A 57,671-nucleotide genomic window follows, 5' to 3' on the forward strand; every position below is an offset into this window, starting at 1 on the left:
CCTTGCCCATTTCCATTATTCCCTTGTTGTGATCCTCTTCCGTTGTTCCCTTGCTGATTCCCATTATTTCCTTGTTGAGCTTCTCTACTTTTATTCTCCTGTTGATTCCCTCTATTTTCTTGCTGAGATCCTCTTCCATTGTTTTCTTTTATTTGCTTCGATGACTGTTCCTCTGTTTTCTTTTGTTCTTTCTGCTCTTGCTTTTCATATTTTTTTTCGTCTACAGGAGATAAATCCATTGATGCATCAGGAGATGACTCCGGCTGTGATTGCACCTCTTCTTCATTTTCCACCGGATTAGGCGGCGTGGCAGGAGGCGTAAGCGATTTGTTTTTCTCATTCTCTTGCTTTATATAGACACCTGTGCCAATTCCAGCTTTTCTAGCATTCTCTCGTACTTGCATCGTGCTACTTTGATATTCAACTGTAATATGTTTTAACTCATATTCTTTCTTCAATTCTTTCATTGCCTTTTCTAACTGTGGTTCTAGCGCCTTGTCCTTTGCAACTGCTGTTAGCATAACTTGCTTATCATTCGTTAAATACTTATCCTCTTGGCTTTGCTGTATAATAGTACGTACTACTTCTTGCAATTGTTTATTTTCCCATTGCTTCAATTCTTTTAAAATACGCCTTCCATCATCATTACAAGCCTGTAAATCTATAACACGAAAATCCTTCGTTACGCTCACCTCTAAACTTGGATTTATATCAACTGAGACGTAAGCAAATACTTTTTCTTCTGGTTGGTTGTAGAAAAACAGCACTGCAAATAGAAAACAAGCAACAAGTATTGATGCAGGTTTTAAAAAGGAAGGGATCGAAAAATGCGATGCTTTTTGTTCTTGCTCATCAAATGAGATTTCCTCCCCAATCATGCAAGAATCCCCTTTTCTTTTACACGTAATAAACTCTCCATTTGGTGTTAAAACAACTACGCTATGCTTTTTTATATCCATCACAATTCCTTTATTCATCATGCTTTTCCCCTCTTATGTAATCCAGAATATATGTATAGTTGTTTGCAAAAATAATACACATTGCAATAATGTATTTTCTATGTCGTTCCAACGTTTTACGACTTACCCTAACACGCGGTTCAATATGTTTAAGCGGTAACTTTTTCTTTCGGAACAGCTCTTCCATCATTTCCTCTTCTTTTATAATAACTTTTACAATTTCTATTAAGTGCTCACGCGTATCACGATGCTTAGGAGATTCTTTAGCAAGCTCTGAGAATGTGATTTTAAACTCAGCTAGCACACTTTGAAAATGAAGAATTTCCTCCTTACGGTTACTATTTTCCATCTCTTTCATATACTCTGTAAGCGACACTTGCATTTCTAACATTTCCTCTTGCTCATCTTCTTTTAAAAAGACAAAGTTATGTTTAGACTCCTTACGTATATAGTCAATTACATCTCTTTTTATAAGAAGATCAGCAAACGCTAAAAAGGATTTTCCTTTTGTATATGAATACTGTTCAATTGCTTCGTTAAACGCAAACAATCCAATGCTATATTCATCATCCTGTTCTGTAATATACCGGCGGCAGACAGATGAGATTGATTTTCTAATAAAAGGCTGATACTGTACGATAAATGCTTCTTTATCTTCTTCGTTGTTTTGTATGTTACATACGATATCTTCTATTTTCGGTTTTCTTAAGATCTTCATTACTAAACTCAACACTTGTAATCTCCCAGCCTCCTTCAAATAGCAAAATGGCCACTACACAAGTGACCATTTAACCAGATTTTCTTGGTACTTTTCTTCGGTCTTGTTTTCTTGCTGTTAGTTATATTTTTAGAGTCTAACGTTTTCTTAATGATTTTTCCTTTTCTCTCAGCACTACAGTTAAGTTTGTATTTTTATCTACTTTCTTATTTTCTACCGTTCGTTTTGCTTATTCTCTTTCTATTTTATCTGCAATCCTTGAATAACTCTTCTTTATATAATTGGTAATTTCATCCTTCCATTTTGGATGCCCACTTAATCTAGTAATTTTATTAATGCTTCTATATTCTTTCATAGTCATTTTTCTTCTATTTATTTTCTTCACTATACATATTCGGAGGAATACATAGTTTTATGGGGGTCAAAAAATATTTTCATAAAAAAATACATATTTATTTCAAAAATAAAAACCATCAATTTGAAAAAAGATAATCAAATTGATGGTTTTCTTATAATATCTATTAAATTAAGTTGGATTCTCATTATATCTAAAAAAGTACTAGCTATCCTCTGCCGATTTTCTCTATTTTCATCTTTCTTGGTTATCATAATATGTCTTATCTGCGTATTTTCTATCATTTCCTTTTAGATAAGCTAAAATTACTTTTGGATTTTTAAGTAAAGTCCAGTCTCCATATGTATCAAATCTTCTGCATGAAGTTATCATTCCATTTTTAATAGTACCGAATTTCTTATTATTTTTCTTTCCCCACTCTTTTAGACGTTTAGCGAAATCTGCATCTTCTGCCATAAGCATGTTTTCATTAAATCCGTTGATTGCCATAAAGTCTTTTCTATAGCACCAAAAAATCCCTACAGATATAGCTCCGTACTTAAAAAGTAAGGGGATTATGATTAACATTGCGGAGAGAAATATTCCTGAAGATATTCTTTCAAACTTACCATTCACCCCACCACCAATGTATGTACCTGAAGCTAAATATTTATCTACATTAAACAACATAGACTCTGTCATTATGGTATCAGCGTCTATAGTAACGATTATTTCTCCACTAGCTATTTTAGCCCCTGAATTTCGAATTTTAGATAAGTTTTTATCGTTATTTTTCAATGTAACACAATTATAAGATTTTGCTATTTCCTCTGTTTTATCTGTACAACGATTTAAAACAACTATAACTTCCGTTTGCTCTTTATATGCCTCTGATGCCTTTGCAATTGAATCTAAACATTTTCTAATGTACTTTTCTTCATTATGCGCAGGAATTATAATAGAAAACTTCACATCTTTTTTCAAATTAACTCCTGAAGATTCGTTTGTCTCAGTCATAATATTCCCCCCTTATTTTATAAGGTAAATATCTACTATACATAAATTATATTAATATTTATTAGGTTATATTATAGAAACTGACGGTAAAGAGGCTCTTACTGTCGACGTTCAAAAGCAAGACGTACAGCAAGCCCCGTTAAAACACTTGCCATAAGCCAACGCTGTACTCGTAGCCACGTCGGGCGTGTGCCAAACCATTTTGCAATTTTACTTGCTGTACATACAATTACAAGGTTAACTATAAAGCTAACAGTGATTTGCGTAAGCCCCAAAACTGCACCTTGAAAAAGCAACGACCCCTTCTCTGGATCTTCAAATTGAGGTAGAAGTGATACATACAAAATAGCAATCTTTGGATTCAGAAGATTCGTCATGAGTCCCATCAGAAATAATTTCCTTGGTGGCTCATTAGAAATCATACGAGGTTCCATAATAGATGTAGCACCCGGTTTAATCGAATTCCAGGCGAGCCAGAGCAAGTAAGCAGCACCTGCCCACTTTACCGCTTCATATACAGCGGGAACAGCAACGAATAGAACTGTAAGTCCAAACATAGTTGCGATTATATAGATTACAAATCCGAGCATGATGCCCAATAAAGAAATAAATCCCGCCATACGTCCTTGCGTAATGGAACGGGAAATGAGGTAAATCATATTAGGCCCAGGTGAACAAACCATGCTAAGCGAAACAATTGCAAAAGCTACCAATGTACTCAAGCTGACCATAAACCTTCCCCCTTTATGTTACATAAAATTTCCTATTGTACATTTTATCATGATTGAGGAGAGAAAAGATTAATATAAACCGATGCAGCTAAGTAATAGTATCGGATCGAATGTATTGTAATCACATACTTCTCATTCTCTTAAGTAAGGATCTAAGAGTACCCTATCCATAGAGCTACTAAAACCACTACAAATAAAGCTAAACAACATGTGATATTTCGAATCCACTTTTGTATATCACCAAAATACCTTTCTATATATAGCGTTGATAGTAAGCATAAGAAATAAAACAAAGAAAGGCAGCGAGGTATAGGTCCATTTTTATCTTCATGGCTGGAATTATACCCCTTACCAAACTTCTAAATAAAATGTATAGCTGAGTAGTTACCTTATTTCCCCAAAAAAAATTCTGATTATTTCTTTTTCACTTCTTCTACAAATTCCCATGTCTCTCCGTTATCTTTTGATTGATAAAGTGCACTACTATCGCCATTGTAGTCTCCATCTGCCCCTTGTCCAACTAACATATTAAAAACCCCATCTTTCTCATATGGCATACTAGGTGAATCAAAAGGACTTATTGTGGACTGTGTATGATCTAATTTCACTTCATGCGGCGGATATTCTACCTTTTTGAAAGATACTCCCCCATCATCTGTGCGATATAACTCTCCTTCATTACCAGAAGGCCTAATTGCTCCTAAAAACCCAAGTTTATCATTTATAAAAGTGATTCCTGATACACTACCAACCCCCCCATTAAATGGATCTGGATTGATAACCTCCCATGTTTTCCCTTCATCACTAGTCTTGCTTAATGAATAAAAGGCGCTCCCTAATGCTTTATCTGTCATATTTAGTTTATAACCAACTTCTTTCGATAGGAAAAACTGTTCTTTTTCATTCTTTAAATCTTGTTGTTTCTTCTCTTTAAGCATATCTTCTTTTGGAGGCGTCTTTGATTTACTCCAACTTGCGTCACTTATTAAATTATATCTAGCAGGGACTAGCTCTTGCTCTTTTCCAGGGACAAATATAGATACAGTATATCCAATGATATCAGAAGCTGCTTTTTTAAGACTCTGCCCCTTACCATCCTCAGTAATATTAATAATTCCCTCTGTATTGGATCCCCAATTTCTTTTTCCATAATAAATCAACCCATACTTACTTTCATTCCATTTTCTAACCGTTTGCTTAACTGGAATCGCCTTAACCGTTTCAATTAAAGGTTCTACTAATTTATCATCATTATAATCAGGCTTTGCGTATCCGTCTCGTATTATAGTAATATCTTCTGACTTCTTCTTATTATAAGAGATTAAATAAGTTTCTTCTTTCCCATCATCATTTTTCCTATAAACAAATGTATCAAACGCTATGATTGTTCCATCTGAATGAAATGTAAGATCAAAATCAGTTGCCATATACAATTTCTTTGGCAAAGGATATTTTTTATTTATATCTTCAAAAATACCTTCTACTCCAGACTTATATATATTATTATGTTTAAGTTTAACTGACCTTTCATGTTTTAACTTTTCTATAAACCATGCCAATTTACCATTGTAATTTATTGCACTTTTATAAATCTGCATCCCATAAAATGATGTAATTGCAACAATAATGATAATAGAAATGGATCTCCATGCTATTGAATTAGTTAATTTTTTAGATTCATATTCTCTATTTTTTATCATCCGTATTGTAGTAAATGTAGTTATGGATATAAAAAGTACTATACATAATAACAAAATGTAAATATTATAATTCATTCTTCCGTACTTACAGTATAAGGCCAACTCATAGCAAAAAATTCCGTATACAATTATTAGTATTGGATTTGTTACTAATGACAGAAGTATCCTTTTTGTATTTTCTCTAAATATAGAAACCACCCCTAATTACATGAATTACTGATATTAAGTATACTTTATTGTAAAGTAACAAAAAAGCTATTTAATCTTGCCGCAAAAAATACAATAGACATCTTTCTATTAAAGCCGTTTACAAATCTAGTTGTTTCATAGACAATGGATTTTTGAGTGAATACTAAAGTTGCTTCATTTATATGAATTACAAATTCAAGCATGATGCTCAATAAAAAAATAAATCCTGCCATACGCCCCTACGTAATGGAATGAGAAATAAGATAAATCAAAATAGGCTCAGGTGAACAAACCATACTAAGTGAAACAAGCGCAAAAGCTAGCAAAGTACTCAGGCTCACCATAAACCTTCCTTCTTTATGTTACATAAAATTTCCTATTGTACATTTTATCATGATTGAGGAGAGAAAAAATTAATATAAACCGATGCAGCTAAGTAATAGTATCGGATCGAATGTAGTGTAATCACATATTTCTCATTCTCTTAAGTAAGGACTAAAAATAACCTATCCATAGAGCTACTAAAACCACTACGAATAAAGCAAAGCAACATGTAATATTTCGAATCCACTTTTGTATATCATCAAAATACTTTTCTATAAATGCAGTGTAAATAGAAAGCATAAGAAGTAGCACAATGAAAGTAAAAGATCCCAATTTATCGTTAAATTTTTCATTAGTAAATGTACTTACATGAAGGAATAGAAAAACAAACGTTACTATGAATAGCTCAAATAATCTTTTTTTATTCAATCTGCCATCACCTTACAACAATTCCCTTTTATTCCATTTTATCAGAACATACTGTGTAGCAGTATATGAATATTATATTCATTTCAAAAAGGCCAACAATACAAGATCGTTAGCCTCTACTTTACATATTCGCACCTTTTATCACTTTACTTCCTAACAACCGGAATCCACATTTCACCAAATACTAGGCCATTTCTCTGTCCCATCTCAACCGTTGTATTCGGTCCACCAACATAGGCAAAATCCTTTGCTTCTGGTAAAGCTTGACCGAAGGCGATGCCAGTAAGCTTATTACTTAGCTCTTTAGCCGTTTTGTCTTCCCCTTTCACTACTAAGTATTCTCCCCTCGGAAACTGAATCACTCTAGATTCTTCTTCTATTTGTGCTTCTGTCATGACACCCGCATAATACATCATTTTGTTATTCACCGCTTCGCTCACGGAAAAAATGTATTCATTTGTAGCTAAAGCTTTTAAAGTGTCCAGCCTTCCATCTTCTTTAACAGCCGACCAAAAGTGTTCCTTTTCTTTATTTATTCCAGCAAAGTTTGTGTATTCACTCTTAATTTCAGTTCCAATACCTAACACAATAAAGCTATCTTTTTCTTCTATAGTATAATTTTTCATATTCAAAACCTGCCTCTTTTTTTATTAATCAAACGATTTATCTTTTCATCTGATACGTTTATAATATCTTTAAACCATGTCAAAAAATGATACTGTTTAGGAGACCAAAATGAAAAAAGTTGAACGGATCAATACAATTATGCGATATATTAACAACCGCTCTCACTTTACAATTTCTGAAATCATACGAGAATTTAACATATCACGATCGACAGCTATTAGAGACATTAGAGAAATTGAAGCTATGGGAATGCCACTTGTCGCTGAAGTTGGGAGAACGGGTGGATATTTTGTTATGCATAATTCTATCCTGCCCGTTGTTCGCTTTACTGATAATGAAGTGAAAGCTCTTTTTATTGCCTTTATGGCTACGAGGAATCAACAACTTCCCTACCTAAAGAGTCGTCAATCTTTAGCCGAAAAACTACTAGGACTCATCTCAGAAACCCAGCAGGATGACCTTGTTCTTTTAAATCAACTCTTGCTGTTCCAAGGAACTAATCCTCATAATCCCGATCTACTTGAGCTTTCTGATCTCCCCCATCCTATGTTAGAAAAACTCATTCAAATCCTTCTTTTGGATAACCATTTATTGATTACCATTAAAAAAGATGAAGAAATTAAGTCTTATCCAATTTATCTATTACACCTTTATCAAGAAAAAAGCCATTGGATTATTGAAGGATTTGACTTAAAAGAAGAAAAGAAGTTAATGTTTCCTGTCGATGATCTCATCAATATCGAACCATACACGACGAATAAAAGACTCAATAAGAAAAAGGTTTTAGAAAAACTAAGTAAGAAGGCTGAAGCAATTAACCTTGTACTTGAACTTGGTCCGACAGCAATTGCCCAGTTCAAAAAATACCATCCTTTAAAAATTTCAATATCTTATACTAATCCTTACCAATCCACAGCCATTTTAAAAACTTTTATCAATGTTAACAATCCCGATGAAGTGACGGAAATAATAAATTGGCTGCTTTTTCTAGGGAAGGATATTAAAATCAAAGAAATACCCGATGAAGTATTAGCAGATTTACAAAAACGAGTGTGCTTATACATTCCATAAGCAGTGAGCCTCAAATATTAAGCTTTATCACTGGACAATTATTCTATTTTTAAATACCATTTCATTTACTACAATGAGAGCATGATAAATAATAAAAGCACGGAAAATCTCCCGTGCTTTTCTAAATATATATTATTCCTGAAGGTTTCGTTTATCTCGTTTCTTACCCTAACTGACGTTTAAATGCTTTACTGGCGAAAAAGTAAGAGATGACCATTATACCTACGCACCAAGCGAGCGCAATCCAAATATCGTTTCCAACAGTTCCTTCATATAAAAGAGCACGAATCGCATTCACGATTGAAGTTACAGGCTGATTCTCTGCAAACGCACGAACAATTTTTGGCATCGTTTCGGTAGGCACAAAGGCCGAACTAATAAATGGAAGAAAAACTAGCGGGTACGAGTAAGCAGTCGCCCCTTCCATAGACCTCGCTTTCAATCCTGGAATGATAGCTAGCCATGTTAGCGCCAGCGTAAACATCCCAAGTATCCCAGCTACCGCGAGCCAATCTAGAATATTAGCACTGGAACGGAAACCCATTAAGAGTGCAACAAGAATAACCACCACGATAGTAAGTACATTAGCAACAAGAGAGGTTAGAACGTGAGCCCACAATATCGATGAGCGCTTAATAGGCATCGTAATGAAACGTGCCATCAGCCCACTCTTTACATCCGTAAAGAGTCGCACGGAAGTGTAAGCTACACCGGATGCGATAGCCATTAGCAAAATTCCCGGCAATAAATAATTAACGTAGTTTTCCGTTCCAGTTTTTATTGCGCCGCCAAACACGTAGACAAATAATAGCATCATCATAATCGGTGTAATCGCTACTGTAATAATTGTATCCGGACTGCGCATAATGTTACGCATTAAACGACCTAGTAATACACCTGTTTTACTTTTCATTTACATCTCCTCCTTTTTGCCAATGATCGCAAGGAATATTTCTTCCAATGTCGGTTGCTTCTCGATATACTCCACTTTTGCTGGCGGGAACATCTCTTTTAGTTCAGCAAGAGTACCTGTCGTAATAATTTTTCCGCCATGCAAAATAGCGATACGGTCTGCCAGTTGTTCTGCTTCCTCCAAGTACTGAGTCGTAAGCAAAATAGTTGTACCACTATCAGCAAGTTCCTTGACTGTATCCCACACTTCAATCCGCGCTTCAGGATCGAGTCCAGTCGTTGGTTCGTCAAGAAAAATAACTGCTGGCGCCCCAATCAAACTCATCGCGATATCAAGCCGGCGCTTCATCCCACCTGAATACTGATCTGCCCTTTGGTTTGCCGCATCAGTCAGGCTAAATCTTGCAAGTAGATTGTCAGCAACTTGAGCGGGATTGGAAACACCACGTAGCCTAGCTATCATTATCAAGTTTTCCCTCCCAGTCAGCATACCGTCTAAAGCTGCGAACTGCCCTGTCAAACTGATACTTTGACGAACATGATTTGGTTGACGCTGTACATCAAATCCGCAAATACTTACTTCACCGCCATCTTGCTTCATTAGCGTCGAAAGGATGTTGACCGTTGTCGTCTTTCCCGCTCCATTTGAGCCTAGCAGCGCGAAAATTTCTCCACGCTGCACCTCAAAATCTATCCCTTTTAAAACTTCCTTGTCTTTAAAGGATTTTTTCAAGCCTTTTACAGAAATCGCTGCATGACTCATACTTTTTTCCTCCCTATAAAAATGTTTTGCGGAGATAATTTATTTACCTCTATCTATTTAGTACCACTGATATTCTGTATCACTTAGTACCAAGCTAAAAATATAACTGAATAGCTATGGTGGCAATTCATATGTGTAACCAGCTAATCAGTCGGTATTACTTATTCCATTTATTTTTTTCTCAATTTCTTCATAATACTTTCATTCAAATCTTCACGATACTTGGAGACGTAAGTTTTAGCATTTGCCACTAGTTCGTCAGCAAAGGAAGCCACGTCATCCCCAGTAATGTCAAGCACTTGTCTTCCTTCTGCTGCACCAGCTTCAAACAAATCGATTAATTCATACTGTATGTGTAACATATCCATCCCGTTACCCGCTGAGAAATTCCACATGTAGTTTTGAATTTTCTTAAATACAAATTGGTAGTCCTCTGGCAGAGCCTCAACTCGTGCCATCATCATTTTGTACTCTTTTTTATCACCAATTAACTTTTTAAACATTTCTAACATCTTATTTTCCTCCTTTTTTATAAAACCGAACAAGAAATTCCCAAAGTATCGGCCGGAACATTTTATCTTATGAACCTATTTTGACTTCAAGACGTTAATTTTTGACGATACAAAATCCCATTTTTTCCAAAACAATTCAAGCTCTTGGCGGCCCTCTTCATTTAATGAATAAAACTTACGAGGCGGTCCCATATCTGATGGTTTCTTTTCAATATTCACAAGCTTTTTCTTCTCTAATCGTACAAGGATGGTATACACCGTACCTTCCACAACTTCGGTAAACCCAAGATCATTCAGATGGCGGGTAATCTCATAGCCATACGTTTCACGGCGACTGATGATTTCCAGTACACACCCTTCCAGTGAACCTTTTAGCATTTCAGTTAAATTTTCCATGTCCTGATCCTCCTTTACCCCCTATTCTGTCTGACTTATATTCAGTATCACAGAGTACTAAGGCGAATTTTTTTACTGAATAGCTTTTGAGTAAAACCACACTATTCAGTATCACTTATTACAACTACATTGTATGACTAAGTAGTTGTGGATGTCAACTTTATTTTCAAAAAAATTAAAAATCCGCTTTACCCTAACCGGATACAGCCTCCTTTTTTGTTGTAAGGGCCATCAAACTAGTAAAACAGAGCTGATTCAAAGTGTAATTTAAATCAGCTCTGCTTTATTGTTTTCATACCGTTATATCTTGTTTTTTCACGATACAAACTGTTTCTCCCTACCATTCCCATTGCATATAAAGCATAAAGGCAAGTGCGGTCAGAGAAAATTTCCAGAGATTATCCGTACATGATACGAGCTCCCAAAATACAATTCTATTAGAAATCTGTTCTCTGTATTCTCTTTTATTTTATTTCTGATAGTTGATTAGCAACACTATCTAAAAATTTTTCTACCTTTTCTTTTGATGTATCCGGCGCATGATAACCGATCGTAAATGTAAGCCTTCCATTATAAGAGCTTGCTCCCATTGAAAAGAATGGTGCATACATAATAGGTGATGTCATATACCCGTCCTCAGCTTGAATTTCACCAAACTGAATAGGTTCCTCAGCGATTACTCCCAAATTTGTCAGTAATGGCAACGCCATCCCCATCTGTACAGCCTGTTCATATTGCTGATTATACATTTCCTTCACTGTAGATAGCTTCATTTCTGCCAGTAACTCCATTCCTGCTGCTGAAGAAAGACCTGGATTTTGAGACTTTATTTTATCCATTGATTGTTTAACTCGAACAAGAGTCTGCTTAAATGTTTCATCGTCTTCCATTTTAATCACTGGCATTTCCATACCGGATAAGTTGCAAATAGCACCAGTTGTATTATTAGGCAGATATCGACGTAAATCAATTGTCAAGCCAATCATTTTTTCTGCAGTGCGAGGTTCTGCATACACAGTGAAATGTGATAAAGCTCGGAAGTATGCAGTCATGATTACATCATTCAAGGTAGCCTGTTGAGCTTTTGTCCATTGGGTTAAACGTAGAGTTTGCTCATGGCTCAATCGCCGTACGGACATTTGGGGAAATTTATTTTTGTTAGGTTGAGATGGAAAAGACCATAACGATGCCTGTTGTTCTTGGTTAGGACGATACGCACTTTTTATGTCCGATATTCCAGCGTATTTGAATACATGTGATTGATCTCGACAACTCTCATTTCCCTTATCAAATTCCTTTATAATTTGCTTCTTAGACCGTCCCAATGAAAGGTGAGTATATATCATTCCAAGCAATTTAATATATTCCTTGACTCCTGCACCATCTGAACATAGATGAGACAATTTCACAACTAACATATCTGTTGTAGTGCCCCGTAATAATTTCGTTTGAACCATAGGCCCCTGAATACGATCACCAGGTTCCTTAATAAAATCTATTGCCATTATTTCAAGTTCTTGATTATTTCCTTCTGCAAAAAAGCAAATAGATGAGTTAGTGTCAGATGAATGTTCCTCCCAGTAAGGAATATCATTTTCTACAAACCGGCTGTTCAAAACTGGTTGCAATTGCAACGTTATCCTTACTGATTCTTCAAGTATTTCCTTGGATATACCTACAGGAAAATAAAGAACTGCATTAATTTGTTGATCTGCAGAATAAAGACCTAATACATAATTCATTCGATCTTGTGGTGTTACTGAATACTTTCTTTTCTCCATAATTCCGTCCCCCTTTAGGACTTTTTGTATAACCCTATTTTCCATATGCTTATAATTTTTCTAGTCATTTTTCTTCAAGAGCTAATAACGCTTATTTTTCGAATTTTTAACGAAATCATCTTCTCCGTATTGGTTTCATTCTTTTTGCAGGTGATATATTCATTATTTTATTGTTATCAACACTGCCTAACCTCACAACAAAACCAAACAAGAATAAATTAAGTTTATATATACGTAAACATTTTATTATAACGTCTATAAATTATCAATATAGCAAATAAATCGTTTTTATGTCTGTCAATAAAAAACAATATATTCAAGGGCCACTTCATCATAAAAGATTGATGTGCATGTAAATGTACCCCTATCACTTTCAAAATAAGAATGAGAATTTTTTCAACAAAATAAGCTGCAGTTATTGATTTTACAGTAAGAAAAGCCCCTCCATTTTGAAGATGCGCAATCAAAATGAGTAGGGCTATTTCCAATTTAAATTTTATAAAAGAATGATTATCATAAATAATATTTTACTTTTTAGTCTACCTTATTATTTTCAATCCATTTTCCTAATAAATGAATGGATTTTATTCATATAATTTGAGGTGGTATCGTTGGTTTTTAAAAATAGAAAGCTTATTTTCAAATCAAATGAAAAAGAGGTAAAATTATAGATATTCATGTAGAAATTTCGTTTTGGGGATACTTAAAATCTTAAGGTGATGGGCATGTGGTGTTACACTTTAAAAGCTTTATAAAATTTATAGATATAGCGATTTTCTTTATTAATAATCATTTGTATGTACGTTTACTCACACACATACAAATGATTTATAAAGCTACAATTAAGTGAAAACATCTTTTCCGTTACGATAACATCATAGCCATGTCTTCTGCTGCATTTGTAATTAGTTTTAAACCAAATGTTTCTTGTAATACATCAAGCACGCCAGGTGAAATAAATTCAGGAGCCTTTGGACCGATGCGAATATCTTGAATCCCAAGACTAAATAGCCCGAGTAAAATGGCAACCGCTTTTTGTTCAAACCATGATAGCACAATACTTACTGGCAATTCATTCACTTCACATTGGAAAGCATCAGCTAAAGCAGCCGCTATTTTCACTGTAGAAATTGAATTATTGCACTGTCCTAAATCAATGTAACGCGGAATTTCCGTACCAGGTACAACACCGTAATCCACATCATTAAAGCGGAATTTTCCGCAAGAAGTTGTTAAAATAACCGTTTCTGGCGGAAGTGACGTTGCTAATTCACGATAATATTCTCCGCCTTTTCCCGGTGCATCACAACCGGCGATAACAAAGAAACGCTTTATTTTCCCCTCTTTTACTGCATCAATAATTTCTGGAGCTAATGATAATACTGTATTATGATGAAACCCTGTCACTAACTGTTCATCCGACTCCATATGTACTTCTGGAAGTTCTAGTGCTTTTTGAATTAATGGTGTAAAATCATCATTTTCAATTTTTTGTACACCTTCTAAACCTGCAATGTCATATGAAAAGAATCGATCAGAGTACGAGCCTTTAATTGGCATAACACAGTTCGTTGTAGCTAATATGGCACCAGTAAATTTTTCAAAAAGGCGTCTTTGATCATACCATGCCTTACCGATGTTTCCTTTTAAATGTTTATATTTTTTCAGCTGCGGGTATCCGTGTGCTGGTAGCATTTCAGAATGCGTATAAATATTAATGTCTTTTCCTTCTGTTTGCTTTAATAGTTCTTCTAGTGCAAATAAATTATGACCCGTAACTACAATTGCTTTACCTTCTACACGATTTTGTGTAATTTGTACAGGCTCTGGCACACCAAAATGATTCGTATGTGCCTCATCTAATAATTCCATCACCCGTAAAGCTGATTTCCCCACTTTCATAGCCATATCAATATGCTCTTGTTCGTTAAAGTTAGAATTTGTTAATGTCATATATAAAGCTTCTTGTGTTGTAGCATCTACAAATGCATCCGTATATCCTAGCTGAGCAGCATGTGTGCGATAAGCTGCAATTCCTTTTAGCCCAAACACAATCGTATCTTGTAAACTCGCAATCGTTTCATTCTTGCCGCACACACCCATTACTTTACATCCGCCTGCTGGCGTTTGTTCACATTGATAACAAAACATATCATCCCACCCTCTCCCAATCATTCATTACACCTTAAGCATAATACCCATTGAAAAAAAGTGATGTGATATCAATCACAATAATATATAAAGATTTGTGACAGTTCATATTGTTGACATAATATTTTTATTGACACTAAAAAATATGCATTAGTGTACACACATCTTTCGATACTTTTAAATAGCTAATTAATTTGGAGAAATATATACAACGAAAAAAATTTTTGAATCAAATGTACAAATAGTTGCAATTCATCACATATGAAATAGATATAAAAATACGCTCTTCTTTCTATCATTCAATAGAAAGAAGAGCGCATTTGTCATTTTAAGGAACTATCATTTTTTATTAAAGTCTTTATTGTAAACCTTTTTATTTACAATGCATTTACATTATCTTAACATTACTTACATTATTTATATGATATATTTATATAGAAGCTACTTAAGAAATTTCATATACATTTTATCTTTATGATCTCTTATCTAATCAATAAAAAGATCATGTTATATTTTTATAACAGGGGTGAATTACGATGACTGAAACTTTAAAAACACTTATAATGCTTGATGCTACTTATGTTGTTATAGCAATTATGACAGTACTAGTATTTGTATACTTGGAATTAAAATCTCAGTAATATATGCTGACGTAATCAACAGATTCAGCATTTAAATATAGTTAGAAGAAAGAGAGGAGAAAATTATTTCTCCTCTCTTTTGTATTTCTACAATTTCTTATTTTAATAAATCCAATGTATGTAAAAGTAATCCTTTGTTCCCTACTTCTCCATGACCAGGCACTACTGCATTTATATTTCTATATCGCTTCAGCACATTCTCAATCGATGTAGACCATTCATTTACATAAGCATCCGCAACGTTTCCTAAATCTTTCGCGGACGTAGATTTCACTAAACAGCCTCCAACTAAAATATTGTATTGCGGTAACCATACGACAATATTATCTTCTGTATGCCCTTTCCCTGGATAAAATGTTTCTACTTTCATATTTCCAAACTTCAAATTTGTAACGGTTTGTAAATCTCCAAGCGGTTCTTCATATCCATTTTTCTTTGCTAGTTCTGCAGTTAATGCTGTACTATGCGCTTTAATGCCTCTTTCTTTCAACGTTTTTATTCCGCCAATTCGATCAACGTGCGCATGTGTAATAATGACATCCGTTACGCGCTTCTGAAATTTCTTTTCTACCATTTCTATTAGTTCCTTCGTTAATTTGTCATCCCAAGAAGAATCAACAAGCACTAGTCCTTTAGCAGTATTAAGAACTAGCCCGTTCGAAGGAACTGCTTCTCCATTAAAAGAACCTAACTCCGTATGAACCCATACATTCTTGTTTAACTGAGATATTGAAATGGTTCCCGTCTCATTTTTTATTACTGTTTTCTCTACCTTTTGTGATGCTTGTACAGAAGAAATTGTGCTAACAAATTGAATTGTTCCTAGTAAACCTACACATAATCCTACTTTTAACAACGTATTCTTTTTCATGTCATCAACCCTTTCTTTCAAGCTAAATAGTTATTACCTATATTAGACAATTCATCTCAAATGTTTGTTCCATATAATTGGACACTTTATTATCGCCGCTTATGTAAATACACGCATGGTGCAGTGAAAAAGATCACCCAAATGGATGATCTTTTTTATAATTTATCAACATATTGCTTCGCTTCTAGTAAGGAAAAACCAAAAGCTTCTCTTACTCTCTTAACTGCTGTAACTTTTTTTCCTTCTTCTACAAGCTGGCGTAGTTCTTTATTAATTTCAGGTTCTCTTTCTACAATTCCCATTTCTTTCGTAATTAATTGTAATCTATCTTCAATTCTCTTTAAACGCGCATCATTTTTCTTTTCAATTGTAGCTAATTTTTCAGCGATATAAATGAAACCAAAGGCTAATATTAGTATAACCATCCAGAATTCCATGAATGTTCCCCCTTACTAACTTTCATTTGTTTTATTTCACTAACTTAGGTAAATTTTACCACATCAAGCATTTAATGTATAATACTACTATATCAAACTGTTAATAAAACCTATTATTTTAGGGGGACACTTTATGAAAAGATTTTTAAATACGTTACTTCAATTTGTAGTTCTTTCAATCGTGCTACATTTATTATTTGATATAGTTGGTTGGCTTGTTCTCAATGCAACAATTAAAAACAAACAAATCATCATTTCTTTAATAACAATCTCATGGGTTATGTACATGTACCGAGACAAATTTTTTCAAAAGTTCACTTCAAACTAACTAAAAAAGAAAACACTTCATTGGTGAATTACGAAGTGTTTTCTTTTTTTTACTACTGTATAATAAAAATAATATTCTGTCTTTAAAGAAAGGAGTCACCATGAACTTAAAAATTAGCAATATATACGAGAAAATGAACCAATATTCCGTTGCAGGTTTAAGCCTCGCTGTTATATGTAATGGCAAACTAGATGAAGCGACTGCCTTTGGAACACTTGAAGCTGGAACAACTAGAGCTATTACTACAAATTCTCTCTTTAATTCTTGTTCTATCAGCAAATTCATCACTACAATGCTCGTACTAACATTATCAGAGCAAGGTATCGTATATTTAGATGAAAACGTAAATGATAAACTCACATCTTGGAACATTCCTACTAATCTATTTACTTCACAAAAAAGCATCACTTTGAGAAACTTATTAAGCCATCAATCTGGACTCATTGATCCACCTAATAGTTTTGAACATTATACACCTGCAAAAGGATTACCTAATATGTCTGAGCTCCTTTCCGGTAAAACACTATATTGCCCCGTACCTATAGAGGTAACTTATAAACCAGAAAGTGAATTTCACTACTCAGACGCAAACTTTTGTATAATCGAACTACTACTAGAAGATATTACAGGAAGATTATTTAGTCAGTTATTAGAAGAACACATCTTCCAGCCATTACAAATGAAAAATAGTACACTTTTTTCTCCAAAAGACATAGATAAAACCGATGTTTTTGCTTGCGGACATAATAAAGATAGAACTGTAACAAATGAGAAGTATCCATTTTATCCATTCGCAGCTGCTTCAGGTATTTGGACAACACCAACTGACTTATCAGCTTTAGTTATTGAAATCATTCATTCCTTACAAGGAAAGGGCAAACTAAAACTTTCTCAAAAATTAGTAATAGACATGATTTCTCCTCAAGGTTGCTCAAAATGGACTGGATTAGGTGTTTTTCTAGATGATTCTAATGAAGAATTACAGATTTATTCACTCGGATGGGGCGTTGGATTTCAATGTATGATGGTTTGTTATCCATACTGCGGGAATGGTGCTGTTATTATGACTAATTCCGATTTAGGTGTTCATCAAATGGAAGGGATCATTGGTGAGGTTGTAAAAACGTTATCCTTATAATGAAAATAAAGAAGCTGTTCCTTCCAGCTTCTTTATCTATATAACATTTTTCGCAACAATTTTTATATGTTCTGGTGCGATAATCTCCGTTATACTTTCTTGGAAATCTTCCCGCAACATTTCTTCCAAATGTTCTAACTGCACTTCAACATGAGTGCATTCTAAATTATGTATATTTAACAGTGCATAATGATCTTTTTTCTTAATTACTAAATATTGATTTTCCTCTGTCACAAGTACAGAACCTAATCGGACTCCTAGTAAGCGTTGATCATCAAACTTCATAATTACTTCTCCTTCCCTCATATAAACAAAATTACAATGAAAATAATTACATTTATGGAAAAACACGCTTATTTAGACTATATCATAATTTACTAAAATAGAAATATCTTTTTCTGTTTTAATAAAAATCCCTATTTTTTCATATATTTCGATACAAAAAACTTTCTCAACATTAAATTTGAATTTTCAGTTTTTAATTCTATGAAAATCTATTATAATAAAGTTAATAAATGTTTGACCTCTCCTAATTCATGTACATATGGATGATCAGTAGTTATTGCTACTGATCTATTTTTTTGATTTCAGAAAGTACATACTCTGCATCCTTTCCTACACCACAAATAAGTGCGGAACCCCTTTGAGATTGCCATGGTAAACCGATATAATACAATCCTTTTACTGGACTGATTCCCTTTATATGATTAGGAAATCCTTTCTCATTCACTGCCTGTTCAATTTCAATCCAATTATAATTTTGAACAAAACCAGTTGACCATATAATGCTTTCTGCACTATAAGTATCACCATTCTGAAACATAATGTTATTTCCTGATGCACTTACTACTTTTTCTTGCAGTTTGATTGCTCCATTACGAATAAGTTTCTTACCTTCAAAACCGAAAATAGGGTCCTTTCTCTTCTGAAACCATCTTCCCCTCTTTGTATTTATTTCAGCGTACAATAAACCCACTTTTTCTAGCAGATTAAAAATACTTTTTCCAAAAAGTTGTAACGGTAAAAACGTTAAAGGATGACTAATAGACACCGTAACTTCATGAGTCTTTGCCAGTTCTACTGCAATTTGCATTCCTGAATTCCCACCACCTACTACTAGTACTTTTCCCTTAGGAATTTGTGATGGTGATTTATATTGTGATGAATGTATTTGAAAAATATGTGATGATAGATTTGCTGAAACTGAGGGAATAAACGGTTGCTGAAAACCACCTGATGCGATAATAACTTTTTTCGTTTGTAAAATTTCTGTAGGAGTGTGTAATTCAAATATTTCTTTTTCTTTCTTTATCTTTAAAACTTCCGTTTGTAATTGTACCGGTAATTGAAAATGTCTTGCATATTCTTCTAAATAAGTTGCAATTTCATCTTTATATGGAAATTCATTTTTTTCACCTATTAACGCCATACCCGGCAAGCTACTGTAAGACCTTGGGGTAAAAAGCTGCAAAGAATCATATCGATTTCTCCATGAATCACCAACTCGTTTTCCTGCCTCAAGTAATAAAAAATTATACCCTTCTTGCTTCAAGTAATATCCCATTGTTAATCCAGCTTGACCCGCCCCAATAATAATTAGATCTTTCATTCTAATCCCTCCTCTTCTTAAACATATGAATACTTGTTCATATATTCATACGTTTCCATAATCATAACATTTTCTTTTTATATGATTCAATATCTACTCAAAATAAAAAAGAGCAGTTCACTGCTCTATGAACTACTCTTCATTCCATTTCTACAATTTTTCCTCGTACAGTGTAATTCTATTTGAAAACGGATCAATTACAGTTAATTCAATTGTACCCCAAGGTGTTTTTTCTATATTCGGCTTCGAATAAGCATATTCTTTACTTAATAATACAGAATGATAATCCTTTACATCATCTATTTTGATCCGAATCGCACCACCTGGTGAGGCATCACCATGATGTTCTGATAAATGTATCACAGCATCCTGTAACGAAATTTGCAAATATAATGGCATATTTTCCTCATACCGATGTTCCCAATCCAGTTTAAATCCTAAAAAACCTAAGTAAAATAGTTTTGCTTTTTCAATATCAAAAATTCTAAATATAGGTGTTATCATTTATACTCTCCTCCTATTTATAAACATCTGCTGCCAATTCTCTCAAAACATCCACGTTTACTACTTCATAGCATCCATCGTTCTTCTTTATTATCTCTTTATCACAAAAAATATTTAATGTTCGCAACAAATGCCGATAGCTCGTTCCTAACAATTCCGCTATTTCCGTTAAATTCCCACTAAATACAATTCTATTTTCATGCTGAACTGCTCGTTCCCCTGCTGCTAACATGTAACTCGCAAGTCTATTTTCAAGCGGATACAATAAATTAATTGTACTATTTTTTGAAAGTCGATTTAACTTATGTGCTAACGATCCACAAATACATCTTAAAAATTTCGCATCATGAAATAGCTGATTTCTCACTTTTCCTAATGGTAAACCAACACAATATGAATCTGCCATCACTTGTACATTTGAAGTAATCCTTTGGGAATGAATTAACTCCACATCTCCAAGTAACTGCAAACTATCATAAAAACACAGTAATACGGATTTCCCGTTACTTAATGTGTTAAACGCTTTCGCTTTTCCTTCAACAAAGAAATATAAATAATCTATCTCTTCATTTTCTCTACAAATAAACTCATTCTTTTTAAAAAATATAAGTTCCATATATGGCTTCATATCATGACTAAAAAATGAATCAATATTATTTTTCTTCATATACTCTGCTAATTTAATAGAATTACATACTTTCTTCATAGTTCCCCACCTTTACAACTCATCCCCATTGTAATCAAAATTTTCTTCTTCCACTATGACATATGTCATAACAATACACAATTTCAGCATGATACAGTCATTACAAATATGAAATACAAAGGGGATATTACATTGTATAACTTTCTTTCTGTCTTTATTGGTGTGCTCATCGCCGTTATGCTTCCATTGAATGGGATTTTATCTGAGTTAATTGGCAAGTACACAGCAAGCGTGGTCATTCACCTTGTCGGTTTAATTGCAGTTATCTTCATTTTAATCATAAACAAAAATAAAATTCGTTTCGATAAAAGTATTCCACTTTTTTTATATAGCGCTGGAGCGATTGGAGTATTCACTGTTCTTTTTAACAATATAAGTTTCTCCGTCCTTGGTGCTTCTATTACGATCGCATTAAGTTTACTCGGTCAATCTATTGCTTCCATCGTTATTGATCATTTCGGCTTATTAGGAATGAAAGTTGCAAAGTTTGAAAAGAAAAAACTAATTGGATTATGTTTCATCTCTTCTGGAATTATAATCATGACAATTTATTAATGGGGGCAAGAAAATGTTATATATTACGATCGCTATTTTAGCTGGTGTTTCTATCGTTGTTGCTAGAATTATTAACGCGAATTTAGCAAAGGAAATTGGAAACTGGGAAGGCACGTTTTTCAATTATATTACTGGATTATTTTTCTCTATGTTATTTTTAATTTTCAGTTCAGATTCATTGTATATCCCTATTCATAAGTTGCAATCTATTCCTATCGCCGTATACTTAGGCGGATTAGTAGGAGTTATCGTTATTTCATTATCCAACTATATTACTCCTAAAATATCAGCCTTCTATTTAACATTACTCATCTTTATCGGACAATTATTTGCGGGGACTATTATTGATTTCTTCCTGACAAATGAACTCTCAATTGGTAAAGTTATCGGTGGCATTTTCGTATTAATTGGGCTCACTTACAATTTACTCATAGATCGCCCGATAAAAACTGTGAAGCATAACCAAGTTCAACTATAATACTTTACGCTTACCTATCATATATTAATAGAAAAGCTCTTCACACGAAGTAATAGAGAGGAGAAAATCCTATTAAAAAAATTATTTTATTGCTAGGTAGCGTATTAATTATTTCTGGAATTGCATGGTTTATAAACTCAGGAAAATCTATTCAAGATCTCTATACTGCAAATAAACCGAAAAAGAAAGCTACTATTATTTCAAGCTCGCGAGATCCAAATGAGCCCCCTGTTTTTTTAGGAAAACAGGAAATAAAAGATATACATGTAGAATCAATTAAAACAAAACAGGATATCTTTCTCACAAAAACAGATGAATTAAAAACGTTTATTAACAGTATGAATACCGCAAAAAAAGGTAAATTAACATTAGATGAAGAAGGATCAGACTTAATAGATTGTGATATGTGGATTACTTTCGAGGATGGAACTTATAAAAAATATTTCATATGGGTAGTTGATCATCACAGCAGCGAAGTGATGATTGCTCAGCAAGATACTCCTGATGATGTAAACCTTACGTACTATCAGTTAAACGAAGATAGTTCAAAAAAAGTTTATAATTTATTTAAAAAAATTATTTAAACGAAAAAGTCATGAGCACGCGAACTCATGACTTTTTGCACTATATATACTCAGGGAACACTCTACAACCCTTTTCCTGCTCTATATCATGACCAAAGAAAACAATCGGTTTCTCTTTTGTCACAACTTCTTTTAAACGTTTGATTGAAGATAAAGCTAATTCTGGATCAAATCCTGCGAACGGCACTTCATCTTCAAAATTCTCTTTGGTGTACGATGCATCAATTGTTAATAAAACTGAACCGGATTGCTCCGTCTCAATGAATAACGACTGATGGCCTGGAGAATGACCTGGCGTATACAATAATTGAACACCTGGTACCACTTCATAATCCCCTTCAATAATTTTGTAGTTCAAATGCGGTAATATACATTCTTTCATATATTCTTCTCTATGAAGTGCTGCCTCATATTCCGTTCGCTGCACAATAATCGGTGTATTTGTAAAAGCACCGTTTCCTCCTGCATGATCAAAATGTAAGTGAGAACTAATAATATATAGAAGGTCTTCTGGATCATACCCTACACGCTTTAAAATATTGACAATTCTATCTTCTTCAGTCATTTTCGGTAAAATCTGTCCCTCAACAAATGTACCGTTAAAAAGCCCTTCATTATTAACTGCACTTTCTGGCATACCAGTGTCTACTAAAATAGGACCTTCTTCCGTCTCCAAAAGATAACACCAAACCGGCAAGTTTAATAGTTTCCCCGGTGTTAACGTACTGTTAACAGACGCATGGTCCAACATGTAACGACCTGCTGGGATGAAATAAAGTTTCTTTACTGTCATTATGTATCCACCTTTACATTTAGTTTTGGATAAAGTAATACATTAAAAAATTCTTCTTTTTAGAAATAAACTCCTTCTAGACTATCAGTACAGCTTGCATAAAAAAGAGGGTATTTTTTTACATAGCAGTATTCCACCAACTATAATATAGAAATAAAGGATTCTTACTTTAATGGAGGGATTACAAATGAAAGCAATTGGTTTACATGAATACTTACCTATTGAAGAAGAAAACAGTTTAATGGATCTGGAAATTGAAAAACCTGTTGCCACAGGAAGAGATATACTCGTAAAAATTAACGCTATTTCCGTTAATCCAGTTGATACAAAAGTTCGATCTCCAAAAGAGAAAAAAGAAGATGTAGCGAAAATACTTGGCTGGGATGCTAGTGGTGTTGTTGTACAAACCGGCGAAGGTTGTACATTATTTAAAGAAGGCGACGAAGTATTTTACGCTGGAAGCATTACGAGACAAGGTACATATAGTGAATATCATTTAGTTGATGAAAGAATTGTCGGTAAGAAACCAAAAACGTTAAATGATGCTGAATCTGCCGCAATTCCTTTAACAGCGATTACAGCATGGGAAGGTTTATTCGAGCGTTTAGGCATTGATCATACTAAAAAAGATACGAATTCATTTAAAAACATTTTAATTATCGGCGGAGCTGGTGGTGTCGGTTCAATCGCAATTCAACTTGCAAAATGGGCTGGACTAAATGTAATCGCAACTGCTTCCCGCGGCGAAACGATAGACTGGGTTAAAAAGCTTGGAGCTGACCATACAATTGACCATCATACCCCTTTAAAAGAGCAATTACAAAGCCTTGGATTCAGCGATGTAGATTATATTTTCTGCTTAAACAATACAGATCAACATTGGCAAGCAATATGTGACCTCATTAAACCACAAGGCAAAATTTGCTCTATCGTAGAAAATGAACACCCTCTTGAAATGAGTATTTTAAAAAGTAAAAGTGCTACACTCGTTTGGGAGTTTATGTTTACAAAATCGATGTATGAAACTGGCGATATGATTACGCAGCACGAACTATTAAATAAAGTAAGCGAACTACTAGATGAAGGCATTTTAAAGACTACCTTAAATGAAACATTAACACCGATTAACGCTGAAAACTTAAAGAAAGCACATGCACTACTTGAAAGCGGGCACACCATTGGGAAAATCGTATTAGAGAAATTTTAATCATGATAGTGACAGATAGTATGTGAAATTATATTAACGATTTTTCGAATATATCTATCATAACGTACAATATATCAACGATTTTTCAAATATATCTATCACAAATCAAATTATATCGATTTATCGACAAATAGCAACAATATGAAAAGGCTGTTCCAGATGAACAGCCTTTTCTTTATTTACTTGAAATCTCTTTATTATTTTGAACGTCTAACGGAGCTCGCTTTCCTATTCCAAAAGCATAGAAACTAATTGTAACGATAGCTAAGAAAATAATACCTACAACTAATGAAATGCGCGTATCATCGTTAAACCACATTCCGATTAATACCATAATTAAAAAGGCAATTGTTAAATAGTTTGTAACAGGAGCAAACGGCATTTTGAACGGATGATCTTTCATCTCTGCTCCCTTTTCTTTTCTAAAATTAATTTGACTAATTAAAATAACAAACCATGGTACCATACCAGGAAGTACACTCGCACTATATACATATACGAATAAGTTTTTCGGTGCGATGTAACTTAAAACAACACCAACCGCTAAACCGATAATTACGCCAACTGTTCCGAATAAAGGTACACCATTTCCAGAAAGTTTCGTGAAATATTTCGGCGCTTGTCCATTTACACCTAACGTATACAGCATACGACCAGCACTATAAATACCACTATTACAACCAGACATTGCTGCTGTGATAACAACAAAGTTAATTAATCCCGCAGCAGCCGTAATACCAACCTTCGCAAAAGTTGCTACGAACGGGCTACCAATTGTACTTAATTGATCCCACGGATACACAGTTACAATAACGAAAATAGCACCGATGTAGAAAATTAAAATACGCCAAATTGTACTTTGAATCGCTCTTGTAAGTGTCTTCTTCGGATCCTTCGCTTCACCAGCAGTAATACCGATTAATTCCACACCTTGATACGCTCCAACTACAAGTGATAATGCAAAGAAGAATCCTGAAAAACCACCTGTAAAGAAACCGCCATTTGACCAAAGATTAGATATGCCAATCGCTTCTCCGCCGTTACCAATTCCGAAGAAAATAAGGCCAAATCCTGCAATAATCATTAATAGAATCGTAACGATTTTAATCATCGCAAACCAAAATTCAAATTCACCAAATGACTTAACAGAAATTAAGTTAGCTGCACCAAGAATAACCATTGCAATTATACCTGGTATCCAAGCTGGTAAATCCGGGAACCAATATTGCATATACGCTCCAACCGCGATAATTTCTGACATCCCAACGATAACCCACTGGAACCAGTTACTCCACGCTGTCATATAACCAGCTAGTGGATGAATATACTTATGACCGAATGTCGCAAATGAGCCTGTACTTGGCTCCATATACAACATTTCTCCCATGGCACGCATGATGAAGAAGATGAAAATACCTGCAATTGCATAAGCAAGCATTACTGACGGACCTGTCCATTTAATTGTGCTGGCTGACCCCATAAACAAACCAACACCAATCGTTCCGCCTAAAGCAATCATTTGAATATGACGTGCTTCTAAACCTCTTTTCAATTCTTTGTTTGCCACTTCACTTCCCCCTCTTAGATGATTCATAACCGCATTTTAACACAAGATGCTTTCCCCTAATTCCTTTCGGCCCTGAAAATGATGAAGCAAACGTCATTTTACACTAGCTTTAAAGCTATCCTAAAATCGTTTTGTGCTCCTAATAAAATTCTCAAAACCTTTCATCTTCCAATATTCTATAAATCTTAAAATTACTTACCTTATATTAATTCATTAATCTGAAAAATTCAATTATTTTTTCAATAAATTATTATACATAAGTCTGGTTAATTTTTAACTAAATTAACAATAAAATACATCTATTCAATATGATTCCGACATGTATATTATTACAATATAAATAACAGAGGAGAGCATTTCTTCCTCGGTTTCATATGTCAAATACTTCAACCTTTATAGTTGATAACGTAATTTCCCACACATTCGATTTATATACCAATGAGAAATTTAATATATTAATAAACTACTAACTTCTTTACCCCAGCCAAAATATAAAAGAGCCTCATTTAAAAATGAGACTCTTTTACGATTTCATATTTAAACCGATTTCAAAGTTTGCTTACCAAAGATAAACACCCTAGTAAACACTGCCATTATAACTACAATAACTAGAAAATAAAGTGGCATCACTAGTAACGAGCCCGTATGCAGTTGACTCATTCCCCAAATTGTCATCGTTACAATTACATAGTACCCTAAGCTAAACAATGCACCTGCTGTACCAATAACATCTTGAAAATCTACTAATGCTAAACTTAAACAGTTAGGCAACGCTACTCCAATTCCTAATAGCAATATAAACATCGCTACTAAAAATCCAATCATATATATTATGTTTGGATTTGATCCAACAAACGTAATAACAGATAAAAGGATAGCTCCTCCTGTCATTACGAGACAACCGATATATATAATTTTCTCTGGTTTATAAGTAGCAAGTAAACGTTTCGAAACTTTCGCTCCAACAATAGAAGCAGACGCTACAACAATTCCTAGAAATCCATACATACTAGGCGATAATTGAAAGTATTCAATAAAGATAAACGGCGCTTCTGCATAATAGCTAAATAAAACACCATTTGCTCCTCCAATTAATAGCCCATATGTTACTACTTTCGGATTTGTAATTAGCCTCTTCAAGACTGAAAACACATTTATTTTATTCGTTACTGAGCCCGTTTTTGTTTCAGGAAGAGAAACAAACGTATACAGAAAAATACCGATACTCATAACTACTAAACTTAAAAATACTATTTTAAATCCAAACATTTGATCAAGAAAGCCACCAATTAACGGTCCTATCGCTGGTGTAAAAGCAATGACTGCCGAGATTTGAGCAAACATAACATGCCTCTTATGCCCTTCTACACTTTCACGAAGAATCGTTTGCGTCACAACTGATCCTGCACTTGCTCCAAACGCTTGAATAAAACGACTTACCAATAAAAATTCAATGGAATTTGCAATATAGCATAAGAAACTCCCAGCGCCATATATTACAATTCCAAATAACATTGCTGGGCGACGGCCAATTATATCTGATAGCCATCCAATAAAAAATACACCTAAAGCAAATCCAGCAAAATACACACTAAGCGTTAACTGCACCTCATTATTACTTACATGTAACGCCTTTGAAATATCAGGTAAAGACGGTGTGTAAATCGTTTCACTAATTTGCGGAAATGCGACAAGAACAATCATTAACAAAAGTGATGGTACTGAGACTTTTTTCATTTTTCATACCCTCCTATAACTTTGAAAATCCCAGAAATAAAAAGACTTTCCTTAGCTACGGAACAGGAGGGGCCATTATAGAAATCCGGTCATAAAACAACAAAGAAAACACCTCAATTACGTATGTTAATACTTATAGGAGGGTAATATTAACATCGATTTTTAAATATACTTTTTCAATTATATTACATATTACTTTTATTTTTCTAGTATTAACGTTCAAATGTTCTTTTTATATTAGTGAACAACTAATACACGCCATAGAAGATAACTACTTGATATAACCACCTTATTATGGAATAATTAGAAATAGTTTGAATCTATAAACCTAATTATAAAATGATATACTCATATATTACTAATGTCATAAAGCTGAACAAGTAGGAGGACTTTCGTAATGATTGAAATTTTAAGGACAGTAGTAAACTTTCTAATTTCTCTATTCTCAGGAGAATTACCATTTGTATATTATGTATGGATTATTACCCTATTCCTAATTCAAATAACCCAATCTACTCTAAACTATAAACTCTTTAACAAGAAAGACAATTTCAGCACTTATATATTGGAAGGATTACTTTCTTTTATTATTTTATTGTTTGGAGGAATATTAGTATCTAAGTTACTTGCTTACATAATAGACGATCCTACTATTAATATGACGAATTTAACACATTATTTTGTTTCTCTTATCATATTAACTATATTTGTCGTAATAACCTGTGTTAAAGACTTTATAGAGACATCTATAAAGAATAAAAATATATCTCTTTTGAGCTTTTTAGTAATTTCCTTCATAACAAGTATACTTTCATTCAAGTTTTTATCACCTTTAATTCAAGGTTCTTTTTCTCTTTCTAAATCTTTTATCACCACTTTAATCATTCTTGTAACTATATCAATCCCTCTATTAATTTCCTTAGAGGATAAGTATGCAGACGAAAAGGAAACGGAAAATTTATAGTTTCTCATTTACATAAAAGAAAGAGGGAGCTCCCCTCTTTCTTTTAAATCATCCCTTTTAATATCAATCCTAAAACTGACATTATTATCGCGCTAATAATAATTCGCAAAATCCAAGTAGTGTTTGTACTTATTTTTTCTAATTGCTTATTGATTGTTGCTATGTCTTTCTCATTAATAGTAGTACGCGTTTCTAAATTTCGAATGTCTCTCATCATTTCTTTTTGCTCCGCCTTGAGACTGTCAATTTTAGCGTAAACATCTTCCATATATTCACACCCTCTGTTCATCTTAATAGAAAAATCTATATATATTATGAGACAACCCTCTTACCTGTGAATACATTGCGTATATCCGCGTACCAAATTATTTGTACAATCTAATTGAATTACTCACATGTTTCCATTCTTCTATTTATAAATTAGCGTTAAGATAGATTAAAATTTAAAAAGGAATCCCTTGTTTATTTAACAACAAACAAGGTGCAATCCAACATTCGGGAGCACCTACGATAATTTCTATTGTTTTCATATTTACAACTCAATATAATCAGTATGATTTTCTGAAGAATCCACTTTTTGAACTGCTTAAAGTATACTAATATGAATACGAAATAGCTGTATTGATAAACTCTCTAGAACAATAAATATACTGGCTGAAACGGATCTATATCCAATATTTTTTCCAGTAACATGAATGGTTATTTCTGATAAATGCGTTTGTATATCATTGTTTTCAAAAATTTCATCCTCAACCTTTACAATATCTGCTTCACAATCTACTTCTTTAAAAGTTTTCAATAATTTTGTTTCCAATATACTACAATCAAAATTCTCATCTTTTATTACGGCAAATTTAACTTTCATATCGATTTCCCCATTTTTAACAAACTAAAATCACTAAATCAATATAAATATATATTATTCTATTAAATAATTCAAAATATATGTTTCTTATAAATCACTACTAAATATCAATTCTAAGGATTTAGATAAAAAGGAAAACAAATAAAGTGAAATTCTAATCAGTAGGTGGTTTGTCCATTCCCCGCTGATTATTTAGTTAAACCAATCGGACATTTAAGAGATTAAAAAATTACTCTTTCAATCACCAAGCTAATTAATAGATAATCCCCCTGTGCTCAGTGATTCAAAAAAATTTTTATTTTTAATTCATAGCTTCTGAGAACTTTTTGCTTTAATATTGATAAGTTGCTTCTTACATTCTGTAATATTGGAAATAACTATATAGTAAAACAAATTAACTATTAGGAGTGCTATTTATGTTTGATATACTTCGTCTCTTAATTATATTTCTCATTGCTATCTTTTTATTTTTCTCCATACTAATGGAGTTTAAAAAACCTCAAAAAAGTGTATTTTGGTTTTCAATTGAAGTCTTATCTCTTCTAGGGATTATAATGCTTTTTAAAGATTTTTTATCAAAAATATAACTTATTCCACGAATAATGACGTGTTTCAATACAATATCTTTATCTTTTGAACGATCTTATTTCTTAACACGGACTCTACCTCAAGTTGTCTTTTCTTTATAAAAAAATAGCCTGCCTATTTCCGTAGGCAGACTATATCTTTATTCCTCAATACAAAAGTATACTTTCTTTTTCACTCAAACTTTATGTAATGATACAGATTCCAAATAAATTATTGTCTTTTCTGTATTTTTATCATTGATTTTTTGTTCATAAATTCGTAACACATATAGATGAGTTATCATGCTAAAATTAGCTTATTCAAAAGAAGTTATTCTTAATGAATCGATAATTTTTAATCCCCTGTTTAAAGCCTCGCCCCCCTGCGAGGCTTTTTCCTATTTAACTAGAGTAATGGTTATCAACTGTTACTATGCTGCTACGGATCCTACTTTTAGCTATTCAGTATCAGCACACGTAAAATTCTTTCCTCCATCATTTGATTTACAAACTGTATTTATCGATTTTTCGGTTATTTTTTCACTTTCATTAGAAACTTGATCTAAATTCATTCGATATAATTGTTCCGGATTTTCTTTTGAATTTCCTTCAATATGAATTGTATGATTGAACATCTCAGCCGTGAAGCTGCTAGATGTATTTATCATTTTTACTCCATTATTTTCACCTACATAGCGTTCAACTACTCTTTCGGCTTCTTTAAGTTGTTGAGATGTAGGATACGGTATAGATTCCGCTAAAATAACTACACCTACTAAATATGTAATATACAAACCACCTGCAATCAAGATAACTTTCTTTACTGTTTTATTAATCATGCTCTAACTCCCTTTTCTTATTTCTCTATTAATATATATAATTTATCTAATTTATATCAATTTCTTTTTAATACATAACATTCGTTTTACATTTTATAAAAAGCACCTCTCTTACTAATTTTCAATTTGATAATATCACTTTATTTATTGTTTTTCAATAAATAATTATTATTAAGCGTTTTATTTTTACTGTTTTTTATTTTTGATTCAATTTAAAAACAAGTGACTTATTTAAGTCCACTACATCATCAGCAAGTTTGAAAATTTGTTAATTAATAAAATAAAAAGAGCAACTATATGTAGTCTCTCTCGTTCTATCTATGTAGATTAGTAGTTTAACTTCAGCACTCACTCTATTCAAGAATACTTTACTGAATATTCAATCTGATGATAAAATTGACCTAATTAATATTTTCTTCCATCACTGTATAAAAAATTACAATAAAAAAATAGCACTCTCCCAATTAAGTAAACGCAAACTGTTTCTTCTATCTACTTACTATTTAAGGTTAATAATGATATAACCTGATTTAAAAATTCGACTTAAATTCATTGATGAATGGAGAGGTTTATATGAAATTAAAAGACAAAGTAGCAATCATAACTGGTGGTGCAAGTGGAATTGGCGAATCTACTGTTCGTCTTTTTATCAAAGAAGGTGCAAAAGTAGTTATTGCTGATTTTTCTGAACGTGGAAAAGAACTATCAGATGAATTGAATGCACATGGATACAATACGTTATTTATTAAAACCGATGTAACAAATGAGGCAGATATTAAACAGCTCATTCATGAGACAGTAAGTACATACGGTAAATTAGATATTATGTATGCAAATGCCGGCGTTGCTGATGATGCACCGGCAAACGAATTATCCTATGAAAAGTGGAAAAGAACTATTGATATTAATTTGTCTGGGGTATTCCTTTCTGATAAATATTCGATTGAACAATTTCTTAAACAAGGTACAGGTGGTGTCATCGTTAACGCTGGTTCGATTCATAGTTTTGTTTCATTACCTACCCCAACAGCATACTCCTCTGCAAAAGGTGGTGTGAAACTATTAACTCAAAATTTATGTACTGCCTACGCTAAATATGGAATACGTATTAATGCGGTGTGCCCTGGTTATATTGACACCCCTTTACTAGGTAGTGTTAATCCTCAACAAAAAGAATATTTAGCTTCACTTCATCCACAAGGCAGACTTGGAACACCAGAAGAAGTCGCTAAAGCTGTCTTGTTTTTAGCAAGTGATGATGCTAGTTTTGTTAACGGTACAACACTTCTTGTTGATGGAGGCTATACTGCACGTTAATTTAAAATTTTTGAAGCACCCTAAGAAATATATAGTCTTCAACAAGAAAAAGCACCATCACAAGTGACGGCGCTTTTTCTATGTAAGAGCAACTAGAAGGTATCCTTCTAGCCTACTCCCATTTATAAGTCCAAAACTGTTCAAGTTGCAGCCATTTTAATGTTGCTGCATCTTTGTTTTTTATTTTTGCATGCGTGTCTTCAAGCATTGCTTCTGTTTGTGAACGGTGCGCACCTAATGCAGTTAATTTATGATCAAATACTTCACTAATGTTATTTACAACATCCGGTTCTCCTAATACTGCTTCACGATTTTTCGTAATCGCAACAGCATGGATAACTGGGCGCTCTTCTTTTGGCATACGTGATACAGCGCGAACGACAGCGCGGCCAAATGCATTATGATCTGGATGTACACCGTGCTCTGGATAAAATGTAATAATTCGAGATGGATTTACTTCTTGAATGATTGCTTCAATTTTGTCAGCAACGAAATCAACATCTTCAAATTCTAACGTTTTATCATGGAAGCCAAGCATTCTTAAATCTTTAATGCCCATCGCTTCACAAGCATCTTTCAATTCTTTCTTACGGATATTTGGAATCGTTTCACGGTTAGCGAATACGTTCTTACCCATGTTACGTCCCATTTGTCCTAGAGTACCACATGCATATGTTACAGGTACTCCTTGATCTGTTAATAAGCGAATTGTTCCTCCCGCAGCATATGCTTCATCATCTGGATGCGGAAATACAACAAGTACATGTCTCTCCATAAGTTTCCCTCCTTCTTACTTAAATGGTGTTAAGCTTAACTCAAGTGCAACTGCTAGACGACCTAAATTATCATGTCCAGCTAGTAATAAACGCTCTTGACCATCTACTTCCCAGTGCGTAATACCTTCAGCATATACCCAACCATGATCCATTTTTAGACCAACTCGGTATGGATTTGTTCCAGTTATCTTCCCGCGTTCAAAACGGATAATTGCATTTCGAATGAAAGCACCAACTGTCATCATCTTTTCATTTATGTGTGATGCATACGCTCCGTTTGTCGTTTCTAAATGAATATATACATCTTTATTTACAAAACGTTCAATTTCATTTTGAATAAGAGAACTATCTTTTACTATTTCCATCGGAATTCACCTCTTTAAACCATTTTACGCAAAAATAATGTAAATTGCTATCTCTATATTAGAGGACAACGCTCACTTTTCCTAATAATTTGCACTGTGTTTTTTATATTTTTTATATGATATGTAAAAAATACATTTTTTCCTTCACTTTGTTAAATAGTTTTCTTTCTTTTTTGAATTTGCTACAATATATTTTATCCCGCATTATTGCAGCGAGATACATTTCGACAATTGAATACATAATTTAAAGAAGGTGACATGGTTGGAACAATCAGCACATGAAGTAGCAAATTGGCAATATTATTTTGCAATTGCCGTATTTTTAATCACGTACGGATTTATTATTTCTGAGAAATTGAATCGTGCTGTAATCGCACTATTCGGTGCTGCTATTATGATTATTTTTGGAGTTGTAGATTTACATACTGCTTTCACATCACATATTCAATGGGAAACGATTACCCTTTTAATTGGGATGATGATTCTCGTACATATTACGAGTCAATCAGGCGTCTTTGAATTTGTGGCCATTAAAGCGGCAAAAGCAGCTGGCGGAAAACCGATTCGCATTTTATTATTACTATCCCTATTAACTGCTGTCGGATCAGCATTTTTGGACAATGTAACGACTGTTTTATTAATCGTTCCTGTTACATTATCCATTACACGTATTTTAAAAGTAAATCCTGTGCCTTATTTGATTTCAGAAGTGCTGTTTTCAAATATAGGCGGAACAGCAACATTAATCGGTGATCCACCTAATATTATGATTGGATCAGCAAACAAGCATTTAGACTTTAACGCCTTTTTACTTAACTTAGCTCCAATCGTAATTATTATTTCTATCGTGACACTTGGCATTATTTACTTCATGTATCGTAACAAACTAAAAACAACACCTGAACAAATCGAAAAACTAATGGCATTAAACGAAAAAGATTACATTAAAGATCAAAGCCTCCTTTTAAAATCTATTTCGATTTTAGGACTAACTATTTTAGGCTTCGTACTTCATTCGATTATTCATGTAGACGCTGCTGTTATCGCGATGACAGGCGCTACACTTCTTATGTTAATCGGCGTGAAAGAACATGATATTGAAGATGTATTTGCCCACGTTGAATGGGTAACCATTTTCTTCTTCGCCGGACTATTTGTTCTCGTTGGCGGGTTAATTGATATCGGACTTATCTCTTCACTTGCAAAAGAAGTAATCGGCGTAACAAACGGTGACATCGGATTCGCAGCTATACTTATTTTATGGGTATCTGGCATCGCATCTGCGACAATCGACAACATCCCATTTGTCGCTACGATGATTCCTCTTATTCAAGACTTAGCTACAGGACTCGGACTATCTGTCGATTCTCCGCAAATCGAAGTACTATGGTGGGCGTTATCTCTTGGAGCTTGCTTAGGAGGAAATGGAACGCTAATCGGAGCATCTGCAAACGTAGTCGTTGCTGGTATTGCAAAACGTGAAGGACATGCTTTCTCTTATATGGACTTCTTAAAAATTGGTTTACCATTAACTATTGTTGCACTCTTGTTATCACATGCTTATATATATTTACGTTATTTAATGTAAAAGTTATATTGCATGAAATTATATCGTCAAATCCAAAAGGTTTGCAGCATCGTGCTGCAAACCTTTTTTCATCACCAAAATATACCGATAATTGCTAACCCACCCAATATCATACCACCAATTTGTCCAACGATTGCTGGTGATAATTGAACACCTTTTCTTACTTCAACAACCGGTCTTTCATGCCTTAATTGCTGCACTTCACTTTGAAGTTGATGTACACTTCCGTGTAATTCTTTAATTAATTCCTTTAATTCAGCGACCTCTTCATTTACTGGTTTACTTTTTTCTAAATTCATTTTTCATGACTCCTTATAAGTTCAATCAGTACATTGTAAAAATTCGCCAATTATCATTATATCTCCTGCATACTACATATATAATTTCGAATGTACTTTCTAACCTTGCAGCTCTATCCATTCATCCCGCAATATCCCCATAATGATACGATCAAAACACTTCCCATCTCTTTGAACCGCTTCTCTCATACACCCTTCCATCTGAAAACCTATCTTTTTATACAACGCAATGGCTGCTTTATTATAAGAAATCACATCCAGACCGACGCGGTGTAAATTCAATTCATAGAAAGCATATTTTAAGATAAGATGGATTGCTTCTCTTCCATATCCCTTTCCTCTATCATTTGCATCGCCTATACCAATGGCTAATAAACCCGTTCTGTTATTCCACTCTATGCCATGAATTGCAACAAAACCAATTAAGCGATCATCTTGAACTGTCCTTAACATGAAAGAAACACTATTCGATCTCCGTCCCTTTAATAGCCCATCACTTGCTATTTCTTGTATCGATTGCGGGAATGCTACATCTGTATCTACATTCCTTAAATACTCACTATCTTCTTGCCACATAGCCATTACTTCAGCATCTGCTTCTCTAATAGCTGATAATTTAATCGTTTTATTTTGAAAAAGATTCATTGTCATTTCAAACTCCCCCTTTTTTAATAACAGGGATAATTATTAGCCTATTTATCCCCTTATTCTATAAACTGCTTTATACACGGGATACTTACAATAAGCGCTGACATTGGCACATCTCCTCTACACGAAATTAACTTCATTGTATAATTTTTCGTTTATTCAAACAATAATAAAAAGCCCTCCAAATTTAGAGGACCTTTCCTAATAGCGAAACTATATTATTTCGTAAACATTTTCTCCGCTTCATCCATTGCCATTTTGTTACCTAAAGCAGAATAGTCAAGCCATGGTTGGTCATTAATAATGTATACGTGCTTACCTTTAACAGCTTTTAAGTCTTTCCAAATTGGTGTTTCTTGAAGTTGTTTAAATGCAGCTTTCGCTTTATCATCTCTGTTAACGACAACGAAAATAGCATCTGCATCAAAGTCAGGTAATACTTCTTGTGAAATGACTTCGAAAGGACGGTTTCCATCAATTTTCTCTACACCATTTGCAGGTTGTAATCCTAAGTCTTGGAATAAAATTGGTCCCATCGGTCTTTTCGTACTAAATACTCGTAATTCTTTTGCAGTAACACGAATTGCCATTACTTTTTCGTTATTACCTAATTCTTTATCTATTAAACTTTTTACTCGTTTTGATTGCTCTTCGTAATCTTGAATATATTTATCCGCTTCTTTCTCACGGTTTACAAGTTTACCAACTTGTTGTAACTGATCTCTCCACGTGCCTTCATCTAAGTTGAAAGAATGTGTTTTTGCAATTTTTTCGTATTTCGCTAAATCTTTGCCCGCGTATTTTTCATCCACATAAATGTCAATTGGCTTCAATTGAAGTAACGCTTCCATATTCGGATCTGTTACAACACCAAGTTTCTTCGTATCTTTCAACTGCTCTTTTGCGTGCGGTAAGAAATCTTTTAAATCTCCACCAATAACAGAACCTACTGGTGTAATTCCTAATGCAAGTAAATTATTTGTTAAATGAATGGACATAGAGGCGATTTTTGGATCATTACTTTTTTCCGTTTTTTTCGTTGCCTCTTCATTAGCTTTCGTTTGACCACATGCTGCTAATACTAAAATACACATCATGCTAAATAAAATAGTAAGTTTCTTTTTCATATGTTCTCCTCTTTGAAGTATTTATTTTGTTTTTGTAAGTAAATAAAGAAAATACGGTGCTCCTAATGCCGCCACTACTACACCAGCTGGAATAGAGTTTGGCTCAAATATAGAACGACCTATCGTATCTGCTAGCACTAAAATAATCATTCCGATAATGCCAGCTAAAGGAAGAAAGTGTTGATATGTAGTACCTACTAACTTCCTTGCGATATGCGGAGCAACTAAACCGATAAAACCAATCCCTCCTGCCATCGATACACTTGCGCAAGATAATCCAACCGCTGTAGCTAAAAGTAATAACCGTTCTTTTTGAACAGAAACACCAAGTCCTGCCGCTACACTATCACCTAGTGACAATGCATTTAACGTTTTAGATTTTAGCCACGCATAAGGGGTTAGTATGAAAATCCAAGGTAATAATGCAAGGACATGAATCCAATCCCTTCCCCACACGTTACCAACTAGCCATCTAGAAGCGAATGTATACGTCTCATCATTTAACTTGAGAGAGAAAAATAACGAAATTGCACTAAAACCAGCTGAAACTGCAATACCAACGAGAATAAGTCTAATGGGAAGTAAACCATTTGACCGATCACTCGCAAGTAAAATAATAAGAAATGCAGCTAATACTCCTCCGCCAAATGTAAATAACGGTATTAAAATGGATGCACTTTCATTAATAGAATGAAAGAATGTAACAAATATAATTAGCCCGAAAGATGCACCTGAATGCAGTCCAAGAATACCAGGGTCTGCAAGTGCATTACGGGATAATCCTTGCAAAATCGCACCGGAAATTCCAAGGCCAATACCAGCTAACATTGTGATTATTATTCTTGGCATACGATAATCATATAGCACGGTTGCGCTCTCAAAATCACCATAACCAAAAAGTGTTTCAATTACTTTAAGTGGCTCTATACTCAGTGTCCCTGTATTTAGACTAATTAAAATTACAGCGATACTTACACATCCGAATATTGTAGTTACAGTAATAGCTCTCTTTTTATCCGTGTTAAAAAGATCTTTCACTTATAGCTCCCTCCCAACTTTACGTGCTATATAGAGGAAGAACGGAACTCCAACAAGAGCTACCATAATCCCTATCGCAAGTTCCTTAGGAGGATTTACTGTTCTAGCTCCTAGGTCAGCTACAACTAATAACATAGCTCCTAATAATGCTGACATAGGAATAATGAGTCTATAATTCACACCAACTAATTTTCTAGCAATGTGCGGGATAACTAGTCCTACAAATCCAATAGAACCAACAGCTGAAACAGAAACACCTGCTAGAATAACTACTATAATCATCCCTAGTATTCTCGTTCGGTTCGTTTTCACTCCTAAATTTGTAGCAACATCATCCCCCATTGATATGAGTGAAATAAATCTCCCTAACACTATTGCAAAAATAATCGTTATAAGAATAATAGGGACTAAAAATTTCAAGTGTTCCCACTTAACCCCTGCAACACCACCAGCATACCAAAACGCTAAATCTTGGCTTAAATCATAATAAATCGCAACACCTGAACTTAATGAATGTAAAAGCGCTGCCATAACAGCTCCAGCAATCGTTAACTTCATTGGTGTTAACCCACCTGATGTTGCTGATCCAATAACAAAAATAAGTACTGTACTTAAGACTGCTCCAATAAAGGAAACAATCATTAAATAGGAATACGGCATATGCGGAAAAAAAGCAAAACTAAGTGCTACTACAAACATCGCTCCGGCATTTATGCCAAGTACACCTGCATCAGCTAAAGGATTTCGTGTTACTCCTTGCATAACCGCTCCAGCGACCGCAAAAGCTGCCCCTACAACTGCTGCTCCAATTACTCTCGGGAGCCTTAATTCATAAATAATTTGGTGCTGCGTTAATTTCGGATTGTAATCCAAAACCGCAGTCCACACCGTTTGTAAATGAATATCCTTTGCACCAAATGAAATGGCTAAAAATATAGATCCAATTAAACATAAAATTGTTAAGCTCATGAAACATATGAACTTAATATGTATCCAGCGGTTATTACCAGCATGTACAGTAGACTTATGTAACATGTTTCATTTCATCCTTTATATTCAGTTGTTTTTTGTAATTATTTTTTATTTATAATTATTATCGATAATAATTATCATTTTCATTTAGATATTATATCCCCACTTTTTTTAAATAGCAAACTATTTTTTCACTTTTCTACAATATTAAAATACTCATTACAATTCCCTTCTAAAACTTACAAATACATGCAAAATAGACTACTGGATTATTTTTAAAATTGTAGTATACTTATTGATTATTTTGATTTTCCCAATAAAAACATCGAAGGTGACACAATGTTCTATATAAAACAACTACTACATTTCACTTACGAACAAGCATTATCTTGCTTATTCCCAGTCATTATTTTCTTAACACTAGCCCTTTCAAAAATTGTTTCAATCCCAGGGTTATACCGCTATGATTTCATACTCATCGTATGCCTTCTTATGCAGTGGATTATGTACAAGACGGGTCTTGAAACAAAAGACGAACTAAAAGTAATTACCATCTTCCACCTCATCGGCCTTTTACTAGAAATATATAAAGTACATTTCGGTTCATGGAGTTATCCCGAAGAGGCATATTCGAAGGTTTTTGGAGTTCCGCTATACAGCGGTTTTATGTATGCGAGTGTCGCGAGTTACATATGTCAAGCGTGGAGAAGGTTGCATTTAAAAATGCATCATTGGCCGAAAGCTATTTTTGCCGTGCCGTTAGGAGCTATGATTTACTTCAATTTTTTCACACACCACTTTACATACGATTTTAGATGGATATTAACTTTACTACTATTCATTGTTTTCTCTTGCACATTTGTACAATTTTCATTACAAGGCGTTACATATAAAATGCCACTCGTTCTCTCCTTTTTCCTTATCGGATTTTTCATTTGGATTGCAGAGAACATCGCAACATTTTTCGGAGCATGGCAATATCCAAATCAACGGGAAGCATGGAGTCTCGTTCACTTAAGCAAAATTAGTTCATGGTTTTTACTCGTTGTTATTAGCATTATGATTGTCACGCAGCTCAAACATTTGAAGGAATCAAAAAGATAATGCTGATTATGTAAAAACAGTTAGCCCATCACTCATTAGAGAGTGATGAGCTAACTGTTTTTAGTAATATTTTTTAAACCGTCCTTATCAAGGGAGTTATAATTTACAAGAGTATAAGCAATTACACATTATGAACTGCTACTAGCAGAAGATGTTGCTACAGATGAAGCGGCAATCGTTGCCATCATGGCTGCCTGTTGTGCTTGTATGAGGACTTCTATCATTGTTTGTAAACCTGTGTTAGTAGCTTTACTTTCCTCACCTTTCTGACTTACGAACAGTTGAATAGCAATAAGAATAGTTGTATCTGTATGCCAACGGAACAATTTATCCCCCTGCAATTTTTCAATAAATGCTCGAATAGAATGAATCTCTTTTTCTCCGTCCTCGAGTAACGCTAGTAGCCCGATAGCTGGGTAATGCATCTGTTTTACTTTTACCTTTTCTTGCTTTAACAAATTCCATATATTTGTACATTTTGCAACTAATAGTTCTTCCCTGACATCCTTCTTTAGTGAAAGAATATGACTCAAAAATTGAAGATCATTCCCTTTACGCAAACCAGCTGTCGCTAGTTTCTGATAAAGACGTTCCACTCGGTCCATAAGTGTTTCTACATGCTCTGATTGTCCTGCTAATAAAACTGCGAGTGGATAATCATTTGTACTTGTAAGAAAGAGGTGATCCTTTTTCATGCGTTTATATACTTGCATCGAACGCTGAATATGTGTGCCATGCTGTTCATTTTCTTCTGTTAAAAGCACAGCTGCTGCGAGATAAGTAAATATACTCCGGCTAAAGCCACCAGTGACCAATTGTTCATATAAATCTAAAAACGTCCGAAAAGCTTCCTTGTAATCTGTAAAGTGAATATCTAATGTTGCGGCCACTACAAAACGATGATAAGACTTTAAGTATGAAAACATCCCTACCTGATTCTTAATATAACTACTAATTTCTAAAAAATGTCCGAGATCAAACAATTTATCACTACCTGTATACATAGCAGCAATCATCATTCCTGTTCGAGAATCACTCGTTTTCCATTTTAGTTCTCCCTTTAACTGTACATATGTATGTTTATATTGCTCCAACTTTTGCTCTAATGTAATCATAGTATTCACCCCTATTTCTAGTTCTTCTCTATCATTATACATATATTCCATATTTAGGAATACTACAATTAATAATCACACCATAAAAATTATAAAATTCTCTTATCCTTCTTCATCAGCACCACGATGATAATCCCTAATCCTTCAAGAAGTTATACAAAAAAGGTAGATAATAATTTATCTACCTTTTTTGTATATATTATTTAACATTACAACTGTATCGCTTGTTATATGCAATTAAGACTAAAGAGCTTTAATAATACGTTCCATCGCTTTCATTTGCCCAATATGATCAGCTTCATGATAAAGCATCATACCGTAAAGCTCCCCTACTGTTTCCAATCCTAGGAATGGCTCTGGCAGTTTATTTTCAAATGCTTCTGCTGGAATTTCGTTAATACGTTTTGCTTGTTCTTTTAATTGAGCCGTTAACACTTCTAACGATGGTCCTTCTGTTTTCCATTTAGATGGTCGTGATCCATACCCAAACATACCTGGATATTCAGTTGGTAATTGTTTGAATTCTTTTCCAAACATGAAAACTTCTGCTGCTGTTAACACGTGACCGATATGCCAACGAATTGTATTGTTAAAACCCTCTGGCTGCGTATCCGCAGTTTTATCATCTAACGTTTCCATAAATTTAAGTAACGCCCCGCGCGTTATTTCAAATTGTTTTAAACCCACTAGTCTATTCATTTTATCGTTCCCCTTCTTGATGTACAATTTATTATGAACTAATAATGTTCAACTTATTAAAGTTTCACCTTGTTTAATCTATCAGAAACAAATAAGAAATACATCTAATATGCTTATTAAAAATAATAAAAAGGTTCACTCCTCGTAAATATAGAATTACTTACTATGTAAATAAAAGAGGAGTGTACTTGCATGTTACATATTTTAAAACAACAATATAATCTTATTAGCTCTACAAGAGAAACTCTATTTTCGTTTTTGGAAGAAATCCCAGTAGAAAAATTACATAGCACAGTTCCTAATTTCGGAAGCGGTAGCATTATAAAGACTCATATTCATGTAGCCGATTGCTATCAATACTGGCTTGGATCATTCGCATTCAAGCAAAAAAGAGCAGATTTTTCATTTGCTAGCGATTACGAAATTGAGCATGCAGATGTGGAAAAAGTCCGTGCTAGATTTAAGTTAGTAGACGAAACTGTACAACGTTTTTTAGATGAATACAATGACCGTTGGCTCGAAAATATAGCAAATGAAGTGAAATGGCAAAAAGAACCTTGGAGCACAACTCCGCTATGGCTTTTAACTCATACGGAGACGCATGAATTTCACCATAAAGGACAAATTGTATCTATGGCTCGTCACCTTGGATACAATCCTCCTGATACAGACCTTAGTTAATTCAATGGTCCATGATTACCGAAAAAATTAGAATGAATACAAATCGAGCATATTTTGAAATACAATCAAAACATGCTCTTAAAATATTCTATCTTACAATCTCCATATCCTCATCAATACCAAATAGTCTCAGCATAATTATATGCATCACTATTTGGTATTGCATGTTTCCCCTGCGCTTGTGCCTTTCTTGGATCTAAGTCATATACCATTGGCGTATAGCATGATGTTTGCCCTTTATTTACAACACCATTTCCTCCAGCACTTCCACAAGTGTATGCCTTTCCATCTGTTTTTCTAACAATCCTTGCATCAGCTTCGTTATTATAAACTGCCAGGCGAGTTACAGTAACTTTTGCCCACGCTGTCTTACACGTCGTGCTAAATTTTAATTCCACATAAGAATTTGAATCAATCCACTTCTTTTCTTTCGTTACTGCAGATTGATCACAGCTGTTATAATAAGGACTTTTCCCATCATATGAATGGTCTTCTGCGTATACTTTATCGCTATTAGTCGCGCTAAACATACTAGTTACAACGAGTAAAGATAGCAATAAACATGCACTCGTCTTTTTTAAAAGTTTCATATCATTTCACTCCTTTATTAATAACGTGCTGTTTTCCCGTAACCGTTATTAAACGTAACTGCTTCAGCATCTGCTGTGTATCCGAAATCAGCAGTTAAATCAAATACCATTCCTGTATAAGTGCTCGTTTGACCTGTTTTTATTGTGCCGTTCCCCTGATTAGAAGTAACTGATTTTTGGAATACACCATTTTTGTATTTATTCACAACAGCGTACGCGTACACTCCTCCCGAAACAGCTGGTGCTGGTTGATCTAAAACAAACTTAGCCCATGCTGCATGACATTTATTACTGTAACGTAAATACACTGTCCCTACTTTTTTACTACCTTCATATACAGCTGTAGATTTTGCATTAAATCCATCTGCATCACACGTCGTACTTCCCCCGTATACTTTCGTTGTTGCTGGATTTTTCCCGTCATAATAACTACTTAAATCAGTAGCTGCAAATGTACTTCCTTGAAAACTAAATAATACACCTATACTTGCCGCACTTAACACGCATACTTTCATTAACTTTTTAAACATTTTAAATTCCTCCTCACAATAAGTACGTATACTAAAGACAAGCTATACCGCTATGTAAGTCCTCCTTTCACACTTCCTAGAGGCATCTTACAGAAACGAATAAACGTTGTAAATTCTCTTATGATTATTGGAATATACGAAGAATTTTACTTATCCTTGTAAGAAAAAAAGTTGAGAAATACACATTTTATAGCATTCTATATTTAAAACATAAAAGAACCGATACTTGTTATATTCAAGCATCGGTTCTTTATACAAAATTGCCATTTTTTCTTTTATATAAAATAAATATTTCTCCACTTAATCTGTTGTAAAAAACTCCCTCGTTACATCAATAAATTGTCGCAGTGGCACTGTCATCCATTTGTCTTTATGCCAAGCGATTTGCGTATAAATCGGAGAGATTGTTTCGTTTAACATCAACTCCTTTAACGTCCCTTCCCGTATATCTTTTTCTACTACTATCGCTGGTAAAACGGCTATACCTAAATCTGCAATAACACATTGTTTAATTGCTTCAACACTAACAAATTCAATTTTATTTGCTGGATATACATCTTCCCAGCGAAATAGCTCTTCAAATAAAGTCCGATACGAGCAGCCTAATTCTGTTAGTAAAAGTGTTTCACTCTCTAAATCTTTTATAGAAACTGAAGGTTGTTCAAGTAAACGATGCGTAGGAGCAGCTACTACTTTTAATTCTTCTTTCATAAGTGGTTCCACATGTAAAACATCTTCTGTTTTACATTCGTCCAAAATAAATGCAAGATCTACTTTCCCCTCCATCAATTGTTCCTTCGCATCTTTATTGGAGTGTGCTGGTTTAAATATAAGTTTTATTTGAGGAAATTGTGCTTTAAACTTCTTTAATATAGAAGGCAGTCTGTATGTACATTGACTTTCTTGTGCACCAATTATTAACGTACCTGCTATTTCTTCATCATCTTTCACAGCCATTTTCGCTTCGTTACTGAGTGCAATCATCTTGTCGGCATATAGTTGAAACTTCCTACCTGCTTCAGTTAAGAAAAGACGTTTCCCTAATCTCTCAAATAGTGGTGTACCGAGCTCAGCCTCTAATGTTTTAATTTGTGCTGTAACGCTCGATTGGGCAAAGTTTAATTTCTTCGCAGTTTGTGTAAAGTTCAAAGTATGTGCCGCTACTTTAAATGTAATTAACTGTTTTATTTCCATTTATCATCCCTCTTTTCAATCGATATTTTCGATTGATTCCATCGAAATAATCCTCTTTGTCTATTGATATTTGTATTGTATGATAAAGAACATCTATAAACAATATAAATGGAGGTATTCCATATGAAAGCACTTTGTTTCGAAACATTCGGAGACGCTAATGTTCTACACTATAAAGAAATACACGATCCAATCATAAGTCCAAATGAAATTCTTGTCCGCACGAAAGCAATCGGATTAAACTTCGCTGATATTTATAGACGCCGCGGCGATTATCATCTTGCTGGCAATCCGCCTTATGTATTAGGTTATGAAGGAGCTGGAATTGTTGAAAAAGTAGGAGCTGACGTTACTACTATCAACCTAGGAGACCGTATTGCATTTGCGGACGTCCCATTTGCAAATGCAGAACTAGTTGCCGTTCCATCTGAAAAAGTAATCCCACTACCAGATTCTATTTCTTTTGAAACAGCCGCTTCTGTCTTATTACAAGGATTAACTGCACATTATTTAACGCACGATAGCTATCAACTAAAACAAGGTGATATAGCTTTAGTACACGCTGCAGCTGGTGGCGTCGGTCAACTTCTTATTCAAATGATTAAACTACAGGGCGGAACAGTAATTGGTCTTACATCATCAAAAGAAAAAGCAAAGATAGCTACATTAGCTGGTGCCGATCACGTATTTTTATATAACGAAGAATGGCATACGAAAGTACTTGAAATGACTAATGGAACTGGAGTAAATGTTGTGTATGAATCAGTAGGTTCTACATTAGGGGAAAGTTTTAACGCTACTAAAATTGGCGGTACTGTCGTATTTTACGGAATGGCTGGTGGTAATCCTGCTCCAGTTGATCCACGTATGCTTATGGATACTTCAAAAACTTTAACTGGCGGAGACCTTTGGAACGTTCTTACCACTTATGAAGAACGTAAAAAACGATCTACTCAATTATTCGATTGGATCGCAACTGGAAAATTAAACATTTCAAATCCTACTACATTCTCTTTACAAGACGGTGCTCTTGCTCATGAATTATTAGAGAGTCGTAAAAGCACAGGGAAGATTTTATTAATCCCATAATTCACAAAATGAAAAGGAAGCTAGATTTCTCTACCTTCCTTTTCTTATTTCTATTTGAGATTTAATTATATTTCCACACTTTCTTTCCCTTTTGCAACATAACTCATATCTCCAACCGACTCGACTGTATATGTTCCATCTTGATATACAATCTTCGTCACACTAGCATTTTCCACCCCAAGTTTTGTTCTGCTACTGTCTAACATTTCTATTAAGGTAGTAATCAAAAGCCCATGAACGACAACTAAAACGTTACCGCCACCATTTCCAGCAGCTTCTTCACTAATTTTATCTATCTCAGCTTTTATACGAGTAGAAAATAATTCCCAATCTTCCGCCTGTTTTGTAGGATCTGCTACTCTAATAAGATTAATCACTTCTTGAATAGAAAACTTCATAAGTTCTTCTGGTGATGCAACGCCTGCAGCTTTTCCAACCACCTCCCACATATTCTCAAGTTTTTCACCTTCAAAAATACCGAAATTTAATTCTCGCAAATCTTTTCTTTGCTCAAGTTTTAATTTTGATTGCTCACTATATTTTAATACTAAATTAGCAGTTTCAATCGCTCGGCCGCTATCACTACTATACGCATTCATAAAATGAATATCTTTTAATCCTGTTCCTAAATTTGTGGCAACTTCAACACCTTTTTCTACTAATGGAGAATCAGCCCAACCTTGCGCGCGATGATTCGTATTTAATATTGTTTTACCGTGTCTTGTAACATATAACGTAACTGCATTCTCATTGCTATCTGTTTCTCGCTTATTCATTTCATTCTCTCCCTTTACGTTTCTATATCAATTTTACCACCTCAATTATTCATTGAGCAAAATATACGTCAGTAGATCCGCTTAATAAAAAAAGCTATCTTTCTGTATATCCATACAAAAAGATAGCATCTTTTATGATTACATTTCTTAACCGTTACTCCTACTCAGCAAAAGCACTCGAATATTGTACAATTCCTTCTACACCTCGAAGAGAATTTTCTGTTAATTCCATTATCATAAATACCTCTTCAGGCACTTCAAACGGTGCTTTTATATTCCACTCACTTGCTTTCTTAAAACCAAATTTCGGGTAGTACTCTGGATGTCCCAATACTACAACTGATCCGTATCCACGTTCTTTCGCTTTTTCTAATGCAGCTACAATCAGTTTTCCACCAATTCCTTTTTTCTGATGACCCCTAGCAACTGAAACTGGTGCAAGTGCTAACGATTCTACAGAAGTTCCATCTTGTTCTATTGTAATTTTCGATAACATAATGTGACCAACTATATCTTCATCTACCGCAACAATTGATAACTCTGGAACAAACGCGTCACATTCTCTAATACGTTTTACAAGTTCATGTTCTGTTTTATCACTAAATTCTTCCTTTAAAAATGCTTCTTTTATGACTTCTTCTGTTTTTCTATAATCATTTTTTTGTTCTTGTCTAATCGTTACCATTTTAACTTATCCTCTATTCTTTCTTATTTCTTTTTGAATTTTACGTAGTGCTTTTTTCGATCCGCGCTCAATATCGTGTTGCATTTTTCTTTCTTTATAATCAACAAATAGTGTATTTAAATCGTATCCTTCTGGATATAACTCCTTCGCTGCTACTTCTAAAGTAATACGTTTTACATTTACTTCAACGAATTCACCGTTATAATATACAACAACGTTATAAAAATTATCTTTTTCCTTATAGATGATACCAAAATCATCATGATCCAATAAATTAACACGATCGCCGATTTTGTACTCATAATGAGATTCTCTTTTTTCTTGTACAAATTTCGGTTTTCTAATTTTACTTTCATTCACTTTTTCTAAAGCGTACTCTTTATTTCCCATATACTCTTTCGCTCTTTTCAGTACATGTTCTTTTACGCTCATTTTATTCGCAATCCAAAGTGCATTACTTTCTCCTGATTTTCCGATAACTAATTTATAAAGCGGCTCTAGCGTTTCACTATTAAACTGCATCGCTGCATTCATAAAGTCATCATGCATTTCTGAGAATCGTTTAATTTCTCCGTAATGCGTACTCGCAACGGTAATACATCCCGCAAAGTACAACTCTTCTAAAATAGAAATTGCAAGTGCTGCACCTTCATTTGGTTCTGTACCGCTCCCTATTTCATCAAATAAAAGTAACGTATTATTATTTGACATCCTCATAATCTCAGAAAGATTTTTCATATGAGACGAAAATGTACTTAGTGCATTTTCAATACTTTGATTATCACCAATATCTACGAATACATTTTCGAAAATAGCGATTTCTGTACCTTTATCTCCTGCAATATGAAGACCTGACATTGTAGCTAATGTTAACAATCCAATCGTTTTTAACACAATTGTCTTTCCGCCCGCATTCGGCCCTGTAATAATTAAACTACGATACTCTTGACCAATTTTAAAATGTAACGGTACAACTTGCCCTGTTAAAAGCGGATGCTTACAATTCACTAAATGAATGTAGCCATGATCGTTTAACTTTGGTTCTATTCCATCAATCGATTTACTAAACTTCGCTTTCGCAAATACCATATCATACTGACTAATTAGCTCCATGTTAATCTTTATACTATAAATGTTTTCTAACACCATTCCTGATAAAGTCGCTAAAATCTGATACTCTTCAACCGCTTCATCTGCTTTCAAACCTGCTAATTCTGCATTCAATTTCGTAACCGTATGCGGTTCTATAAATACAGTAGAACCTTTTGCCGAGGCTTCAATAATACTTCCAGCAACTTGATTTTTATAGGAAGATTTAATTGGAATCGTATAACGGTCATCCTTTTTACTAATAAAGAATTCCTGAATGAATTTCTTATTTGCACTACTATTTAAAAACTTCGTTAAACGTTCTTTTATTTTCCCATCTACAGAATCGATATTATTTCGAATTCGTTTTAACTCTTTACTTGCAGCTACATCAATACTATTTCCTTTAATTGAAAAGTTAATTTCCTCTTCAATACTTTTATATTCAGTCATTGAATTTGCATAAGAAGCTAATACTGGTGCAAAAAATTCTTTATCTAACATAAACTTTTTAATCTTTCTACACCCACGTAAAAAATCTGAAACACTTACTAATTCTTCTGGATCTAAAATCATCCCTTTTTCTAATTTTTGAATTGTACTAGCAATATTAGAAATGCCGAAGAAAGGAACATGCCCTTCTGCATCTAATATAGCTCGTGCTTCTGTCGTTTCATTCAAGCGATTTCTCACTACTTTTATACTCGTACTCGGCTCTAATTTGTTTACTAATTCCTTACCTAATCCACTTACACAATAAGATTTCACTATATCCTTTAATTCGTTATATTGTAACTTTTCAAAAGTCATCGTATTCATTTTGTTTCTCCTCACTATGATTGATTTTTATCATAAATGAAGATACCTACTCATTAGATTCCAATGAGCTCTACATTATTTAATTACCATTTTTATACATTAAAAATATATACAAAAAAGCTGCGGGGATACCGCAGCTTTTACATTTACAAGGCATGAGTAATAACATATGAGGAAATAAGCCATAAAAAACAGATGGCAATCCCCTTATTACACGCTTTATAAAGTATTGTAGGTATCTTCATAGGTATTGAAATAAATCCATGACAAAGCTAGGGGTATGGTATACATAAAAATCCCCTGTTCTTATCTGATTTATTTCATTAAATTTTTCCTATTTAGTACCTACCGCACTCACAAAAAGCACCTCTCATTAATTTATATTATAGTCATTGAAATCTAATTTATTGAAATCATCATACTATATGTTACGTGAGAAGTAAAGGTGCCATACTTCAGTAGTACGCAACTCTACACTTCAATATTTCTTAAATTAGACCTATATTCGCTGAGGAGAAATTATAAGAAGCGCCTCCGCTATTGCGAATGTCATTTCCTTCCCCTGATACATTTAATAATTATGACAAGCAATAATAGGAGGTTTACTATATGAGTGAAGAATATAGTATTTTACATGGAACTGCTCTAGAACCAAATTTAATCGGTCCCACACTACCATCAATTCCACCATTTACATTACCCACCGGACCTACTGGAATCACAGGTCCTACCGGTGCGACAGGTTTTACCGGAATTGGAATAACTGGTCCTTCTGGGGGTACAGGTCCTACCGGAATCGGAATAACTGGTCCTACTGGGGGTACAGGTCCTACCGGAATCGGAATAACTGGTCCTACTGGGGGTACAGGTCCTACCGGAATCGGAATAACTGGTCCTACTGGCGCAACCGGTTTAGGGATCCTTCCCGTATTTGGAACAATAACTTCTGAAGTAGGAATCGGTTTTTCAGCAGTAGTTAATACAAATGTTAATTTTACCATTCCAGGACCTGCTAGTGGAACTACTATAAATCCATTAAATAATTCTATTACAATTGATACCACTGGCGTGTACTCTGTATCCTTTTCAATTGTATTTGTAATACAAGCTATATCGTCTAGTATATTAAATCTTACAATAAACGATTCCATTCAATTCGCAATCGAAACGCGAGTTGGTGGTGATTCTGGGATAAGAGCTACATCCGCCAGAACTGATTTACTATCTTTAAATCAAGGGGATGTTCTTCGAGTACGAATAAGAGAAGCCACGGGTGACATTATATACTCCAATGCCTCTCTTGTTGTTATAAAGGTCGACTAACTCTTTTATTACAATAAAGATTCAGGAAAAATAAAGTGAAACTTTAATAAGCCCTCACCAATCGGACTGACCACAAATAGCGGGATAAATATGCACAATATAAAAAGAAGAGGAAAACTTATATTTCAGTCTACCTCTTCTTTTTCATCACCAAATTACTGCTGAACATATATGGAAACTGATCCTCCACTTACTTGGAATTGTCCCCAACCCTCCTTATTAATTGTTACAGTATTTGTTTGATTACCCGTAATATCGTACCATACTTCCCCTGCGTTATTCTTCCCAACATCCATCCACTTTGACCCTCCTGGTCCATCAGAGATTAATGTTGCTAAACCAGAATTAGCATGTACACTATCACCTTCTCTTGTCCAGCCAATTACATCTGGATGATCAAAATAATCCCGCTGCGTACCATATGCAAAGTTTTTTCGTGCCGTCAAAATCGGATCAATTTTGTCCTTTAACGCTGGAATTTCATAGTTACTATTTCCTTTTGTACCATAGTAATCACCATAGAAAACAGAAGGATATCCCTCTGCACGCGTTAAAATAAATGCATATGCCAACGGTTTGAACCAAGGGCTCACTACAGATTCCAATGACTGACCAGGCTGTGAATCATGATTTTCAACTAGAGTAACCGCAAGTGTAGGATGATTCGCAACTACCGTTCCTTTTAAAATATTTCTCATATCATAATTCCCATTTCCTGTTGAAGCATAGTGAAAATTATAATGAAGTGGTGCATCGAACACAGATTGATTATAATTGACCTTCGCTAAATAATTATTTAAAGTCTGGATATCATTTTGCCAATATTCAGCTACTGTAAACATTTCTTTCCCCGTTTGCTGTCTAACATGATTTACCCAATCGCGCAAATATTCATGATCAATATGTTTAACAGCATCTAAACGAAAGCCATCTAAATTTAATTCCTTCGCATACCACGTTCCCCATTTTTTCATTTCATTCGCAACATCTGGATGATCAAAATCAAGATCCGCGTACATCAAATAATCATAATTCCCATTCTCGCTAGACACTTCCCAGTCCCACGCTTTACCTATGCCCCTAAATTTATAAATTCGGTTTAATTTCTTTCCTTCATCCCAATCTGTTCCGTCAAAATGATACCATTTCCATTTGAAATTAGAATAAGAATCTCCACGCCCTGGAAAGTTAAATCCTGTCCAAGCACTAATTTCATAATCACCTGATACTTCAACATTTCGATTGCTTGGGTCTACCTCAACTGCTGTGACAGTTTCTGTATAATCAGCCCCACCTTTATGATTCATAACTACATCACCGTATACATCGATGTTTTTCTTATGTAAAGCGTCAATTGCAGACTTCAATTGTGCTTTCGTCCCATATTTCGTCCGCACTGTTCCCTTTTGATTGAATTCCCCCAAATCATATAAATCATATGCTCCATATCCTACGTCATTTTGCGTAGTTCCTTTATATGCAGGTGGTATCCAAACAGATGTAATTCCTTTTTGCGCTAAATTTTCAGCATCAGTACGCAAACGATTCCAATGATCCCCATCATTCGGAGCATACCACTCAAAATACTGCATTAACGTTCCATTGTTAACTGTATCTGCATATGCTTTACTCCCCTCATATATACTAGGTAAAAACATAACAACTGACAATCCGACTATTGTTACTCTTTTAAACATCTGTACACCATCCCTTTCTAAGAAAGCGTTTGCATAGTTTATCAGAATTATTATAATATTCGTTCCACCGTTAGTAAAGTAGCAATCTCTCACTCTCCCACATTATTTTTAATCTCACTTCAAATATTCAACGTAGTTTTAATTTCACATCCTATTCAAGATTGTTTACAATTTACCTATAAAAACATAACGGAGGGATTTCTATGACAGACTTTCAAAAACAATTTTTCGCACGATTATATATAGAAGAAAAAGACACAGTTTCATTTGAAGATTTATCTAACATTATGTACACAATGGCACAAACTGTTCCTTTTGAAAACTTAAATATTCTCGAAAAGAATTTTAAAGAAATATCAAAAGAAAATTTGAAAGAGAAAATTTTAGTAAATAACCGTGGCGGTCTTTGTTATGAACTCAATCCTACTATGTATTACTTCCTGAAAGATTCTGGATTCGATGTTCATCTCGTTTCAGGAACAGTTTATAACGCTACAAACTCCATATGGGCTGTTGATTCTGGCCATATTGCAACCGTTTTAACACATCATACTGAACTTTATTTAATTGAAGTAGGATTCGGATCATACTTACCTCTTGCCCCTGTCCCTTTCTCAGGTGAAGTCATTCACTCTGTTACAGGAGATTATCGTATTCGTAAAGAAATGACCGAAAAGGGAAACTACATTTTAGAGATGCGGAAAAACAATGAGTTCTTGGATCAATCTTCTGCTGATGATTGGACGTTAGGCTATGCATTTTATATAGAAGAAGTGGATGAAGAAAAAGCAAATACAGCACAAAAAATTATCGTTGAACATGAAGGGTCACCCTTTAATAAACTACCTCTTATTGTAAAACTAACTGAAGATGGGCATGCCTCTTTAACGAAAGATAGCCTTACAGTAGCGAAAAATGGTAAAAAAACGAAAGAAACCGTTACAGACATGCAATTTACAAACCTTTTACATTCAAAATTTGGAATTACACTATAAGTATGTAAGCCTTGTTATTTTAGCAAGGCTTTTCAATTTTCAGCAGGGATTTTTTGCAATTTGTTGTATTTCATAGTTATATAGAAATATAACTACATGTTTAGAAAGGAAATGATTATGACAGAACTTAAAGATCGATTACAAGTAGCTGATATAGAAAAATGGGATTTAACAGACATTTACCATACAATTGAAGATTGGGAAAGTGATTTTCATAAAATTGAAATATTAACGAAGGAATTACACGAGTTTAATGGCAATATTCACGATGGCAATAGTTTATTAGCTTATTTAACGAAGAGTGAAGAAATTTCTAGCATAATATCTTTAATGTTCGCTTATGCACGATTACAATCTGACCTTGATACACGCGATACTGACGCGCAATCTCTTGTCGATAAAGTATCACAATTACACGTGAAAGTAAGTGCAGCTAAATCTTTCTTTTCCCCCTTCTTACTTAGCATAGACGAAAGCACATTACATTCTTACATAGAAGAAACAGAAGGCTTACAATATTATAAAGAAGACTTATTTGAATTATATCGTTATAAAAAACACGTATTGAATAAGGACCAAGAAGCAATTTTATCACAGATGGGTGAAGCTCTTTCTTCTCCACAGCACACATTTGGTATGTTAAACAATGCAGATATATTATTTGGTGAAGTGACGACTGACGATGGAGAAAAAGTGAACTTAACACGCGGAATGTATGCAAAGTTAATAGAAGATACGAATCGTGAAAAGCGTAAAGAAGCTTATAAAGCATATTACAAACCATATGTTCAGTTAAAGAATTCCATCGCATCTACTTTATCCGCTGCTATTAAAAATAATGTTACCGTTTCGAAGCTAAGAAACTATCCATCAGCGCTAGAGAAATCATTATTTGGCGATATGGTTCCGAAAGAAGTATATGAAAACCTTATTGATACAACGAAAAAAAACATTCAAACATTACATACATACAATGAAATTCGAAAAGAAAAATTAAACGTAGATGAACTAAGACAATACGACTTAGGCGTCGATTTAGTAGAAGGTGCAAAACAAGACATCCCATATAGTGAAGCATTTGACATTATGATTGCATCACTAGCTCCTTTAGGAGAAGAATATATTGAGACATTAAAAAGTTTTAAAGATAAACGATATATAGACGTAAGAGAAACACCAGGAAAACGTTCTGGTGCTTATAACTTTGGTGTATATGGTGTTCATCCTTTCATTCTTTTAAATCATCACGATGATTTAAATAGCCTGTTCACTCTTACTCATGAATGCGGGCACGGTATGCATACGCACTATTCACATGGATACCAACCAAGAATTTCTGCACATTATTCTATCTTTGTGGCAGAAGTCGCTTCTACAGTAAATGAAGTGTTATTAATTCACTATTTATTAAAAGAAGCAAAAGAAACGAACGTGCGTAACCATTTAGTTAACCATTTTATTGAAAAATTCAAAGGTACTTTCTTTACACAAATTATGTTTGCAGAATTTGAAAAAATCACACATGAAATGGCGGAACAAGGTAAACCATTAAATGCACAAGTCTTCAGTGAAATTTATGAAAAACTATTTAAAGAATATAACGGTGATTCACTTGTATTTGATGAAGAAGTAAAATACGGATGGGCTAGAATCCCTCATTTCTACCGCCCATTTTACGTATACAAATATGCAACTGGATTCGCATCTGCCATTCAAATCGCTGATAAACTATTAAGCGGTGATCCGAATGCTCAGAAAAATTATATTGAATTCCTGAAAGGTGGAAGTTCTGATTATCCACTAAACCTATTGAAAAAAGCTGGTGTTGATTTAACTACGCCAGAACCGATTGAAAGTGCATTGAAACAATTCACTCAACTTGTTGAGGAGTTTTCAGCATTATAAAAAGCATGCAGAGTATATGCTCTGCATGCTTTTTCATTTGAATTACTCTATTCTATATGCTGCTGCGTCACACAGTGAATCATACCACCATACGCATACAATTCATTCACATAAATACCGACAATTCTTCTTCCTGGAAACTGACCTTCAATAATTTGCAGCCCTAACTTGTCATGTTCATCACCATATACAGGAACTAATACGACTTCATTACCAATATAAAAATTCAAATATGAACCCTTACAGTCTGCTTCTTTTACCACTTTTCTTGTTACTGGTACTGGAATGAGCTGAAATGGCTTTCCATCTATATTTTTCGCTTGTCGCAATTCTTGATAATGCTTTTCGTACGCCTCCAAAAGGTATGGCTCTCCTTCACCGAAAGGATCATATTCATACAGTATCGTATTTTCATTTACAAACCGTGCCGCGCCATCAATATGATAATCCGTATCTTCATCATAATTATCTTCTCCGCGTATACCAGTTATCCATATAAAATTCGTTACTCCTAAATATTTCGTTAATTCCATTTCAATTTCTTTCTGACTTAGTGTGGGATTTCGATTTTCATTTATAATAGACGTTTTCGCCGCCATTAAGGTCCCGTTTCCGTTTATCTCAATTCCCCCGCCCTCTAGACAGACACTAGATTCAACTTTTGGAATGCGATACATTTCACTTATTTTATTCGGAATATTAGCGTCTTTTTCGTACGGATATTTATTTCCCCAACCATTAAATATCCAGTGCGTTAGGCAGCGATTCCCTTCCTTATCCGTTACAAAGATTGGTCCGTTATCTCTTATCCAAATATCATCAGTTTCTTGAATTAAGAAATCAATTTTATCCATATTTACATTAGCTTCCATTAACTTCGATTGGACATGTATTTTCTCTTCTTCATCACATACAACAATATGGACATTTTCTCCATAGTGAAGCTCCTTTGCCATCGATATCCAAATATCATCTAACTTAGCTCTATAACCTTCACCTCTATGTGCTTTATCATGTGGCCATTGGAGCCATGTACCTTCATGTTTCTCCCATTCCGCAGGCATATAAAACAAACTATTTTCTATATTTCTCATACGTGTTCACCCCTTATATGAATGTACGTACAGTCTATACTTTGACATCGTGTTAAGGTCAACAGGAATATCTTCATTTACTTGTAGCAACTTTATAAGGTGACTCTTTATTTCGCCTTTTTATTATGATAAATTGCTTTCGTACATAGAATAAGGATTGACATAATGTTAATGTCAATCCTTATTCTCATTCTATTTTCGTAACTAAAAAACAAATTTGTGTCACATACTCTTCTGCTAAACAATCACATTCAGGTCCCTTTATATAAACCTCATATGGCGAATTAACTATTACATCCCCATTTTTTTCAACCCATTCTTCTAACGCTATATAAGCGTAACCTATATAGTCGTAACTTCCATAATGCATAGTAGTAACGATTTGATGTGGACTTAGTTTTTTCATTTCATATTCTTGTACTACATCTTCATCATTCCCCTGCATAACCGGGATTCTTAATTCAATATCACTGTTACTTGGAATATATTCTTCATCATAAAAGACTGCAGATGGCGAACCGACTATTTGAAAGTTATTTTTTTGTACCTCTTCATATAAGTCATAAAAATAATCATCTATATCATCTATATCTATTTTTACTCTTTGAGTAATTATCGTTACTTCGTTCCTCATTCCCATTAATATATCGTAACTTCTATGACGAGCAATATTTAGACTACTATTCACCATTACCATTTCATTCATTTCTGAAATAACCTGTAAATTTTGCTTCACTTCATGAGACAACTCGATAATTTGTGATTGTATATGTTGAACAAACGAATCTTGATCCGATGACTGCAAAACAATTTTAATTTTTGGAAGAGGAAATTTATACTCCCTTAGCTTTTTTATTTTCAATGCTACTTCCAGCTGCTCTTGTTCATAATACCTATACCCATTAACCGGATTCACATATGCCGGTTTTAATATCTCCTCTTTGTCATAATGTCTTAACATCCGCGTACTCATTTTACAAATCCGAGAAAACTCAGCGATGGTATACATATCAATACTCCTTGAATATATTTTCTTTTCATTACTTATTTATTAAAACCAATCAAAAATCTTCTTCATTGAAAAATCTTCATTCTGATTTTTCAATCTTCTCATTTTCGAAGGTAACAAATGGCTTGGACAATACCACGTTAA

60 protein-coding genes and 2 pseudogenes (1 of these 62 cut by a window edge) are annotated in these 57,671 nt (G+C 34.1%); 16 read left to right on the forward strand and 46 right to left on the reverse strand.

Annotated features, from left to right (window positions below; all coding sequences use genetic code 11):
- The 9 genes and pseudogenes from BUA87_RS08625 to BUA87_RS08665 all read right to left on the reverse strand — a co-directional run.
- Window positions 1–980 (reverse strand): anti-sigma factor domain-containing protein (locus tag BUA87_RS08625; protein ID WP_016512512.1); only part of this gene is annotated, 980 nt, incomplete at its 3' end.
- Window positions 970–1,692, reverse strand: coding sequence for an RNA polymerase sigma factor SigI (gene sigI / locus BUA87_RS08630; RefSeq protein ID WP_002094101.1), 723 nt, complete (start codon window positions 1,690–1,692; stop codon window positions 970–972). The genes BUA87_RS08625 and sigI, both read right to left, overlap by 11 nt.
- Before the next feature lie 574 nt (window positions 1,693–2,266).
- On the reverse strand, window positions 2,267–3,028 hold the full coding sequence (locus tag BUA87_RS08640) for a glycosyltransferase family 2 protein (RefSeq protein WP_072939191.1): 762 nt from the start codon (window positions 3,026–3,028) through the stop codon (window positions 2,267–2,269).
- A gap of 98 nt (window positions 3,029–3,126) precedes the next feature.
- A complete protein-coding gene (locus BUA87_RS08645; protein ID WP_023522590.1) occupies window positions 3,127–3,759 on the reverse strand; it encodes a LysE family translocator in 633 nt (210 codons plus the stop codon).
- Window positions 3,760–3,911: 152 nt separating this feature from the next.
- A pseudogene (locus BUA87_RS30045) lies at window positions 3,912–4,056 on the reverse strand (DUF3963 domain-containing protein); the annotation flags it as partial.
- Window positions 4,057–4,172: 116 nt separating this feature from the next.
- Entirely contained in the window at window positions 4,173–5,657 is a 1,485-nt protein-coding gene (locus tag BUA87_RS08650; RefSeq protein ID WP_083530628.1) for a WD40/YVTN/BNR-like repeat-containing protein, read from the reverse strand.
- Window positions 5,658–5,827: 170 nt separating this feature from the next.
- Window positions 5,828–5,992: pseudogene (locus tag BUA87_RS31735) on the reverse strand (LysE family translocator); the annotation flags it as partial.
- Between the two features lie 151 nt (window positions 5,993–6,143).
- On the reverse strand, window positions 6,144–6,401 hold the full coding sequence (locus BUA87_RS08660; RefSeq protein ID WP_001036208.1) for a DUF3963 domain-containing protein: 258 nt from the start codon (window positions 6,399–6,401) through the stop codon (window positions 6,144–6,146).
- 146 nt (window positions 6,402–6,547) lie between these two features.
- On the reverse strand, window positions 6,548–7,027 hold the full coding sequence (locus BUA87_RS08665; protein WP_000801053.1) for a GyrI-like domain-containing protein: 480 nt from the start codon (window positions 7,025–7,027) through the stop codon (window positions 6,548–6,550).
- Between the two features lie 109 nt (window positions 7,028–7,136).
- On the opposite strand from BUA87_RS08665, the gene BUA87_RS08670 reads away from it, so the two are divergent.
- A complete protein-coding gene (locus tag BUA87_RS08670) occupies window positions 7,137–8,099 on the forward strand; it encodes a helix-turn-helix transcriptional regulator (RefSeq protein ID WP_072939194.1) in 963 nt (320 codons plus the stop codon).
- Window positions 8,100–8,262: 163 nt separating this feature from the next.
- Here BUA87_RS08670 and BUA87_RS08675 read toward each other — a convergent pair whose 3' ends face one another.
- From BUA87_RS08675 to BUA87_RS08710, 8 genes are all read right to left on the reverse strand, one after another.
- On the reverse strand, window positions 8,263–9,012 hold the full coding sequence (locus BUA87_RS08675; RefSeq protein ID WP_000837816.1) for an ABC transporter permease: 750 nt from the start codon (window positions 9,010–9,012) through the stop codon (window positions 8,263–8,265).
- Window positions 9,013–9,774, reverse strand: a complete 762-nt coding sequence (locus BUA87_RS08680) for an ABC transporter ATP-binding protein (protein WP_000017470.1) — start codon at window positions 9,772–9,774, stop codon at window positions 9,013–9,015.
- Between the two features lie 170 nt (window positions 9,775–9,944).
- Complete coding sequence (locus BUA87_RS08685) at window positions 9,945–10,286, reverse strand: DUF1048 domain-containing protein (protein WP_000891986.1); 342 nt, start codon at window positions 10,284–10,286, stop codon at window positions 9,945–9,947.
- Window positions 10,287–10,361: 75 nt separating this feature from the next.
- On the reverse strand, window positions 10,362–10,682 hold the full coding sequence (locus BUA87_RS08690) for a PadR family transcriptional regulator (RefSeq protein WP_000429488.1): 321 nt from the start codon (window positions 10,680–10,682) through the stop codon (window positions 10,362–10,364).
- Window positions 10,683–11,146: 464 nt separating this feature from the next.
- Window positions 11,147–12,463: a condensation domain-containing protein gene (locus tag BUA87_RS08695; protein WP_000415483.1), complete on the reverse strand. Its 1,317-nt coding sequence runs from the start codon at window positions 12,461–12,463 to the stop codon at window positions 11,147–11,149.
- Window positions 12,464–13,327: 864 nt separating this feature from the next.
- The gene (gene hcp, locus BUA87_RS08700) at window positions 13,328–14,614 is read right to left on the reverse strand and encodes a hydroxylamine reductase (protein ID WP_016512509.1); all 1,287 of its coding nucleotides are present in this window, start codon (window positions 14,612–14,614) and stop codon (window positions 13,328–13,330) included.
- A gap of 738 nt (window positions 14,615–15,352) precedes the next feature.
- Window positions 15,353–16,126: a BcII family subclass B1 metallo-beta-lactamase gene (gene bla2 / locus BUA87_RS08705; protein WP_025117966.1), complete on the reverse strand. Its 774-nt coding sequence runs from the start codon at window positions 16,124–16,126 to the stop codon at window positions 15,353–15,355.
- Between the two features lie 155 nt (window positions 16,127–16,281).
- Entirely contained in the window at window positions 16,282–16,563 is a 282-nt protein-coding gene (locus tag BUA87_RS08710) for a hypothetical protein (protein WP_006929472.1), read from the reverse strand.
- Between the two features lie 133 nt (window positions 16,564–16,696).
- Here BUA87_RS08710 and BUA87_RS08715 point away from each other — a divergent pair, with 133 nt between their 5' ends.
- Window positions 16,697–16,891, forward strand: a complete 195-nt coding sequence (locus BUA87_RS08715) for a hypothetical protein (RefSeq protein ID WP_025117965.1) — start codon at window positions 16,697–16,699, stop codon at window positions 16,889–16,891.
- Window positions 16,892–16,991: 100 nt separating this feature from the next.
- Window positions 16,992–18,029 carry a serine hydrolase domain-containing protein gene (locus tag BUA87_RS08720; RefSeq protein WP_071714613.1) on the forward strand — a complete coding sequence of 346 codons (1,038 nt, stop codon included), beginning with the start codon at window positions 16,992–16,994 and terminating at the stop codon, window positions 18,027–18,029.
- A gap of 36 nt (window positions 18,030–18,065) precedes the next feature.
- Here BUA87_RS08720 and BUA87_RS08725 read toward each other — a convergent pair whose 3' ends face one another.
- From BUA87_RS08725 to yeiL, 4 genes are all read right to left on the reverse strand, one after another.
- Window positions 18,066–18,314: a hypothetical protein gene (locus BUA87_RS08725; protein ID WP_000666948.1), complete on the reverse strand. Its 249-nt coding sequence runs from the start codon at window positions 18,312–18,314 to the stop codon at window positions 18,066–18,068.
- A gap of 280 nt (window positions 18,315–18,594) precedes the next feature.
- Window positions 18,595–19,638 (reverse strand): flavin-containing monooxygenase, encoded by a 1,044-nt coding sequence (locus BUA87_RS08730; RefSeq protein WP_025117963.1) that lies wholly within the window; start codon window positions 19,636–19,638, stop codon window positions 18,595–18,597.
- 150 nt (window positions 19,639–19,788) lie between these two features.
- Window positions 19,789–20,142: a glyoxalase superfamily protein gene (locus BUA87_RS08735; protein WP_000632403.1), complete on the reverse strand. Its 354-nt coding sequence runs from the start codon at window positions 20,140–20,142 to the stop codon at window positions 19,789–19,791.
- A gap of 13 nt (window positions 20,143–20,155) precedes the next feature.
- The gene (yeiL, locus tag BUA87_RS08740) at window positions 20,156–20,848 is read right to left on the reverse strand and encodes a transcriptional regulator YeiL (RefSeq protein ID WP_000754830.1); all 693 of its coding nucleotides are present in this window, start codon (window positions 20,846–20,848) and stop codon (window positions 20,156–20,158) included.
- A gap of 108 nt (window positions 20,849–20,956) precedes the next feature.
- Here yeiL and BUA87_RS08745 point away from each other — a divergent pair, with 108 nt between their 5' ends.
- From BUA87_RS08745 to BUA87_RS08755, 3 genes are all read left to right on the forward strand, one after another.
- Window positions 20,957–21,403 carry a DMT family transporter gene (locus tag BUA87_RS08745; RefSeq protein WP_002039063.1) on the forward strand — a complete coding sequence of 149 codons (447 nt, stop codon included), beginning with the start codon at window positions 20,957–20,959 and terminating at the stop codon, window positions 21,401–21,403.
- 13 nt (window positions 21,404–21,416) lie between these two features.
- On the forward strand, window positions 21,417–21,881 hold the full coding sequence (locus tag BUA87_RS08750; RefSeq protein ID WP_000965811.1) for a DMT family transporter: 465 nt from the start codon (window positions 21,417–21,419) through the stop codon (window positions 21,879–21,881).
- 89 nt (window positions 21,882–21,970) lie between these two features.
- Window positions 21,971–22,465, forward strand: a complete 495-nt coding sequence (locus tag BUA87_RS08755) for a hypothetical protein (RefSeq protein WP_000901701.1) — start codon at window positions 21,971–21,973, stop codon at window positions 22,463–22,465.
- Between the two features lie 40 nt (window positions 22,466–22,505).
- Here the strand turns inward: BUA87_RS08755 and aiiA are convergent, their stop codons facing one another.
- The gene (aiiA, locus tag BUA87_RS08760; protein ID WP_072939198.1) at window positions 22,506–23,258 is read right to left on the reverse strand and encodes a quorum-quenching N-acyl homoserine lactonase AiiA; all 753 of its coding nucleotides are present in this window, start codon (window positions 23,256–23,258) and stop codon (window positions 22,506–22,508) included.
- A gap of 187 nt (window positions 23,259–23,445) precedes the next feature.
- Here aiiA and BUA87_RS08765 point away from each other — a divergent pair, with 187 nt between their 5' ends.
- Window positions 23,446–24,465, forward strand: coding sequence for a zinc-binding alcohol dehydrogenase family protein (locus BUA87_RS08765; protein ID WP_072939202.1), 1,020 nt, complete (start codon window positions 23,446–23,448; stop codon window positions 24,463–24,465).
- Window positions 24,466–24,640: 175 nt separating this feature from the next.
- On the opposite strand, the gene BUA87_RS08770 is transcribed toward BUA87_RS08765, so the two are convergent.
- On the reverse strand, window positions 24,641–26,032 hold the full coding sequence (locus BUA87_RS08770; protein WP_001284404.1) for an amino acid permease: 1,392 nt from the start codon (window positions 26,030–26,032) through the stop codon (window positions 24,641–24,643).
- A 537-nt stretch (window positions 26,033–26,569) separates the two neighbouring features.
- Window positions 26,570–27,769 (reverse strand): multidrug effflux MFS transporter, encoded by a 1,200-nt coding sequence (locus BUA87_RS08775; protein WP_000758007.1) that lies wholly within the window; start codon window positions 27,767–27,769, stop codon window positions 26,570–26,572.
- Window positions 27,770–28,166: 397 nt separating this feature from the next.
- On the opposite strand from BUA87_RS08775, the gene BUA87_RS08780 reads away from it, so the two are divergent.
- Window positions 28,167–28,733 carry a DUF5823 family protein gene (locus BUA87_RS08780; protein WP_000570042.1) on the forward strand — a complete coding sequence of 189 codons (567 nt, stop codon included), beginning with the start codon at window positions 28,167–28,169 and terminating at the stop codon, window positions 28,731–28,733.
- Window positions 28,734–28,776: 43 nt separating this feature from the next.
- Here BUA87_RS08780 and BUA87_RS08785 read toward each other — a convergent pair whose 3' ends face one another.
- From BUA87_RS08785 to BUA87_RS08800, 3 genes are all read right to left on the reverse strand, one after another.
- Window positions 28,777–29,001 carry a hemolysin XhlA family protein gene (locus tag BUA87_RS08785; RefSeq protein ID WP_000390469.1) on the reverse strand — a complete coding sequence of 75 codons (225 nt, stop codon included), beginning with the start codon at window positions 28,999–29,001 and terminating at the stop codon, window positions 28,777–28,779.
- Between the two features lie 318 nt (window positions 29,002–29,319).
- Window positions 29,320–29,598 (reverse strand): hypothetical protein, encoded by a 279-nt coding sequence (locus BUA87_RS08790; RefSeq protein ID WP_000865000.1) that lies wholly within the window; start codon window positions 29,596–29,598, stop codon window positions 29,320–29,322.
- A gap of 1,024 nt (window positions 29,599–30,622) precedes the next feature.
- On the reverse strand, window positions 30,623–31,003 hold the full coding sequence (locus BUA87_RS08800; protein ID WP_000608950.1) for a hypothetical protein: 381 nt from the start codon (window positions 31,001–31,003) through the stop codon (window positions 30,623–30,625).
- A gap of 573 nt (window positions 31,004–31,576) precedes the next feature.
- On the opposite strand from BUA87_RS08800, the gene BUA87_RS08805 reads away from it, so the two are divergent.
- A complete protein-coding gene (locus tag BUA87_RS08805) occupies window positions 31,577–32,320 on the forward strand; it encodes an SDR family NAD(P)-dependent oxidoreductase (RefSeq protein WP_000768026.1) in 744 nt (247 codons plus the stop codon).
- Between the two features lie 112 nt (window positions 32,321–32,432).
- Here BUA87_RS08805 and bshB2 read toward each other — a convergent pair whose 3' ends face one another.
- Together bshB2 and BUA87_RS08815 are read right to left on the reverse strand one after the other, a co-directional pair.
- Window positions 32,433–33,095 (reverse strand): bacillithiol biosynthesis deacetylase BshB2, encoded by a 663-nt coding sequence (bshB2, locus tag BUA87_RS08810; RefSeq protein ID WP_000439489.1) that lies wholly within the window; start codon window positions 33,093–33,095, stop codon window positions 32,433–32,435.
- A 15-nt stretch (window positions 33,096–33,110) separates the two neighbouring features.
- Entirely contained in the window at window positions 33,111–33,461 is a 351-nt protein-coding gene (locus tag BUA87_RS08815) for a YojF family protein (protein ID WP_000407046.1), read from the reverse strand.
- Window positions 33,462–33,723: 262 nt separating this feature from the next.
- Here BUA87_RS08815 and BUA87_RS08820 point away from each other — a divergent pair, with 262 nt between their 5' ends.
- Window positions 33,724–35,049 carry an ArsB/NhaD family transporter gene (locus BUA87_RS08820; protein WP_000437988.1) on the forward strand — a complete coding sequence of 442 codons (1,326 nt, stop codon included), beginning with the start codon at window positions 33,724–33,726 and terminating at the stop codon, window positions 35,047–35,049.
- A gap of 71 nt (window positions 35,050–35,120) precedes the next feature.
- Here BUA87_RS08820 and BUA87_RS08825 read toward each other — a convergent pair whose 3' ends face one another.
- From BUA87_RS08825 to BUA87_RS08845, 5 genes are all read right to left on the reverse strand, one after another.
- Window positions 35,121–35,348 carry a coiled-coil domain-containing protein gene (locus BUA87_RS08825; protein ID WP_001047523.1) on the reverse strand — a complete coding sequence of 76 codons (228 nt, stop codon included), beginning with the start codon at window positions 35,346–35,348 and terminating at the stop codon, window positions 35,121–35,123.
- Window positions 35,349–35,447: 99 nt separating this feature from the next.
- Window positions 35,448–35,999: a GNAT family N-acetyltransferase gene (locus BUA87_RS08830; RefSeq protein ID WP_000178471.1), complete on the reverse strand. Its 552-nt coding sequence runs from the start codon at window positions 35,997–35,999 to the stop codon at window positions 35,448–35,450.
- A 215-nt stretch (window positions 36,000–36,214) separates the two neighbouring features.
- Window positions 36,215–37,123 carry an iron-hydroxamate ABC transporter substrate-binding protein gene (locus BUA87_RS08835; RefSeq protein WP_072939209.1) on the reverse strand — a complete coding sequence of 303 codons (909 nt, stop codon included), beginning with the start codon at window positions 37,121–37,123 and terminating at the stop codon, window positions 36,215–36,217.
- A 21-nt stretch (window positions 37,124–37,144) separates the two neighbouring features.
- Window positions 37,145–38,161, reverse strand: a complete 1,017-nt coding sequence (locus BUA87_RS08840) for a FecCD family ABC transporter permease (protein WP_000653826.1) — start codon at window positions 38,159–38,161, stop codon at window positions 37,145–37,147.
- Window positions 38,162–39,196, reverse strand: a complete 1,035-nt coding sequence (locus BUA87_RS08845) for a FecCD family ABC transporter permease (RefSeq protein ID WP_072939212.1) — start codon at window positions 39,194–39,196, stop codon at window positions 38,162–38,164.
- Between the two features lie 276 nt (window positions 39,197–39,472).
- On the opposite strand from BUA87_RS08845, the gene BUA87_RS08850 reads away from it, so the two are divergent.
- Window positions 39,473–40,237, forward strand: coding sequence for a DUF817 domain-containing protein (locus tag BUA87_RS08850; RefSeq protein WP_000499376.1), 765 nt, complete (start codon window positions 39,473–39,475; stop codon window positions 40,235–40,237).
- A gap of 128 nt (window positions 40,238–40,365) precedes the next feature.
- Here the strand turns inward: BUA87_RS08850 and BUA87_RS08855 are convergent, their stop codons facing one another.
- Window positions 40,366–41,403: a DUF4003 domain-containing protein gene (locus BUA87_RS08855; protein WP_072939215.1), complete on the reverse strand. Its 1,038-nt coding sequence runs from the start codon at window positions 41,401–41,403 to the stop codon at window positions 40,366–40,368.
- 192 nt (window positions 41,404–41,595) lie between these two features.
- The gene (locus BUA87_RS08860) at window positions 41,596–42,051 is read right to left on the reverse strand and encodes a DinB family protein (protein ID WP_001081119.1); all 456 of its coding nucleotides are present in this window, start codon (window positions 42,049–42,051) and stop codon (window positions 41,596–41,598) included.
- A gap of 192 nt (window positions 42,052–42,243) precedes the next feature.
- Here BUA87_RS08860 and BUA87_RS08865 point away from each other — a divergent pair, with 192 nt between their 5' ends.
- Window positions 42,244–42,732 (forward strand): DinB family protein, encoded by a 489-nt coding sequence (locus tag BUA87_RS08865; protein WP_000902401.1) that lies wholly within the window; start codon window positions 42,244–42,246, stop codon window positions 42,730–42,732.
- A 113-nt stretch (window positions 42,733–42,845) separates the two neighbouring features.
- Here the strand turns inward: BUA87_RS08865 and BUA87_RS08870 are convergent, their stop codons facing one another.
- From BUA87_RS08870 to BUA87_RS08880, 3 genes are all read right to left on the reverse strand, one after another.
- Complete coding sequence (locus tag BUA87_RS08870; RefSeq protein ID WP_000771159.1) at window positions 42,846–43,322, reverse strand: DUF2690 domain-containing protein; 477 nt, start codon at window positions 43,320–43,322, stop codon at window positions 42,846–42,848.
- Between the two features lie 17 nt (window positions 43,323–43,339).
- Window positions 43,340–43,852 carry a YjfA family protein gene (locus tag BUA87_RS08875; RefSeq protein WP_000473732.1) on the reverse strand — a complete coding sequence of 171 codons (513 nt, stop codon included), beginning with the start codon at window positions 43,850–43,852 and terminating at the stop codon, window positions 43,340–43,342.
- 300 nt (window positions 43,853–44,152) lie between these two features.
- Window positions 44,153–45,046 carry a LysR family transcriptional regulator gene (locus BUA87_RS08880; RefSeq protein ID WP_072939218.1) on the reverse strand — a complete coding sequence of 298 codons (894 nt, stop codon included), beginning with the start codon at window positions 45,044–45,046 and terminating at the stop codon, window positions 44,153–44,155.
- A gap of 123 nt (window positions 45,047–45,169) precedes the next feature.
- Here BUA87_RS08880 and BUA87_RS08885 point away from each other — a divergent pair, with 123 nt between their 5' ends.
- Entirely contained in the window at window positions 45,170–46,135 is a 966-nt protein-coding gene (locus BUA87_RS08885; protein ID WP_072939227.1) for a quinone oxidoreductase family protein, read from the forward strand.
- Between the two features lie 65 nt (window positions 46,136–46,200).
- Here BUA87_RS08885 and BUA87_RS08890 read toward each other — a convergent pair whose 3' ends face one another.
- The 3 genes from BUA87_RS08890 to BUA87_RS08900 all read right to left on the reverse strand — a co-directional run bounded on the left by BUA87_RS08890 (window position 46,201) and on the right by BUA87_RS08900 (window position 49,504).
- Window positions 46,201–46,911, reverse strand: a complete 711-nt coding sequence (locus tag BUA87_RS08890; protein ID WP_072939231.1) for a histidine phosphatase family protein — start codon at window positions 46,909–46,911, stop codon at window positions 46,201–46,203.
- 160 nt (window positions 46,912–47,071) lie between these two features.
- On the reverse strand, window positions 47,072–47,596 hold the full coding sequence (locus BUA87_RS08895; protein ID WP_072939234.1) for a GNAT family N-acetyltransferase: 525 nt from the start codon (window positions 47,594–47,596) through the stop codon (window positions 47,072–47,074).
- Between the two features lie 6 nt (window positions 47,597–47,602).
- Window positions 47,603–49,504 (reverse strand): endonuclease MutS2, encoded by a 1,902-nt coding sequence (locus tag BUA87_RS08900; RefSeq protein WP_072939237.1) that lies wholly within the window; start codon window positions 49,502–49,504, stop codon window positions 47,603–47,605.
- Window positions 49,505–50,113: 609 nt separating this feature from the next.
- On the opposite strand from BUA87_RS08900, the gene BUA87_RS08905 reads away from it, so the two are divergent.
- Complete coding sequence (locus BUA87_RS08905) at window positions 50,114–50,827, forward strand: exosporium leader peptide-containing protein (RefSeq protein ID WP_072939240.1); 714 nt, start codon at window positions 50,114–50,116, stop codon at window positions 50,825–50,827.
- A 155-nt stretch (window positions 50,828–50,982) separates the two neighbouring features.
- Here the strand turns inward: BUA87_RS08905 and amyS are convergent, their stop codons facing one another.
- A complete protein-coding gene (amyS, locus tag BUA87_RS08910; protein WP_072939243.1) occupies window positions 50,983–52,524 on the reverse strand; it encodes an alpha-amylase in 1,542 nt (513 codons plus the stop codon).
- A gap of 203 nt (window positions 52,525–52,727) precedes the next feature.
- On the opposite strand from amyS, the gene BUA87_RS08915 reads away from it, so the two are divergent.
- Both BUA87_RS08915 and pepF read left to right on the forward strand, forming a co-directional pair.
- On the forward strand, window positions 52,728–53,519 hold the full coding sequence (locus BUA87_RS08915; RefSeq protein WP_072939247.1) for an arylamine N-acetyltransferase family protein: 792 nt from the start codon (window positions 52,728–52,730) through the stop codon (window positions 53,517–53,519).
- Between the two features lie 117 nt (window positions 53,520–53,636).
- Entirely contained in the window at window positions 53,637–55,424 is a 1,788-nt protein-coding gene (pepF, locus tag BUA87_RS08920; protein WP_072939251.1) for an oligoendopeptidase F, read from the forward strand.
- A 47-nt stretch (window positions 55,425–55,471) separates the two neighbouring features.
- On the opposite strand, the gene BUA87_RS08925 is transcribed toward pepF, so the two are convergent.
- The 3 genes from BUA87_RS08925 to BUA87_RS08935 form a co-directional block, all read right to left on the reverse strand.
- Complete coding sequence (locus tag BUA87_RS08925) at window positions 55,472–56,518, reverse strand: agmatine deiminase family protein (protein ID WP_001244187.1); 1,047 nt, start codon at window positions 56,516–56,518, stop codon at window positions 55,472–55,474.
- A gap of 187 nt (window positions 56,519–56,705) precedes the next feature.
- On the reverse strand, window positions 56,706–57,527 hold the full coding sequence (locus BUA87_RS08930; protein WP_072939254.1) for a MerR family transcriptional regulator: 822 nt from the start codon (window positions 57,525–57,527) through the stop codon (window positions 56,706–56,708).
- A gap of 42 nt (window positions 57,528–57,569) precedes the next feature.
- On the reverse strand, window positions 57,570–57,671 hold the final stretch of the coding sequence (locus tag BUA87_RS08935) for an agmatine deiminase family protein (protein ID WP_000435524.1). It continues 876 nt past the right edge of the window; 102 of the gene's 978 nt are visible here — the last part of the coding sequence; its start codon lies beyond the right edge, outside the window; its stop codon occupies window positions 57,570–57,572.

The sequence above is a fragment of the Bacillus sp. bc15 genome, assembly GCF_900142585.1.
Lineage (GTDB): Bacteria > Bacillota > Bacilli > Bacillales > Bacillaceae_G > Bacillus_A > Bacillus_A cereus.

Coding starts and splice junctions, on each gene's coding strand:
- BUA87_RS08640 (WP_072939191.1), bottom strand. CDS start 3,028: ATGACTGAGACAAACGAATCTTCAGGAGTTAATTTGAAAAAAGATGTG.
- BUA87_RS08645 (WP_023522590.1), bottom strand. CDS start 3,759: ATGGTCAGCTTGAGTACATTGGTAGCTTTTGCAATTGTTTCGCTTAGC.
- BUA87_RS08665 (WP_000801053.1), bottom strand. CDS start 7,027: ATGAAAAATTATACTATAGAAGAAAAAGATAGCTTTATTGTGTTAGGT.
- BUA87_RS08670 (WP_072939194.1), top strand. CDS start 7,137: ATGAAAAAAGTTGAACGGATCAATACAATTATGCGATATATTAACAAC.
- BUA87_RS08675 (WP_000837816.1), bottom strand. CDS start 9,012: ATGAAAAGTAAAACAGGTGTATTACTAGGTCGTTTAATGCGTAACATT.
- BUA87_RS08680 (WP_000017470.1), bottom strand. CDS start 9,774: ATGAGTCATGCAGCGATTTCTGTAAAAGGCTTGAAAAAATCCTTTAAA.
- BUA87_RS08685 (WP_000891986.1), bottom strand. CDS start 10,286: ATGTTAGAAATGTTTAAAAAGTTAATTGGTGATAAAAAAGAGTACAAA.
- BUA87_RS08690 (WP_000429488.1), bottom strand. CDS start 10,682: ATGGAAAATTTAACTGAAATGCTAAAAGGTTCACTGGAAGGGTGTGTA.
- BUA87_RS08695 (WP_000415483.1), bottom strand. CDS start 12,463: ATGGAGAAAAGAAAGTATTCAGTAACACCACAAGATCGAATGAATTAT.
- hcp (WP_016512509.1), bottom strand. CDS start 14,614: ATGTTTTGTTATCAATGTGAACAAACGCCAGCAGGCGGATGTAAAGTA.
- bla2 (WP_025117966.1), bottom strand. CDS start 16,126: ATGAAAAAGAATACGTTGTTAAAAGTAGGATTATGTGTAGGTTTACTA.
- BUA87_RS08710 (WP_006929472.1), bottom strand. CDS start 16,563: ATGGAATTCTGGATGGTTATACTAATATTAGCCTTTGGTTTCATTTAT.
- BUA87_RS08715 (WP_025117965.1), top strand. CDS start 16,697: ATGAAAAGATTTTTAAATACGTTACTTCAATTTGTAGTTCTTTCAATC.
- BUA87_RS08720 (WP_071714613.1), top strand. CDS start 16,992: ATGAACTTAAAAATTAGCAATATATACGAGAAAATGAACCAATATTCC.
- BUA87_RS08725 (WP_000666948.1), bottom strand. CDS start 18,314: ATGAAGTTTGATGATCAACGCTTACTAGGAGTCCGATTAGGTTCTGTA.
- BUA87_RS08730 (WP_025117963.1), bottom strand. CDS start 19,638: ATGAAAGATCTAATTATTATTGGGGCGGGTCAAGCTGGATTAACAATG.
- BUA87_RS08735 (WP_000632403.1), bottom strand. CDS start 20,142: ATGATAACACCTATATTTAGAATTTTTGATATTGAAAAAGCAAAACTA.
- yeiL (WP_000754830.1), bottom strand. CDS start 20,848: ATGAAGAAAGTATGTAATTCTATTAAATTAGCAGAGTATATGAAGAAA.
- BUA87_RS08745 (WP_002039063.1), top strand. CDS start 20,957: ATGAAATACAAAGGGGATATTACATTGTATAACTTTCTTTCTGTCTTT.
- BUA87_RS08750 (WP_000965811.1), top strand. CDS start 21,417: ATGTTATATATTACGATCGCTATTTTAGCTGGTGTTTCTATCGTTGTT.
- aiiA (WP_072939198.1), bottom strand. CDS start 23,258: ATGACAGTAAAGAAACTTTATTTCATCCCAGCAGGTCGTTACATGTTG.
- BUA87_RS08765 (WP_072939202.1), top strand. CDS start 23,446: ATGAAAGCAATTGGTTTACATGAATACTTACCTATTGAAGAAGAAAAC.
- BUA87_RS08775 (WP_000758007.1), bottom strand. CDS start 27,769: ATGAAAAAAGTCTCAGTACCATCACTTTTGTTAATGATTGTTCTTGTC.
- BUA87_RS08780 (WP_000570042.1), top strand. CDS start 28,167: ATGATTGAAATTTTAAGGACAGTAGTAAACTTTCTAATTTCTCTATTC.
- BUA87_RS08785 (WP_000390469.1), bottom strand. CDS start 29,001: ATGGAAGATGTTTACGCTAAAATTGACAGTCTCAAGGCGGAGCAAAAA.
- BUA87_RS08790 (WP_000865000.1), bottom strand. CDS start 29,598: ATGAAAGTTAAATTTGCCGTAATAAAAGATGAGAATTTTGATTGTAGT.
- BUA87_RS08800 (WP_000608950.1), bottom strand. CDS start 31,003: ATGATTAATAAAACAGTAAAGAAAGTTATCTTGATTGCAGGTGGTTTG.
- BUA87_RS08805 (WP_000768026.1), top strand. CDS start 31,577: ATGAAATTAAAAGACAAAGTAGCAATCATAACTGGTGGTGCAAGTGGA.
- bshB2 (WP_000439489.1), bottom strand. CDS start 33,095: ATGGAGAGACATGTACTTGTTGTATTTCCGCATCCAGATGATGAAGCA.
- BUA87_RS08815 (WP_000407046.1), bottom strand. CDS start 33,461: ATGGAAATAGTAAAAGATAGTTCTCTTATTCAAAATGAAATTGAACGT.
- BUA87_RS08825 (WP_001047523.1), bottom strand. CDS start 35,348: ATGAATTTAGAAAAAAGTAAACCAGTAAATGAAGAGGTCGCTGAATTA.
- BUA87_RS08830 (WP_000178471.1), bottom strand. CDS start 35,999: ATGACAATGAATCTTTTTCAAAATAAAACGATTAAATTATCAGCTATT.
- BUA87_RS08835 (WP_072939209.1), bottom strand. CDS start 37,123: ATGAAAAAGAAACTTACTATTTTATTTAGCATGATGTGTATTTTAGTA.
- BUA87_RS08845 (WP_072939212.1), bottom strand. CDS start 39,196: ATGTTACATAAGTCTACTGTACATGCTGGTAATAACCGCTGGATACAT.
- BUA87_RS08850 (WP_000499376.1), top strand. CDS start 39,473: ATGTTCTATATAAAACAACTACTACATTTCACTTACGAACAAGCATTA.
- BUA87_RS08855 (WP_072939215.1), bottom strand. CDS start 41,403: ATGGAATATATGTATAATGATAGAGAAGAACTAGAAATAGGGGTGAAT.
- BUA87_RS08860 (WP_001081119.1), bottom strand. CDS start 42,051: ATGAATAGACTAGTGGGTTTAAAACAATTTGAAATAACGCGCGGGGCG.
- BUA87_RS08865 (WP_000902401.1), top strand. CDS start 42,244: ATGTTACATATTTTAAAACAACAATATAATCTTATTAGCTCTACAAGA.
- BUA87_RS08870 (WP_000771159.1), bottom strand. CDS start 43,322: ATGAAACTTTTAAAAAAGACGAGTGCATGTTTATTGCTATCTTTACTC.
- BUA87_RS08875 (WP_000473732.1), bottom strand. CDS start 43,852: ATGTTTAAAAAGTTAATGAAAGTATGCGTGTTAAGTGCGGCAAGTATA.
- BUA87_RS08880 (WP_072939218.1), bottom strand. CDS start 45,046: ATGGAAATAAAACAGTTAATTACATTTAAAGTAGCGGCACATACTTTG.
- BUA87_RS08885 (WP_072939227.1), top strand. CDS start 45,170: ATGAAAGCACTTTGTTTCGAAACATTCGGAGACGCTAATGTTCTACAC.
- BUA87_RS08890 (WP_072939231.1), bottom strand. CDS start 46,911: ATGAATAAGCGAGAAACAGATAGCAATGAGAATGCAGTTACGTTATAT.
- BUA87_RS08895 (WP_072939234.1), bottom strand. CDS start 47,596: ATGGTAACGATTAGACAAGAACAAAAAAATGATTATAGAAAAACAGAA.
- BUA87_RS08900 (WP_072939237.1), bottom strand. CDS start 49,504: ATGAATACGATGACTTTTGAAAAGTTACAATATAACGAATTAAAGGAT.
- BUA87_RS08905 (WP_072939240.1), top strand. CDS start 50,114: ATGAGTGAAGAATATAGTATTTTACATGGAACTGCTCTAGAACCAAAT.
- amyS (WP_072939243.1), bottom strand. CDS start 52,524: ATGTTTAAAAGAGTAACAATAGTCGGATTGTCAGTTGTTATGTTTTTA.
- BUA87_RS08915 (WP_072939247.1), top strand. CDS start 52,728: ATGACAGACTTTCAAAAACAATTTTTCGCACGATTATATATAGAAGAA.
- pepF (WP_072939251.1), top strand. CDS start 53,637: ATGACAGAACTTAAAGATCGATTACAAGTAGCTGATATAGAAAAATGG.
- BUA87_RS08925 (WP_001244187.1), bottom strand. CDS start 56,518: ATGAGAAATATAGAAAATAGTTTGTTTTATATGCCTGCGGAATGGGAG.
- BUA87_RS08930 (WP_072939254.1), bottom strand. CDS start 57,527: ATGTATACCATCGCTGAGTTTTCTCGGATTTGTAAAATGAGTACGCGG.